General features: G+C 69.3%; 49 protein-coding genes and 2 tRNA genes (2 of these 51 only partly in view). 26 read left to right on the top strand and 25 right to left on the bottom strand.

What is annotated here, in order from left to right:
• The 3 genes from leuA to BLQ61_RS02455 form a co-directional block, all read left to right on the top strand.
• Positions 1-716, top strand: partial view of a 2-isopropylmalate synthase gene (leuA, locus tag BLQ61_RS02465; RefSeq protein ID WP_091566284.1) — the end only. The gene continues 1,006 nt to the left of window position 1, outside the view; only the last 716 of its 1,722 coding nucleotides appear in the window; its start codon lies beyond the left edge, outside the window; the stop codon is at positions 714-716.
• Positions 717-783: 67 nt separating this feature from the next.
• Positions 784-2,322 (top strand): 2-isopropylmalate synthase, encoded by a 1,539-nt coding sequence (locus BLQ61_RS02460; protein WP_091566282.1) that lies wholly within the window; start codon positions 784-786, stop codon positions 2,320-2,322.
• Between the two features lie 147 nt (positions 2,323-2,469).
• Positions 2,470-3,537 (top strand): serine hydrolase, encoded by a 1,068-nt coding sequence (locus BLQ61_RS02455; RefSeq protein WP_425415596.1) that lies wholly within the window; start codon positions 2,470-2,472, stop codon positions 3,535-3,537.
• A gap of 136 nt (positions 3,538-3,673) precedes the next feature.
• On the opposite strand, the gene BLQ61_RS02450 is transcribed toward BLQ61_RS02455, so the two are convergent.
• The 4 genes from BLQ61_RS02450 to BLQ61_RS02435 all read right to left on the bottom strand — a co-directional run bounded on the left by BLQ61_RS02450 (position 3,674) and on the right by BLQ61_RS02435 (position 7,859).
• Positions 3,674-4,483: an IclR family transcriptional regulator gene (locus BLQ61_RS02450; RefSeq protein ID WP_091566278.1), complete on the bottom strand. Its 810-nt coding sequence runs from the start codon at positions 4,481-4,483 to the stop codon at positions 3,674-3,676.
• 140 nt (positions 4,484-4,623) lie between these two features.
• Positions 4,624-5,898, bottom strand: coding sequence for an acyl-CoA dehydrogenase family protein (locus BLQ61_RS02445; RefSeq protein ID WP_091566276.1), 1,275 nt, complete (start codon positions 5,896-5,898; stop codon positions 4,624-4,626).
• A 49-nt stretch (positions 5,899-5,947) separates the two neighbouring features.
• The gene (locus tag BLQ61_RS02440; RefSeq protein WP_091566274.1) at positions 5,948-7,036 is read right to left on the bottom strand and encodes a phosphotransferase; all 1,089 of its coding nucleotides are present in this window, start codon (positions 7,034-7,036) and stop codon (positions 5,948-5,950) included.
• Between the two features lie 103 nt (positions 7,037-7,139).
• Positions 7,140-7,859 (bottom strand): Crp/Fnr family transcriptional regulator, encoded by a 720-nt coding sequence (locus BLQ61_RS02435; RefSeq protein WP_091566272.1) that lies wholly within the window; start codon positions 7,857-7,859, stop codon positions 7,140-7,142.
• A gap of 322 nt (positions 7,860-8,181) precedes the next feature.
• Between BLQ61_RS02435 and thrS the strand changes: the two genes are divergently transcribed.
• The 10 genes from thrS to BLQ61_RS02385 all read left to right on the top strand — a co-directional run bounded on the left by thrS (position 8,182) and on the right by BLQ61_RS02385 (position 16,387).
• Positions 8,182-10,101, top strand: coding sequence for a threonine--tRNA ligase (thrS, locus tag BLQ61_RS02430; protein WP_091566270.1), 1,920 nt, complete (start codon positions 8,182-8,184; stop codon positions 10,099-10,101).
• Positions 10,102-10,180: 79 nt separating this feature from the next.
• Positions 10,181-10,789, top strand: a complete 609-nt coding sequence (gene infC, locus BLQ61_RS02425) for a translation initiation factor IF-3 (RefSeq protein ID WP_091566268.1) — start codon at positions 10,181-10,183, stop codon at positions 10,787-10,789.
• A gap of 192 nt (positions 10,790-10,981) precedes the next feature.
• Positions 10,982-11,185, top strand: coding sequence for a 50S ribosomal protein L35 (rpmI, locus tag BLQ61_RS02420; RefSeq protein WP_091566490.1), 204 nt, complete (start codon positions 10,982-10,984; stop codon positions 11,183-11,185).
• Positions 11,186-11,211: 26 nt separating this feature from the next.
• Complete coding sequence (gene rplT / locus BLQ61_RS02415) at positions 11,212-11,571, top strand: 50S ribosomal protein L20 (protein WP_091566266.1); 360 nt, start codon at positions 11,212-11,214, stop codon at positions 11,569-11,571.
• A gap of 107 nt (positions 11,572-11,678) precedes the next feature.
• Positions 11,679-12,731 carry a phenylalanine--tRNA ligase subunit alpha gene (gene pheS / locus BLQ61_RS02410; RefSeq protein WP_091566264.1) on the top strand — a complete coding sequence of 351 codons (1,053 nt, stop codon included), beginning with the start codon at positions 11,679-11,681 and terminating at the stop codon, positions 12,729-12,731.
• Between the two features lie 140 nt (positions 12,732-12,871).
• Positions 12,872-15,307: a phenylalanine--tRNA ligase subunit beta gene (gene pheT / locus BLQ61_RS02405; protein ID WP_091566262.1), complete on the top strand. Its 2,436-nt coding sequence runs from the start codon at positions 12,872-12,874 to the stop codon at positions 15,305-15,307.
• 11 nt (positions 15,308-15,318) lie between these two features.
• The gene (locus tag BLQ61_RS02400) at positions 15,319-15,651 is read left to right on the top strand and encodes an integration host factor subunit alpha (RefSeq protein WP_091566488.1); all 333 of its coding nucleotides are present in this window, start codon (positions 15,319-15,321) and stop codon (positions 15,649-15,651) included.
• A 69-nt stretch (positions 15,652-15,720) separates the two neighbouring features.
• On the top strand, positions 15,721-16,152 hold the full coding sequence (locus tag BLQ61_RS02395) for a MerR family transcriptional regulator (protein ID WP_091566260.1): 432 nt from the start codon (positions 15,721-15,723) through the stop codon (positions 16,150-16,152).
• A 33-nt stretch (positions 16,153-16,185) separates the two neighbouring features.
• Positions 16,186-16,262 (top strand) — tRNA-Pro (locus BLQ61_RS02390).
• Positions 16,263-16,310: 48 nt separating this feature from the next.
• Positions 16,311-16,387, top strand: a tRNA-Val gene (locus BLQ61_RS02385).
• Positions 16,388-16,470: 83 nt separating this feature from the next.
• On the opposite strand, the gene BLQ61_RS02380 is transcribed toward BLQ61_RS02385, so the two are convergent.
• Both BLQ61_RS02380 and BLQ61_RS17170 read right to left on the bottom strand, forming a co-directional pair.
• Positions 16,471-18,315, bottom strand: coding sequence for a M14 family metallopeptidase (locus BLQ61_RS02380; RefSeq protein WP_091566258.1), 1,845 nt, complete (start codon positions 18,313-18,315; stop codon positions 16,471-16,473).
• A complete protein-coding gene (locus tag BLQ61_RS17170; RefSeq protein WP_139182706.1) occupies positions 18,246-18,716 on the bottom strand; it encodes a hypothetical protein in 471 nt (156 codons plus the stop codon). The genes BLQ61_RS02380 and BLQ61_RS17170 overlap by 70 nt, the downstream gene beginning before the upstream one ends.
• On the opposite strand from BLQ61_RS17170, the gene bioB reads away from it, so the two are divergent.
• The gene (gene bioB, locus BLQ61_RS02375; protein WP_091566255.1) at positions 18,715-19,761 is read left to right on the top strand and encodes a biotin synthase BioB; all 1,047 of its coding nucleotides are present in this window, start codon (positions 18,715-18,717) and stop codon (positions 19,759-19,761) included. The genes BLQ61_RS17170 and bioB overlap by 2 nt on opposite strands.
• On the opposite strand, the gene BLQ61_RS02370 is transcribed toward bioB, so the two are convergent.
• Positions 19,724-20,299, bottom strand: a complete 576-nt coding sequence (locus BLQ61_RS02370; protein ID WP_091566253.1) for a DNA polymerase ligase N-terminal domain-containing protein — start codon at positions 20,297-20,299, stop codon at positions 19,724-19,726. The genes bioB and BLQ61_RS02370 overlap by 38 nt on opposite strands.
• A gap of 534 nt (positions 20,300-20,833) precedes the next feature.
• Between BLQ61_RS02370 and gloA the strand changes: the two genes are divergently transcribed.
• The gene (gene gloA, locus BLQ61_RS02365) at positions 20,834-21,265 is read left to right on the top strand and encodes a lactoylglutathione lyase (protein ID WP_217629369.1); all 432 of its coding nucleotides are present in this window, start codon (positions 20,834-20,836) and stop codon (positions 21,263-21,265) included.
• A 57-nt stretch (positions 21,266-21,322) separates the two neighbouring features.
• Here gloA and BLQ61_RS02360 read toward each other — a convergent pair whose 3' ends face one another.
• Both BLQ61_RS02360 and BLQ61_RS17520 read right to left on the bottom strand, forming a co-directional pair.
• Positions 21,323-22,339: a DNA-binding protein gene (locus tag BLQ61_RS02360; protein WP_091566248.1), complete on the bottom strand. Its 1,017-nt coding sequence runs from the start codon at positions 22,337-22,339 to the stop codon at positions 21,323-21,325.
• Positions 22,333-22,617 (bottom strand): hypothetical protein, encoded by a 285-nt coding sequence (locus BLQ61_RS17520; RefSeq protein WP_245703785.1) that lies wholly within the window; start codon positions 22,615-22,617, stop codon positions 22,333-22,335. Before BLQ61_RS17520 ends, BLQ61_RS02360 begins: the two co-directional genes overlap by 7 nt.
• Between BLQ61_RS17520 and BLQ61_RS02355 the strand changes: the two genes are divergently transcribed.
• Positions 22,616-23,683, top strand: coding sequence for a tyrosine-type recombinase/integrase (locus tag BLQ61_RS02355; protein ID WP_245703784.1), 1,068 nt, complete (start codon positions 22,616-22,618; stop codon positions 23,681-23,683). The two genes, BLQ61_RS17520 and BLQ61_RS02355, sit on opposite strands and share 2 nt — an antisense overlap.
• 288 nt (positions 23,684-23,971) lie before the next feature.
• On the opposite strand, the gene eda is transcribed toward BLQ61_RS02355, so the two are convergent.
• The 6 genes from eda to BLQ61_RS02325 form a co-directional block, all read right to left on the bottom strand.
• On the bottom strand, positions 23,972-24,637 hold the full coding sequence (eda, locus tag BLQ61_RS02350) for a bifunctional 4-hydroxy-2-oxoglutarate aldolase/2-dehydro-3-deoxy-phosphogluconate aldolase (RefSeq protein ID WP_091566241.1): 666 nt from the start codon (positions 24,635-24,637) through the stop codon (positions 23,972-23,974).
• The gene (edd, locus tag BLQ61_RS02345; RefSeq protein ID WP_091566237.1) at positions 24,628-26,448 is read right to left on the bottom strand and encodes a phosphogluconate dehydratase; all 1,821 of its coding nucleotides are present in this window, start codon (positions 26,446-26,448) and stop codon (positions 24,628-24,630) included. The genes eda and edd overlap by 10 nt, the downstream gene beginning before the upstream one ends.
• Before the next feature lie 196 nt (positions 26,449-26,644).
• On the bottom strand, positions 26,645-27,655 hold the full coding sequence (locus BLQ61_RS02340; RefSeq protein WP_091566234.1) for a TRAP transporter substrate-binding protein: 1,011 nt from the start codon (positions 27,653-27,655) through the stop codon (positions 26,645-26,647).
• 119 nt (positions 27,656-27,774) lie between these two features.
• Entirely contained in the window at positions 27,775-29,055 is a 1,281-nt protein-coding gene (locus BLQ61_RS02335) for a TRAP transporter large permease (protein ID WP_091566232.1), read from the bottom strand.
• Positions 29,056-29,073: 18 nt separating this feature from the next.
• On the bottom strand, positions 29,074-29,595 hold the full coding sequence (locus tag BLQ61_RS02330; RefSeq protein ID WP_091566229.1) for a TRAP transporter small permease: 522 nt from the start codon (positions 29,593-29,595) through the stop codon (positions 29,074-29,076).
• Complete coding sequence (locus BLQ61_RS02325) at positions 29,592-30,143, bottom strand: gluconokinase (protein ID WP_245703782.1); 552 nt, start codon at positions 30,141-30,143, stop codon at positions 29,592-29,594. Before BLQ61_RS02325 ends, BLQ61_RS02330 begins: the two co-directional genes overlap by 4 nt.
• A 156-nt stretch (positions 30,144-30,299) precedes the next feature.
• Between BLQ61_RS02325 and gntR the strand changes: the two genes are divergently transcribed.
• The gene (gene gntR / locus BLQ61_RS02320) at positions 30,300-31,355 is read left to right on the top strand and encodes an HTH-type transcriptional regulator GntR (protein WP_175488188.1); all 1,056 of its coding nucleotides are present in this window, start codon (positions 30,300-30,302) and stop codon (positions 31,353-31,355) included.
• A 57-nt stretch (positions 31,356-31,412) separates the two neighbouring features.
• On the opposite strand, the gene BLQ61_RS02315 is transcribed toward gntR, so the two are convergent.
• Positions 31,413-31,958: an OmpA family protein gene (locus tag BLQ61_RS02315; protein ID WP_091566220.1), complete on the bottom strand. Its 546-nt coding sequence runs from the start codon at positions 31,956-31,958 to the stop codon at positions 31,413-31,415.
• 120 nt (positions 31,959-32,078) lie between these two features.
• Here BLQ61_RS02315 and BLQ61_RS02310 point away from each other — a divergent pair, with 120 nt between their 5' ends.
• The 3 genes from BLQ61_RS02310 (at position 32,079) to pdxH (ending at position 34,017) form a co-directional block, all read left to right on the top strand.
• Positions 32,079-32,633, top strand: a complete 555-nt coding sequence (locus BLQ61_RS02310; protein WP_091566217.1) for a gamma-glutamylcyclotransferase — start codon at positions 32,079-32,081, stop codon at positions 32,631-32,633.
• Between the two features lie 133 nt (positions 32,634-32,766).
• A complete protein-coding gene (locus BLQ61_RS02305; RefSeq protein WP_091566215.1) occupies positions 32,767-33,315 on the top strand; it encodes a superoxide dismutase family protein in 549 nt (182 codons plus the stop codon).
• A 36-nt stretch (positions 33,316-33,351) separates the two neighbouring features.
• A complete protein-coding gene (pdxH, locus tag BLQ61_RS02300; RefSeq protein ID WP_091566212.1) occupies positions 33,352-34,017 on the top strand; it encodes a pyridoxamine 5'-phosphate oxidase in 666 nt (221 codons plus the stop codon).
• 7 nt (positions 34,018-34,024) lie between these two features.
• On the opposite strand, the gene BLQ61_RS02295 is transcribed toward pdxH, so the two are convergent.
• Entirely contained in the window at positions 34,025-34,978 is a 954-nt protein-coding gene (locus BLQ61_RS02295) for an AEC family transporter (protein WP_091566209.1), read from the bottom strand.
• A 299-nt stretch (positions 34,979-35,277) separates the two neighbouring features.
• On the opposite strand from BLQ61_RS02295, the gene BLQ61_RS02290 reads away from it, so the two are divergent.
• Complete coding sequence (locus BLQ61_RS02290; protein WP_091566207.1) at positions 35,278-35,568, top strand: hypothetical protein; 291 nt, start codon at positions 35,278-35,280, stop codon at positions 35,566-35,568.
• Positions 35,569-35,666: 98 nt separating this feature from the next.
• Here BLQ61_RS02290 and BLQ61_RS17690 read toward each other — a convergent pair whose 3' ends face one another.
• Both BLQ61_RS17690 and BLQ61_RS02285 read right to left on the bottom strand, forming a co-directional pair.
• The gene (locus BLQ61_RS17690; protein WP_281218488.1) at positions 35,667-35,801 is read right to left on the bottom strand and encodes a hypothetical protein; all 135 of its coding nucleotides are present in this window, start codon (positions 35,799-35,801) and stop codon (positions 35,667-35,669) included.
• Positions 35,802-35,887: 86 nt separating this feature from the next.
• The gene (locus BLQ61_RS02285; protein ID WP_091566204.1) at positions 35,888-38,278 is read right to left on the bottom strand and encodes a catalase; all 2,391 of its coding nucleotides are present in this window, start codon (positions 38,276-38,278) and stop codon (positions 35,888-35,890) included.
• Between the two features lie 279 nt (positions 38,279-38,557).
• Between BLQ61_RS02285 and BLQ61_RS02280 the strand changes: the two genes are divergently transcribed.
• A complete protein-coding gene (locus BLQ61_RS02280) occupies positions 38,558-38,716 on the top strand; it encodes a DUF3309 family protein (protein WP_091566201.1) in 159 nt (52 codons plus the stop codon).
• A gap of 21 nt (positions 38,717-38,737) precedes the next feature.
• Here BLQ61_RS02280 and BLQ61_RS02275 read toward each other — a convergent pair whose 3' ends face one another.
• The 3 genes from BLQ61_RS02275 to BLQ61_RS02265 form a co-directional block, all read right to left on the bottom strand.
• Entirely contained in the window at positions 38,738-41,443 is a 2,706-nt protein-coding gene (locus tag BLQ61_RS02275; RefSeq protein ID WP_091566199.1) for a bifunctional acetate--CoA ligase family protein/GNAT family N-acetyltransferase, read from the bottom strand.
• A gap of 217 nt (positions 41,444-41,660) precedes the next feature.
• Positions 41,661-43,034: a 3-deoxy-D-manno-octulosonic acid transferase gene (locus BLQ61_RS02270; RefSeq protein ID WP_175488187.1), complete on the bottom strand. Its 1,374-nt coding sequence runs from the start codon at positions 43,032-43,034 to the stop codon at positions 41,661-41,663.
• A 1-nt stretch (position 43,035) separates the two neighbouring features.
• Complete coding sequence (locus tag BLQ61_RS02265; protein WP_245703781.1) at positions 43,036-44,430, bottom strand: phosphomannomutase/phosphoglucomutase; 1,395 nt, start codon at positions 44,428-44,430, stop codon at positions 43,036-43,038.
• Positions 44,431-44,604: 174 nt separating this feature from the next.
• Between BLQ61_RS02265 and BLQ61_RS02260 the strand changes: the two genes are divergently transcribed.
• The 4 genes from BLQ61_RS02260 (at position 44,605) to BLQ61_RS02245 (ending at position 51,726) form a co-directional block, all read left to right on the top strand.
• Positions 44,605-46,143, top strand: a complete 1,539-nt coding sequence (locus BLQ61_RS02260; protein ID WP_091566193.1) for an Ada metal-binding domain-containing protein — start codon at positions 44,605-44,607, stop codon at positions 46,141-46,143.
• Between the two features lie 79 nt (positions 46,144-46,222).
• Positions 46,223-46,759 (top strand): methylated-DNA--[protein]-cysteine S-methyltransferase, encoded by a 537-nt coding sequence (locus tag BLQ61_RS02255; RefSeq protein ID WP_091566190.1) that lies wholly within the window; start codon positions 46,223-46,225, stop codon positions 46,757-46,759.
• 16 nt (positions 46,760-46,775) lie between these two features.
• Positions 46,776-47,696: a DMT family transporter gene (locus BLQ61_RS02250; RefSeq protein ID WP_091566186.1), complete on the top strand. Its 921-nt coding sequence runs from the start codon at positions 46,776-46,778 to the stop codon at positions 47,694-47,696.
• 139 nt (positions 47,697-47,835) lie between these two features.
• Positions 47,836-51,726 carry a sensor domain-containing protein gene (locus tag BLQ61_RS02245; RefSeq protein WP_091566183.1) on the top strand — a complete coding sequence of 1,297 codons (3,891 nt, stop codon included), beginning with the start codon at positions 47,836-47,838 and terminating at the stop codon, positions 51,724-51,726.
• 78 nt (positions 51,727-51,804) lie between these two features.
• Here BLQ61_RS02245 and BLQ61_RS02240 read toward each other — a convergent pair whose 3' ends face one another.
• The 3 genes from BLQ61_RS02240 to BLQ61_RS02230 all read right to left on the bottom strand — a co-directional run.
• Positions 51,805-53,709 (bottom strand): propionate--CoA ligase, encoded by a 1,905-nt coding sequence (locus tag BLQ61_RS02240; RefSeq protein ID WP_091566180.1) that lies wholly within the window; start codon positions 53,707-53,709, stop codon positions 51,805-51,807.
• Between the two features lie 299 nt (positions 53,710-54,008).
• Positions 54,009-54,626: an isochorismatase family protein gene (locus BLQ61_RS02235; RefSeq protein ID WP_091566178.1), complete on the bottom strand. Its 618-nt coding sequence runs from the start codon at positions 54,624-54,626 to the stop codon at positions 54,009-54,011.
• Between the two features lie 51 nt (positions 54,627-54,677).
• On the bottom strand, positions 54,678-55,689 hold the 3' portion of the coding sequence (locus tag BLQ61_RS02230) for a PQQ-dependent sugar dehydrogenase (protein ID WP_245703779.1). The gene runs 173 nt beyond the window's last position; only the last 1,012 of its 1,185 coding nucleotides appear in the window; its start codon lies off the right edge, out of view — the gene reads right to left on this strand; its stop codon occupies positions 54,678-54,680.

The raw sequence follows: 55,689 nt of genomic DNA, 5'->3' as shown, positions 1-55,689 counted from the left end.
ACCAGGACGCCATCAAGAAGGCCTTCGCCGCGGGCCGCGAGGGCGACGTTTGGGCCATCCCCTACCTGCCCATTGACCCGAAGGACCTGGGCCGCAGCTATGAGGCGGTGATCCGCGTCAACAGCCAGTCGGGCAAGGGTGGCATCGCCTATCTGCTGGAGGCCGAATACGGCGTGCAGCTGCCGCGCCGCTTGCAGATCGAATTCAGCCAGGTGGTGCAGCGTGCCATGGACGTGCAGGGCAAGGAGTTGTCTGCTGCCGATCTGTGGACGCTGTTCAGTAGCGAATATGCGCTGGACGGCACGCCGGTGCTGCAGCAGCGCCAAATCACCGCCGGCACCAGCGCGCAGGGTGGCGCACAGACCGAGTTGCGCGCCAGCCTTCAGTGGCAGGGCCGCGAGCTCGCGCTGCAGGGCAGCGGCAATGGCCCGATCGACGCCTTCGTGAACGCGCTGGGCGCCGCCACCGGCCACGCCATCCGCGTGCTGGACTATCAGGAACACGCCATCGGCGGGACCGGTTCGGTCGGCGGCGATGCACGCGCCGCGGCCTATGTCGAGCTGCGCGTGGACGATGGCCGGCCGGTCTTCGGCGTGGGCCTGGAGCACGACATCGTCGGTGCCGCGCTGCGCGCTGTGGTGTCAGCCCTGCAGCGCGCTGTGCGCGGGCAGCAGCCGAGGCCGCACGCCGCGCCGCAGGCTTTGCAGGTCGCGTAAATTACCGGCCCCGAACCCTTGGCAAATCTGAAAACAACCCCCGAACGCATTGGCACGGAGAACCACCATGGCAGATCAGCTCATCATTTTCGACACCACCTTGCGCGACGGCGAACAGTCGCCCGGCGCCAGCATGACGCGCGACGAGAAGCTGCGCATCGCGCGCCAGCTCGAGCGCCTGAAGGTGGATGTGATCGAGGCGGGCTTCGCCGCCAGCTCCAACGGCGACTTCGAGTGCGTGCAGGCCATTGCCCGTGTCGTGAAGGATTCGACCATCTGCTCGCTGTCGCGCGCCAACGACCGCGACATTGCCCGCGCCGCTGAGGCGCTCAAGGACGCCAGCCGCGCGCGCATCCACACCTTCATCGCCACCAGCGCGCTGCACATGGAAAAGAAGCTGCGCATGACGCCCGAGCAGGTGCTGGAGCAGGCGAAGCAGTCGGTGCGCTTCGCTCGCAACCTGCTGGAAGACATCGAGTTCAGCCCCGAGGACGGCTACCGCAGCGACCCCGACTTTCTGTGCCGCGTGATCGAGGCGGTGATCGCCGAGGGTGCGACGACCATCAACGTGCCCGACACCGTGGGCTACGCCATTCCCGAGCTGTACGGCAACTTCATCAAGAACCTGCGCGAGCGCATCCCGAACAGCGACAAGGCGATCTGGAGCGTGCATTGCCACAACGACCTGGGAATGGCCGTGGCCAACTCGCTGGCCGGGGTGAAGATCGGCGGCGCGCGCCAGGTGGAGTGCACCATCAACGGCCTGGGCGAGCGCGCCGGCAACTGCTCGCTCGAAGAAGTCGTGATGGCCGTGAAGACACGCCGCGACTACTTCGGGCTGGACGTCAACATCGACACCCAGCACATCGTCGCTGCCAGCCGCATGGTCAGCCAGACCACCGGCTTCGTGGTGCAGCCGAACAAGGCGGTGGTGGGCGCCAATGCCTTCGCGCATGCCTCGGGCATCCACCAGGACGGCGTGCTCAAGGCGCGCGACACCTACGAGATCATGCGCGCCGAGGACGTGGGCTGGAGCGCCAACAAGATCGTGCTGGGCAAGCTGTCCGGGCGCAACGCCTTCAAGCAGCGCCTGCAGGAACTGGGCGTGGAGCTGGAGAGCGAAAGCGAGATCAACGCCGCGTTCACCCGCTTCAAGGAGCTGGCCGACAGGAAGAGCGAGATCTTCGACGAGGACATCCTGGCGCTGGTCAGCGACGAGAGCCTGAGCGGCGAGAAGGAGCAGTTCGGCTTCGTGTCCCTGTCGCAGCGCAGCGAGACGGGCGAGCGCCCGCACGCCGAGATCGTCTTCACGGTGGACGGCCGCGAGGTGAAAAGCGGCGCCGAGGGCAACGGCCCGGTGGACGCATCGCTCAAAGCCATCGAGGCGCACGTGCACAGCGGTGCCGACATGGTGCTGTATTCGGTCAACGCCATCAGCGGCTCGACCGAGAGCCAGGGCGAAGTGACGGTGCGCCTGCAGAGCGCGGGCCGCGTGGTCAACGGCGTAGGGGCCGATCCGGACATCATCGTGGCCTCGGCCAAGGCATACTTGAGCGCCCTGAACAAATTGCAAAGCAAATCCGAAAGGGTTGCGGCGCAGGGCTGAAGTACACTCCAGCCACCTCAAGTGTAACGTGAGCGAAGCCGTGCAAGACATTGATCTTGCGCGGCTTTTTCGCTTTCTGTACACTGCCGCACAGTTCTTTCGGTTTGGAGCAAATTGATGCCTGCGCGCCTGCCACTCGCCCCTCGCATGTTGCATTTCGCGGCTCTGGCCGCCCTCACGGTGGCCCTGACGGCGCCCGACGCCCAGGCGGTACAGCGCAAGCAGGCTCCGGCCAAGAAACCCGTGGCCTCGGCCGTGGCCAAGCGTGCTGCGGCACCGTCGGCGGCCCGCGCCCCGCGCAAGGGCACGACCAAGGTGGTGGCGCGGGCTTCGGCACGCAGCGTGCGCGCCCCGGTGCGGGCCGTGGCAGCGGTGGCGCCGGCGCGCCTGTCCTTCGGGCAGATCGCCGGCCTGCACAAGGTCAGCGATCCGCTCGACCTCGCCTCCAGCGTGGCCTTGGTCATGGATCAGGACACCAAGGAGGTGCTGCTGAGCAAGAACGATCGCGCCGTGCTGCCCATCGCCTCGCTGACCAAGCTGATGACCGGTCTGCTGATCTCCGAGGCGCACCTGCCGATGGACGAGCTGATCACCATCACTCAGGACGACGTGGACACGGAAAAGCACAGCAGTTCGCGCCTGCGCGTGGGCACGACGCTGTCGCGCGGCGAGCTGCTGCACCTGGCGCTGATGTCCAGCGAGAACCGCGCCGCGCACGCCCTGGGCCGCACCTTTCCCGGCGGGCTGTCGGCCTTCGTGCAGCGCATGAACGACAAGGCCAAGCTGCTGGGCATGATGGACACGCGCTATGTCGAGCCGACCGGCCTGTCCAGCCAGAACCAGTCCAGCGCCCACGACCTGGCTACGTTGGTGAACGTGGCGCACGGCAACGCGCTGGTGCGCGAGCTGTCCACCTCGCCCGGACACGAGGTTGCCGTGGGCAGCCGCACGCTGCAGTACAACAACACCAACCGTCTGGTGAAGAGCCCGGCGTGGGACATCGGCCTGCAAAAGACCGGCTACATCTCCGAGGCTGGGCGCTGCCTGGTCATGCAGGCCCAGGTCTCCGGGCGCAAGCTGATCATGGTATTCCTGGATTCGGCCGGCAAATTCAGCCGCCTGGGCGACGCCGAGCGCGTGCGCTCGTGGGTGGAAGGCATGCAGCCGGCCGGCAATGCACTGATCGCCGCGGGCCAGACCTCGCTGCGCCCCTGACGGGCAGGGCACGCCGGGTCATGCCGGCGGCCGTCATCTTTTCCGCTTTGATTCAACTCTGCCGCCGGGCGCATGCCCCGCGGCATTTTTCATGTGCCCGTGGGTGGAGCGGGGCGGCCGCAGGCCGTCCGTCCGGTCAGGCCGCAGCAGCCGACAGAGCGGTGCGCAGGCCGGGAGTGAAGCCCAGGGCGCGTGAGATGTCCCGCGCCGCCTCTTGCAGCTTGGGGATCCAGCCCTCGTCCAGACGATCGGCCGGGGCGGAGATCGACAGCCCCGCCACCAGCTGGCCCTGGTCGTCGAACACGCCCGCGGCCATGCAGCGCACGCCCAGCTCCAGTTCCTCGTTGTCGTAGGCCACGCCGTGCTGGCGCGCGCGCCCCAGCTCACGCTCGAGCAGCGGCAGCTGGGTGATGCTGTTGCGCGTGTGTCCAGGCAGGCCGGTGCGCGTGGCGTAGGCGCGCACGCGCTGCGGGTCGTCCGCGGCCAGGAACAGCTTTCCGGTGGAGGTCAGGTGCAGCGGCGCGTGGCCGCCGATGGCGCGCACCACCTGCATGCCCGAGCGTTCGCTGTAGGTGCGTTCCACGTAGACGATCTCGTCGCCCTGGCGCACGCTCAGGTTCACGGGTTGCTGGATCAGCCGGTGCAGCTGGCGCATGGGCGCCAGCGCGGCATCGCGCACCGACAGGCGTGCCTTGACCAGGTTGCCCAGCTCCAGCAGGCGCATGCCCAGGCGGTAGCTGCCGGCCTCGGGGCGGTCAACGAAGCGGCCGATGGTCAGGTCGTTCAGGATGCGGTGCGCGGTGGAAGGGTGCAGGCCCGTCTTTTCGCTGATCTCCTTGAGCGAGACCGCTTCCTCGCGCGCCGCCAGCACGTCGATCAACTGGAACATGCGCTCCATCACCTGCACACTGGGCTTGACGGGCAACTCCACCGGGCTTTTCTTCATGTCGTAACGGGCAGTCGAAAAGCCGTTGATTTTACCTAATGAAAAGTCATTTTGTGCCCCTGCGTCTGTCAAGGGCGCGTATACGCGGCGCAGGATTCACGGGCGGTGCGCCCCAAACCTAGGCTGCACTCGCGCTCCGCTCAGGCATTGCGCACGGCCGGAGCGGCGGACGCGCGGCCCGTGTCGCCCCACCTGCCCAGTTCCCACTTGGCGATGGCATTGCGGTGCACCTCGTCCGGCCCGTCGGCAAAGCGCAGCGTGCGGGCGTTGGCATAGGCGTATGCCAGGGGAAAGTCGTCGCACACCCCGCCGCCGCCGTGCACCTGGATCGCCCAGTCGATGACCTGGCAGGCCATGCTGGGCGCCACCACCTTGATCATGGCGATCTCGCTGCGCGCGGCCTTGTTGCCCACGGTGTCCATCATCCAGGCGGCCTTGAGCGTCAGCAGGCGCGCCATGTCGATGCGGCAGCGCGCCTCGGCGATGCGCTCCTGCGTCACCGTCTGCGCGGCGATGGGTTTGCCGAAGGCCACACGGCTGCTGGCGCGCTTGCACATCAGCTCCAATGCGCGCTCGGCCTGGCCGATCAGGCGCATGCAGTGGTGGATGCGCCCGGGCCCCAGGCGACCCTGGGCGATCTCGAAGCCGCGGCCTTCGCCCAGCAGGATGTGGTCGACCGGCACGCGCACGTTGTCGAAGACCACCTCGGCATGGCCGTGCGGCGCATCGTCGTAGCCGAAGACGTTCAGCGCGCGCACGATGGTGATGCCCGGCGTGTCGGCCGGCACCACCACCATGCTCTGCTGAGCGTGCTTGGGCGCCTGCGGGTCGCTCTTGCCCATGGTGATGAAGACCTTGCAGCGCGGGTCGTTGGCGCCGCTGGTCCACCACTTGCGGCCGTTGATGACCCAGTGGTCGCCGTCGCGCTCGATGCGCGTGGCGATGTTGGTGGCGTCGCTGGAGGCTACGTCCGGTTCGGTCATGGCGAAGGCCGAGCGGATGCGCCCCTCCAGCAGGGGCTTCAGCCAGGCCGCCTTGATGGCATCCGAACCATACCGGGCGATGGTCTCCATGTTGCCGGTGTCGGGAGCCGAGCAGTTGAACACCTCGCTGGCCCACAGCACACGGCCCATCATCTCGGCCAGCGGCGCGTACTCGGCATTGGTCAGCCCGGCGCCGTGGTAGCCCGAGGCCTCGGCTGTGTCCACCGGCAGGAACAGGTTCCACAGGCCCGCGGCTTGCGCCTTGGACTTGAGCGCCTCGATGGTGGCCAGCGGCGTCCAGCGGCGGCCCGCCTGGGTGTTGGCGGCCAGCTCCTCGGCCACCTGGCGCTCGGCCGGGTAGATATGCGCGTCCATGAACTGGCCCAGCCGCGCCTGCAGCTCCCGGGTCTTGGGCGAATAGTCGAAGTCCATGTGGTGTGTCCTTGGCTCGTGCGGAGGAAAAATCGGAATGGCGGCCGCTTCAGCCGTGGCGCTGTGCAAACGCCCAGGCCATCTCGGCCATCGGCCGGGCCTGCGCGCCGGCCGCGCGCGCCTGGGCGCTGGCGGCCGTGCCGGCCTCCACGCGCTTGGCGATGCCCTGCAGGATGGCGGCGATGCGAAACAGGTTGTAGGCCAGGTAGAAGTTCCAGTCGTCCAGCAGCGCGTCAGGGCCGGGCAGGCCGGTGCGCTCGCAGTAGCGCGCGATGTAGTCGCGCTCGGACGGGATGCCGAGCGCGGCCAGGTCCAGCCCGCCGATGCCCCGGCTGAGCCGGTGCGGGATGTGCCAGGCCATGCAGTGGTAGGCGAAGTCGGCCAGCGGGTGGCCCAGGGTGGACAGCTCCCAGTCCAGCACGGCCACGACGCGCGGCTCGCTCGGGTGGAACATCAGGTTGTCCAGCCTGTAGTCGCCGTGCACGATGGACACGCGGCTCTCGTCGCGCGCGCTGGCCGGCAGGTGCGTGGGCAGCCACTCGATCAGCCGGTCCATCTCGGCGATCGGCTGCGTGGCCGAGGCCTGGTACTGGCGGCTCCAGCGGCCGATCTGGCGCTCGAAGTAGTTGCCCGGCCGCCCGTAGTCGCCCAGCCCCAGGGCGGCGAAATCCACCCGGTGCAGCGCGGCGATCACGCGGTTCATCTCGTCGTAGTGGGCGGCGCGCTGCTCGGGCGGCATGCCGGGCAGCGCCTGGTCCCACAGTACCCGGCCAGCCATGAACTCCATGACGAAGAACGCACGGCCGATGACGGATTCGTCCTCGCACAGCGCCAGCATGCGCGGCACCGGCACGTCGGTGTCCGCCAGCGCGCGCATCACCGCGTATTCGCGCTCGATGGCGTGCGCCGAGGGTAGCAGCTTGGCGACCGGGCCGGGCTTGGAGCGCAGCACATAGCTGCGCGCCGGCGTGACCAGCTTGTACGTCGGGTTGGACTGCCCGCCCTTGAACATCTCGACCTGCAGCGGACCGGCAAAGCCATCCACATGCCGGTCCATCCACGCCGCCAGAGCCTGGACGTCAAAGGCATGTCGGGGCGCCACGGGGCGGGTGCCGATGAAGTCGTCGTACTGGCTCATGGCAGTGCGGAATGGCGTGCCGGGGCCCAGCGGCCCCGGCAACTGGAATCAGCATGAAAAACGGCTCCGGCCGTTTTTTCTTCACGGCACGTAGCTATGCTTTTCATAGCCCGGCATCGGCCGTGCGCAGCAGCGCTTGGCGGTCGCAGACCACCAGCCCGGCCGGCTCGATGCGGATCGTGCCCTCGCGCTCCATGCCTTTGAGCTCCTGGTTCACGCGCTGGCGCGATGCGCCCAGCAGCTGCGCGAGTTCTTCCTGCGCTAGCTGCAGGCTGATGCGTGTCTCGTCGCCGTTGGCCAGGTGCGGCACGCCGTAGCTGCGCACCAGGTGTAGCAGCTGCTTGGCCAGGCGCGCGCGCAGGGGCAGGGTGTTCAGGTCCTCGACCAGCCCGAACAGCTGGCGGATGCGCCGCGCGTGCAGGCGCAAGAGCGCTTCGTACAGCTCGGCGTGCTGCGCCAGGATCTTCTTGAAGTCGCCGCGCGCCACGCACAGGGTGGTGGTCTCGCCATGTGCATAGGCATCGTGCGTGCGCCGCTCGCCGTCGAAGAACGCCACGTCGCCGAACCAGATGCCCGGCTCGACATAGGTCAGCGTGATCTGCTTGCCCGAGATCGAGGTCGAGCTGACCCGCACCGCGCCGCGTGCGCAGGCGATCCATTCCTCGGGTGGGTCGCCGCGCGCCGCGATCAGCGCGCCATCTTTGAAACGCTTGACGTAGGAACATCGCAATATGTCGTGCCGCAACGAGGGCGACAGAGAGGAAAACCAGCGACCGGAATTGATCGCCTCGCGTTCTTCGATCGTAAGAATGGGTTCGTGCATGGCCTGTCTTATGCGTGACTGGGTCGGCGGCGATTGTCGCGCGGGGGACCGGAAGCACCCTGCGCCGCGCGCAGCCGGTACAATCGCGCGTTTTGGCAATACCCTGCAAGAGCGAGAAAGGCACTTTCGGTTATGACACCGCGAACTACCCCGGAGACCCCCACCAGCCGCTGACCGGCTGGCCGTTCGCGCCCGTACGAAAGACCTGGCTTCTTTCCCTCTTCTGAAAAGCGCGGACCTTGTTCCGCGCTTTTTGCTTTTTCGGTGCCCCTGTGCACGACCCGACCCACCGCCGCACCGCTTCCGACAAGGACCTGACCCCATGATCCAGATCACGCTGCCCGACGGCTCGCAACGCGACTACCCCGGCCCCGTCACCGTCGCCGACGTGGCCGCCTCCATCGGCTCCGGCCTGGCCAAGGCCGCGCTGGCCGGCAAGGTGGGAGGCAGGGTGGTCGACACCAGCCACCTGATCACGGACAGCGTCCCCTTGAGCATCGTCACCGCCAAGGACGCGGAAGGCCTGGACGTGATCCGCCACTCCACCGCTCACCTGCTGGCCTACGCCGTCAAGGAGCTGTTCCCCGACGCGCAGGTGACCATCGGCCCAGTGATCGAGAACGGCTTCTACTACGACTTCTCGTACAAGCGCCCGTTCACGCCCGAGGACCTGGCGGCCATCGAAAAGCGCATGGCCGAGCTGGCCGCCAAGGACGAGCCGGTCACGCGCCGCGTGCTGCCGCGCGACGAGGCGGTGGCGCACTTCAAGGGCATCGGCGAGCACTACAAAGCCGAGATCATCGCCAGCATCCCGGCCAACGAGGACGTGAGCCTGTACCGCGAGGGCGGCTTCGAGGACCTGTGCCGCGGCCCCCACGTGCCCAGTACCGGCAAGCTCCGGCACTTCAAGCTGATGAAGGTGGCCGGCGCCTACTGGCGCGGCGACCACCGCAACGAGATGCTGCAGCGCATCTACGGCACTGCCTGGGCGAGCAAGGACGACCTGCAGAAGTACCTGACGCTGCTGGAGGAAGCCGAAAAGCGCGACCACCGCAAGCTGGGCCGCGAGCTGGACCTGTTCCACATCGACGAGCACTCGCCCGGTACTGTGTTCTGGCACCCCAAGGGCTGGGCGCTGTGGCAGCAGGTCGAGCAGTACATGCGTCGCGTCTACAGCGACAACGGCTACCAGGAGGTCAAGGGCCCGCAGATCCTGGACAAGGGCCTGTGGGAGAAGACCGGCCACTGGGACAAGTACCGCGAGAACATGTTCACGACGGAGAGCGAAAAGCGCGACTACGCCTTGAAGCCGATGAACTGCCCGGGCCACATCCTGATCTTCAAGCAGGGCATCAAGAGCTACCGCGACCTGCCGCTGCGCTATGGCGAGTTCGGCAACTGCCACCGCAACGAGCCCACCGGCGGCCTGCACGGCATCATGCGCGTGCGCGGCTTCACGCAGGACGACGGCCACATCTTCTGCACCGAGGACCAGATCCAGCCCGAGGTGCTGGCGTTCACGCGCCTGTTGCAGAAGGTCTATGCCGACTTCGGCTTCACCGAGATCATCTACAAGGTCGCCACGCGGCCCGAGGCGCGCATCGGCTCCGACGAGAGCTGGGACAAGGCCGAGGCGGCGCTGATTCACAGCCTGGAGGCCTCGGGGTGCGCGTACGAGCTGTCGCCGGGCGAGGGCGCCTTCTACGGCCCGAAGATCGAGTACACACTGAAGGACGCGCTGGGCCGGCAATGGCAGTGCGGCACCATCCAGGTGGACTTTTCCATGCCCGAGCGGCTGGATGCCGAATATGTCGGCGAGGACGGCGCGCGCCACCGCCCAGTGATGCTGCACCGGGCCATCGTCGGCAGCCTGGAGCGCTTCATCGGTATCCTGATCGAGCAGCACGCCGGCGCCATGCCGCTGTGGCTGGCGCCGGTGCAGGTGGCGGTGCTGAACATCACCGACGCGCAAGCCGACTACTGTCGCGAAATTGCTGCAAAGCTGCAAAAAGCACTGCCGCATCAAGACCTTAGGGTGACCACAGACCTGCGCAACGAAAAGATCACGTATAAAATACGCGAGCATTCGCTGCAGAAGCTGCCCTATATCCTGGTCGCAGGCGACAAGGAACGGGCAGCCAACACCGTGGCGGTGCGCGCCCGGGGTGGCAAGGACCTCGGTGTCATGTCCCTCGACGCCTTTGTCGAACTGGTTGCCCGGGACATCGCCTCCAAAGCCTGATTCTTTTGGGTCAAACGCCTGGGAACGCGCACGGGTCGTGCGCAAGCAGCTATGCTTTTCGTAGCTTTTTACACAGAGGGTGAGAACCATCGCTACCGAATTTCGTGATCGTCGGCACCGTGAGGAACGCAAGCACCGGCTGAACCGGGAAATCATGGCGCCTGAAGTGCGCCTGTCCGGTCCGGACAACGAACCTCTGGGCATCGTGAGCCTGCAGGAAGCCCTACGCATGGCGGGTGAGCTGGATGTGGACCTGGTAGAAATTGCCGCCACGGCCAATCCGCCCGTCTGCCGCCTGATGGACTACGGCAAGTTCAAGTACCAGGAGCAGAAGAAGGCGGCCGAGGCCAAGGCCAAGCAGACGGTCATCGAGATCAAGGAAGTCAAGTTCCGCCCCGGCACGGACGACGGCGACTACAACATCAAGATGCGCAACATCCGCCGCTTCCTGGCGGAGGGCGACAAGGTCAAGGTCACACTGCGCTTTCGTGGCCGCGAGATCACGCACCAGGAAATCGGCATGGCGCTGCTCAACCGCCTGCGCGACGAACTGGCCGACAGCATCCTGGTCGAGCAGTTCCCCAAGCTGGAAGGCCGCCAGATGATCATGATGATCGCCCCGGCGCGCAAGAAGCCGGCCGCGGCGGCCCCCAAGGCCGCTGCCGAGGGCGCACAGCCGCAGGCCTGACGACCTGCATGAACACCATCGGGCCGGCAGCCGACTGCTTCGTGCAGAAAGCTGGCGGCCAGCCCAGGTGGCGCCTGCAAGGGCGCTGCCGCACGGCGGGGTGATGCCCGCCGATCAAGAAGTGGCTCGGGGCCTGCAAGGTTGCACAGTGGTGTGCAAACGCCTCACGAGCACGAATCAAGGAGCATGTACATGCCCAAAATGAAGACCAAGAGCAGCGCGAAGAAACGTTTTCGCGTTCGTCCGGGTGGCACCGTCAAGCGCGGTCAAGCCTTCAAACGTCACATCCTGACCAAGAAGACCACGAAGAACAAGCGCCACCTGCGTGGTGCTGTGAACGTGCACGAAGGCGACATGGGCTCCATCGCCAAGATGCTGCCCAGCGCAGGCCTGTAATTCACTGACGAACAAGGAGAAGACACATGCCTCGCGTCAAACGTGGTGTAACGGCACGCGCCCGTCACAAGAAGGTTCTCGCCCTGGCCAAGGGCTTCCGCGGTCGCCGCGGCAACGTCTACCGCGTTGCCAAGCAGGCGGTCATGAAGGCTGGCCAGTACGCCTACCGTGACCGCCGCACCAAGAAGCGCGTGTTCCGCCGTCTGTGGATCACGCGTATCAACGCCGCCGCCCGCGAACTGGGCCTGACCTACAGCCAGTTCACCAACGGCCTGAAGAAGGCCGCCATTGAGATCGACCGCAAGATGCTGGCCGACCTCGCGGTGCACGACAAGGCTGCCTTCGGCAGCATCGTGGAGCAGGTCAAGGCCAAGCTGGCCGCTTGAGTTGCGTCTACGGGCCGGCCGCTATCGTTGGCATAGCGGCTGGTGCGCCAACAGCAAGGGCTAGGGCTTGAAAGGGCGCTAGCCCTTGTTTTTTTCCGAAAGTCGATATGAACGAGTTGGATTTGCTGGTGACGGGTGCGCGCGAGTCGTTTGCGCGTTGCGCCACCCCGGCCGAGCTGGAAAACGCCAAGGCGCAGTTCCTGGGCAAGTCGGGCCGCCTGACCGAGCTGATGAAAGGCATGGCGCAGCTCTCGCCCGAGGACAAGAAAACCCGCGGCGCAGCCATCAACGCCGCCAAGCAGTCGGTGGAAGCGGCCCTGACCGAGCGCCGCCAGCAGCTGGCAGATGCGGAGCTGGCGCGCCAGCTGCAGGCCGAGGCGCTGGACGTGACGCTGCCCGGGCGCCAGCGCGGCATGGGCGGCCTGCACCCGGTCTCGCTGACCCTGGAGCGCATCGAGCGCATCTTCGGCTCCATGGGTTTCGATGTGGCCGACGGCCCGGAGATCGAGACCGACTGGTTCAACTTCACCGCGCTGAACACGCCCGAGGACCACCCGGCGCGTTCTATGCACGACACTTTCTACGTCGAGGGCGGCACACCCGAGGCGCCGCACCTGCTGCGCACGCACACCAGCCCGATGCAGGTGCGCTACGCCGTGCAACACGTCAAGAAATACCGCTACCTGATCGACGCCGGCCAGGCCATGCCAGAGATCCGCGTGATCGCGCCGGGCCGCACCTACCGCGTGGATTCGGACGCTACGCACTCGCCCATGTTCCACCAGTGCGAGGGGTTGTGGATCGGCGAGAACGTCAGCTTCAAGGACCTGAAGGTCGTCTTCACCGACTTCTGCCGTACTTTCTTCGAAAGCGACGACCTGGTGCTGCGCTTTCGGCCCAGCTTCTTCCCGTTCACCGAGCCCAGCGCCGAGATCGACATCCAGTTCCAGCACGGCCCGCTGGCCGGGCGCTGGCTGGAGGTCTCGGGCTCCGGCCAGGTGCACCCCAACGTGGTGCGCAACATGGGCCTGGACCCCGAGCGCTACATCGGCTTCGCCTTCGGCATGGGCCCGGACCGCCTGACCATGCTGCGCTACGGTGTGAACGACCTGCGGCTGTTTTTCGACGGCGACATCCGCTTTCTGTCGCAGTTCCGCTGACCGTGCCGCCCATTTATCGAAAAAGTGAGCGCGTTGTCGTGACGTTCAAAGGGATTGCGATGGTTTTTGCAGTCAAGCCCTTTGAATATCACGGCATGCAGCTCACTTTTTGAGAGCAATCGCCGAGAAGTACCCTCACCATGCAATTCCCCGAATCCTGGTTGCGCGAGTTCTGCAACCCGCCCCTGTCCACGCAAGCGCTGGCCGACACCCTGACCATGGCCGGGCTGGAGGTGGAGGAGCTGCGCCCCGTGGCGCCCCCGTTTTCCAAGATCGTCGTCGGCGAGATCCGCAGTGCCGAGCAGCACCCCAATGCTGACCGCCTGCGCGTGTGCCAGGTGGATGTGGGCGGGCCGGAGCTCCTGAGCATCGTCTGCGGCGCGCCGAACGCGCGCCCGGGCATCCGCGTGCCGTGCGCGCTGGTCGGCGCCGAGCTGCCGCCGGGCGAGGATGGCAAGCCCTTCGTCATCAAGGTCGGCAAGCTGCGCGGCGTGGAAAGCCGCGGCATGCTGTGCTCGGGCCGCGAGCTGAGCCTGTCCGAGGACCATGGCGGCCTGCTGGAGCTGGAGGCCGATGCGCCGCTGGGCCAGGACATCCGCCAGCATTTGCGGTTGGACGACACCCTGTTCACCCTGAAGCTCACGCCCAACCTGGCGCATTGCTTGAGCCTCTACGGCGTAGCGCGCGAGCTGGCGGCGCTGACCGGCGCGCCGCTGATGCAGCCCGAGTTCCCGCAGCTGCCCACGCAGACCGACGAACGCCTGCCGGTGCGCATCGACGCGCCCGACCTGTGCGGGCGCTTTTCCGGCCGGGTCGTGCGCGGCGTGAACCCGCGCGCGGCCACGCCGCAGTGGATGGTCGAGCGTTTGGAGCGCTGCGGCCAGCGCAGCGTGGCGCCGCTGGTGGACATCTCCAACTACGTCATGTTCGAGCTGGGCCGGCCGTCGCACATCTTCGACCTGGACAAGATCGACGCTGGCGGCCTGCAGGTGCGCTGGGGCCGCGCCGGCGAGCAGCTGAAGCTGCTGAACGGCACCACCGTGCAGGTGGACGAGAGGGTGGGCGTGATTGCCGATGCCCAGGCCGTGGAATCGCTGGCCGGCATCATGGGCGGCGACGCCACGGCCGTGGGCGACGAGACGCGCAACATCTACGTCGAGGCCGCCTTCTGGTGGCCGTCGGCGATCGCCGGGCGCTCGCGCCGCTACAACTTCGCCACCGACGCCGGCCACCGCTTCGAGCGCGGCGTGGATCCGGAGGGCACGGTGCAGCACCTCGAGCGCATCACGCAGCTGATCTTGCAGATCTGCGGCACGCCCGAGACCGTGTGCGGCCCCATCGACGACCAGTGCGCGAACGTGCCGGCCCCCGCGCCCGTGCAGCTGCGCGTGGCGCGCGCGGCCAAGGTCATCGGCATGCCGCTGACCGAGGCGCAGTGCGTGCAGGCGCTGCAGCGCCTGGGCCTGCCGGTTCAGGCGGCCGGTGGCGTGCTGACGGTGCAGCCGCCGTCGTACCGGTTCGACCTGCGCCTGGAGGAAGACCTGATCGAGGAAGTAGCGCGCATGGTCGGCTACGACCATCTGCCGACCACGCCGCCGCTGGCCCCCATCACGCCGCGCCTGCTGCCCGAGTCGCGCCGCAGCAGCTTCGCCGTGCGCCGCGCGCTGGCCGGGCTGGGCTACCAGGAAACCATCAATTTCAGCTTTGTCGAGGAAGCCTGGGAGCGCGAGCTGGCCGGCAACGACACGCCGATCCGCCTGCTCAACCCGATCGCCAGCCAGCTGAGCGTGATGCGCTCGTCGCTGCTGGGCTCGCTGCTGCAGGTATTGAAGTTCAACCTGGACCGCAAGGCCGAGCGCGTGCGCGTGTTCGAGCTGGGCCGGGTGTTCGCGCGCGACGCCAGCGTGCCGGGCAGCGACGCCAGCGTCGAAGGCATCGCCCAGCCCATGCGCGTGGCCGGCCTGGCCTACGGCGCGGTGGACGCGCTGCAGTGGGGCGCCAAGGCGCGCGCGGTGGATTTCTTCGACGCCAAGGGCGACGTGCAGGCGCTGCTCGCGCCGCTGCTGCCGACCTTGGAGGCGGCCGAGCACCCGGCGCTGCACCCGGGCCGCTGCGCCCGCGTGCTGCTGGGCGGCGAGGCCATCGGCTTCATCGGCGAGCTGCACCCGCGCTGGCGCCAGTCCTGGGACCTGCCGGCCGCGCCGGTGCTGTTTGAGCTGGCGCTGGACGCCGTGCTGCGCCGCCCCGTGCCGCAGTTCGAGGCGGTGGCGCGGCGCCAGCCGGTCGAGCGCGACATCGCCGTGGTGGTGGCCGAACATGTCACGCACGACCAGGTCATGCAGGCCATCCGCGGCGCGCAGCCGCAGCTGCTGCGCTCGGCGGTGCTGTTCGACGTGTTCCGCCCGCAGCCCGAGCGCGCCGGGCAGCCCGGCCAGCTGGCCGCCGGCGAAAAGAGCCTGGCAATCCGCCTGACCTTGGCCAGCGATACGGCCGCGCTGCAGGACGCGGAGATTGACGCCACCGTGCAGGCCGTGCTGCATGCCCTGGCCGGGCAGACCGGAGCGCGCCTGCGATGAGCGCCGAGCCGATGGAACTGCCCGTGCAGAGCCTGGAGGCGCCGGCGCTGACCAAGGCGCAGCTGGCCGACCTGCTGTTCGAGCAGATCGGCCTGAACAAGCGCGAGTCCAAGGACATGGTGGATGCGTTCTTCGACCTGATGGCCGAGCGGCTCGTGGAGGGCGAGGACGTAAAGTTGTCGGGTTTCGGCAACTTCCAAGTGCGCATGAAGGCACCGCGCCCGGGGCGCAATCCGCGCACCGGGGAGCTGATTCCCATCGAGGCACGGCGCGTGGTGACTTTTCACGCCAGCAGCAAGCTGAAAGAGCAGCTGCAGCAGGAACTGCTGGGTGACAAGGCGTGACTTGCCCCAGGTGCGTTTTGCCCGGCTTGCGCTAGCCTTGCGGGCTTTGCCATCGTTTGCGCCTGAACCATGAGCACCGTCCTGCCCCCCCTGCCGGCCAAGCGCTACTTCACCATCGGTGAGGTGGCCCAGCTGTGCGGTGTGAAACCGCACGTGCTGCGCTACTGGGAGCAGGAGTTCACCCAGCTGCGCCCGATGAAGCGGCGCGGCAACCGGCGCTACTACCAGCACCACGAGGTGCTGATGATCCGGCGCATCCGCGAGCTGCTGTACGAGCAGGGCTTCACTATCAGCGGCGCACGCAACCAGCTTCTGGACGGCAGCCCTGCCGGGCGCACTGCGGCACTGCAGGAAGAGGGCGCAGCAGCTGCGCAGGCGCTTGCGACTGCACTGTCACAAGAGGCAGCGTTGCAGCTGGCCGACGGCGCTCTGCAGCTGGATGCGGCCGAGGCGGCGCTGCTGCGCAGGGAGTTGGAAGAAATCCGCGCGATTCTTTTCTGAGGCCGATTTTTGTGCCTATAATCTCGGTCTTGTCGGCGTGTAGCGCAGCCTGGTAGCGCACTTGCATGGGGTGCAAGGGGTCGCGAGTTCGAATCCCGCCACGCCGACCATTTATCAGAAAGATACGACCTTCGGGCCGCATTTTTCAAACCGACCTCAGGCGCGTAGCTCAGCTGGTTAGAGCACCACCTTGACATGGTGGGGGTCGTTGGTTCGAGTCCAATCGCGCCTACCAGGATACACATCCGCAGATTAACCAGGCTGCGGAGCAAATGTGAAAATCCTATGGAAAGCCGTCCGGATGCCCGGGCGGCTTTTTCATTTTCCGGCTGCTGCATCCAGCGCGGGATTGTCCTCCGCCATGATGGCGATGGCCTGCCAGGCACGGACCGCCGCCAACGTCGCATGCATCTGCACAGTATGGGCAAAGACAAAGGCGGCGCCACGCACCGTCTCGTCCGGGAACTCGGTGATCAGCGTGACCGGCGCATCGTGCGCGCTCTCCACCTGCATGCAGGGCGTGCCCGACAGCACCTCGTGCGGCAGGGGGCCGGCATGGCACTCGTACAGCGCGCGTTGGTATTGGTTGAAATCCATCAGGCCAGGCACCTGCGCCAGCTCGGCGCACACCGCACGCAACAGCGCGCGGCCGCGGCGTTGCCAGCCGGCATGGTGGCGCAGGATCAGGAAGAACCCTTTGGGCAGCATCCATTGCTCGAAGCCGCGCGGCGCGTAGCCCGACAGCGGGCGCGTCCACTCGTGCGCAGGATAGCCGTGCAGATTCACATGTAGCTGCGCACCAGAAAGCGCCAGGGCCTGCTGGCGCGCCTCGCGTTCGAGCAGCGGCGGCCGCTCGCGGTACTCCACGTCATCGCCCAGCGCGGTATATCGCGCGGCGTGGTGCATATGCCCAGGGTGCTGACGGCACAGCTCCTGATGCAGCGCGTAGCCGTCCGGGTTTTCCAGCGCTAGGAGTGCGAAATGCGCTCCCGGCTGGGCTCGCAGCATGTTGGCGGCACGCAGCACGCCGACGATGCCGGAGGTTTCATTGGCATGCTGGCCGGCGCTGAGGAATACCGGATGTTGCCAGCCCGACTGGTACACACCGTGCACGGTGCGCCCCTGCCGCGTTGCGGCTCTGAAACGTCGGCCGGGCAGGGCGCGGAGGGCCTGGACGATGCATGGTTCGGCAGGTGCCTGCGTCAGCCCATCCAGCGTCCTGCCATTTGCTGTGCCTGAAGGCCTGTGCTGCGGCGCAGGCCTGGCAAAGGGACGCAGGTGAATGCGCAGGCGTGGCACCGGCGCGTCGCCGCGCACATCTGGAACGATCTGTCCCGGCTGCAGCCGCCGGTCGCCTGGGGGCCGGCCGCTGCGTTGCTGGAACACCTCCATGAGCGAAAAGTACAGGTCCTCGTGCAGCCCCTCCAGTGTGCTGATGGTCTCATCCGTTCGGGCGACCGGCTGCTCGAAGCCGGGCACATCCGCACGCAGTTCCAGCCGTTCGAACCAGGGCTCCTCGTCTGGCCAGGGTCGGATGCGCACGCAGTCCAGCGCCGCAGCGAAGAGCTGCTCGTAATCGGTCAGCACCGGGCCATCTTGCACGTCCCCCAAGCCCGCCGCAGAGCCCACCCGCAGCCAACCTCCAGGTGAGAGTGTGGCAGCGCCAGTCGCATCGGCGTGCTGGCGGTTGGGCGCGAAAACCCGGCTGGCTGTGTGTCGTCCATCGACATGCAGCATCTGGACTTCATACCAAGGCGCGTGATCCTGCCGCTGCTCGAACTGCACGGCCCCAGGCGGCAGCAGGGCGCCGAGCGGATACGCCTCCAGCGCGAAGCGCCGCTCGGGGCCGCTGGGTGGTAGCGGATAGCGCACCCGCACCGATTGCAGCCGCTCAAGATCCACTTTCTCCAGAAAATGGTGCACCAAGGGCTTGTAGGCGCTGTGCAGCCGGGCATGGACGCCCGCGCGCGCCAGCTGTTGCTCGGCCGCGCGACGAGCAGCTACCCCCTCAAAGAGCCAACCTTGAACGTGGCTGCCGCGCCATTCGGGTTGTGAGAAGTGTCCCACCCATGCATCCAGCGTGCGCTCGAAAGTCACATCCAGCAGGCAGCGATCGCGTGCTCGACCTTCGGAAGAGACATCAGGTTCAGGGGCAGGGCGCATATGCACGGCCAGTTAGGAATGATAAAGCGCAGAAGGATATAGGCCACCGGCGTCCAGGCAAGGGGCAGCGTCAGCATGGCCACGACAGGACGCGACAGACTGGGTTCCTTGACCAACGGCGACTGCCCTGCAGAAAACCCAGGAACAGCTGCTTTTGCCACCTTTTGGCAAAAGTTGTCCGCACCAAGTACCGTCGCATCGCAAAATTCTTCAAAACTCTCAAAATGCACTATAAAAGCGCGCTTCTGCGCGCTTATTTTGGCGTAGATGGCTGCTTTTGCAGGCATCTCGCAGACCATAAATTTATTTGCATGCTGCAGGTACAACCTCGCGGTGAGCTCGCCACAATGAAATGCACCGGTTGCTGCCGGACCCTTTTCGTTGAGCTTTCTCTGTTTCATGACTCTTACCGTGACCCCTGCCGATCCAGCCAAAACGGCCGCACCCCTGTCGTTTTTTCCTCCGCCATCGCAGAGAGTTCCCACCTGTGGTGAACGCTGGAGCACCGACGCCGTGCAGACACTGCTCGACATGCCCTTCATGGAGCTGCTGTGGCGCGCCCAGACGGTGCACCGCGAGCTCTGGCCGGCGGGGGAGGTGGAACTGGCGACGCTGCTGTCGGTGAAGACCGGCGGCTGTCCGGAAAACTGTGGCTACTGCCCGCAGTCGGCCGCCTTCGATACCGGTGTGAAGGCGCAAAAACTGATGGAGGTGCACGAGGTCACTGCCGCCGCGCAAGCCGCCAAGGACGCCGGCGCCACGCGCTTTTGCATGGGCGCCGCCTGGCGTGCGCCCAAGGACCGCGACATCGAGAAAATGTCCGCGCTGATCGGGGCCGTGAAGGGCCTGGGGCTGCAGACCTGCGCCACGCTGGGCATGCTGGCGCCGCAGCAGGCGCAGGCGTTGAAGGACGCGGGCCTGGACTACTACAACCACAACCTTGACACCGCGCCCGAGTACTACCAGGACGTGGTCAGCACGCGCCAGTACCAGGAGCGGCTGGACACGTTGCGCAATGTGCGCGCCGCTGGCGTCAAGGTCTGCGCCGGCGGCATCATCGGCATGGGTGAGACACCCGTGCACCGGGCCGGGCTGATTGCGCAGCTGGCGAATCTTGATCCCTACCCGGAATCCGTCCCGATCAACAGCCTGGTACGTGTGCCGGGCACGCCGCTGGCGGACAGCGATCCGGTCGATCCGCTGGATTTTGTGCGCGTGATCGCGGTGGCGCGCATCACCATGCCGCGTGCCCGGGTGCGCCTGTCGGCCGGGCGCCAGCAACTGGGCGACGCGGTCCAGGCACTGTGCTTCCTGGCCGGCGCCAATTCGATCTTCTATGGCGACAAGCTGCTGGTCACCGGCAACCCGGAGGCCAGCGACGACGCGCGACTGCTGGCGCGGCTCGGGCTCAGGGCGGCGCAAAGCCAGCCGGCGCCCGCCTGCTGAGCAACGGCGCCGGTGCCGGGCAATCGGGCAGTTGCGCGACACTGTCCGGCAGGGCGTCCACCAGGTTGAATTCGCCTGCCGGGCGTTCGTGGCCGTCGCGCTCCTTGACCAGCAGCCAGCCGGCAGGGCGCCCGTGCCTCGGCTGCATGCGGATCAACGCCCAGGCGCCGACCAGCTTGTGGCCGTGCAGGGCGAATGCCAGCCGGCCGGCGCCCAGGCCTTGGTACGGGTCATGCAATGGCTGCCAGCAGCCCTTGTCCCAGACGATGACGCGCCCCGCGCCATAGTGGCCCTCGGCGATCTTGCCCTCAAAGTCGTTATAGGAGAGGGGATGGTCCTCTACCGACACGGCCAAGCGCCGCTCGCGCAGGTCGTAGCTCGGGCCCTTGGGCACGGCCCAGCTTTTCATGACGCCGCCCAGTTCCAGCCGAAAGTCATAGTGCAGTCGGCTGGCCCAGTGCTTTTGCACCACGAAGCGCGGCGCGCCCGGCGGGCAGGCGGATGTATGTTCGGCCAATGAAGAGGCGATGGTGGGCATGGCGGCTCCTGAATCGGCGGCAATAAGCGATGCTCGCGCGCTTCGGCCCGTCGACCTGTAGGAAAGCTACCAAAACAGTAGCTGCAGGCCCATGCTCTACTTGGGCTACGGTCGGTTTTCATCCATATTGCTGGCGGTGCCTGCAGGCATGGCACCACAGGGCGTCAGCACTGTTTGAGCGCGCAGGTGCTCCTGCCCGGCAGGACATATGCCGGACAAAAGTGGAACAGCCTGGTAATAGTCGCGTTTGGCAGACGCAGTAGCCAGCGGCTGATTCCGTCTCGCGCCGGCGCACGCTGAGGGGAAGTCGTCGTGCGCATACGACCGGATCGCAAGGCGTGCCAGCCTGGAAAGTATGCGGTGGATGCAAGCCTTGAGCCGCGACGGCGGGGCGGACTGCTCAACTAAAAGTACGAAAAATCATCTTTTATTTAACATAATATACATCGTATATTAAATATGTGATGCCGACGAAGCAGTCTTCCTTGGATCCACACCATGCACCAAAAGCAGCGTGACCCGGATAATCGAGCCATGCAATTCCTTCACACCATGCTGCGCGTCGGCAGTCTCCAGCGGTCCATCGACTTCTATACCCAGGTGCTGGGCATGCAACTGCTGCGCACATCGGAAAACACCGAGTACCGCTATTCGCTGGCTTTCCTGGGCTTCGACGGCGGCAACCCTGGCCAAGCCGAGCTGGAGCTGACCTACAACTGGGGCGTGGACCAGTATGAGATGGGCACGGCCTACGGTCACATTGCCCTGGGTGTGTCCGACGCCCGGGCTGCCTGCGATCGCATCAAGGCAGCCGGCGGTAACGTCACGCGCGAAGCGGGTCCGGTCAAAGGTGGCTCCACCATCATCGCCTTTGTGACCGACCCCGATGGCTACAAGATCGAGTTGATTCAGCGTCCAGCTCTGGCGATTGGCCAGCAGGTTGCCGACCCTTTGCGCAGCGCCTGACGTTGCTTTCTTGACGGCACGCCGACTCGTGGGCCTCACGGCTGGCGTGTCCACCCATCAATTGCCTTCGCCGCCGCGCTCGGGCAGCCGCCGATTGCGGCGCAATGGCCGTGGTGCCACGGGCCGCATCTGTGGTGCAACGGCACGCAGCGCTGCTGCTTCTGCCTGATGGCGCGCCGCCAACTGGACTGCTTCATGCCACTGGGCATGCTGCTGGTTCAGCGCGTTTACGGCATCGGTGGCGGCCTGGCGCGCTGCCTCCAGTTCTGCAGTCAGCCGCGCCTCATGTGCGCTGTACTGCAGCTCCTGCGCCTGGAAGGACTGCTGCGCCTGTGCCAAATGCGCTCGTGCGGCCTCCAGCTGCCTGGCCAGCGCGGCGCGTGCGGTGCGCTCCTGGTCCATGTCGAGCAAAGCCCGGCGCTCGGCATGCTCGGCACGGCGCGTCGCCTGCTGCGCGGCCTCGCGCTCCTTTTCCATTTCGTCGCTGAAGTGCTGCCGTGTTTGCTGCAGCTCCTGGCGCAGCTCCGCCAGTTGCTGTGCCTGTGTTTGCTGGCGCGCCAAGGTCGACGCATGCTCGCGACGCTCTTGCGTCAGGGCCAGATTCAGTTGCCTGGCTTCTTCCAACGCCTGCTGGTGCTCGGACAGCGCCGTTTGCAACTGTATTTGTAACAACGACTTTTCCCGTTCGGCTTCCTGCATTCGGGCCTGAGCCGCGACAGCATCCGCCTGCGCCTCCAGCCGAAGGCTGGCCAACTCTTCACGCGCAGCTTCGGTCGCCTGCTCCCACAGGGCAGACATCGCCTGCCCAGCCGCCTGGCGCAACGATTGCGGCAAACCGGGATGGTCAATTTCCACCCGCGCGCGTTCGCGCAACTCCTTCCAGAAGCCAGCAAGGGCTTCTGCCGGCACGCTCATCGAGCCCTTGCGCACGTACTGGTAAAGCCGGCTGGCCGTCGGTGTGATGCCGTGGCGGAAGAAAAGCGACATGCACACCTCTCTGTAGAGCACACGCGTATCACTGATGCGCGCTTTCAACCCGTCGATCTCGCTTTGGATAGCCTGTTCGTTCAGCATTTATTAATAATATTACGTAATACGTAGTCTTTGTTGAAATATTTGAATAAGTTTGGACATAACTTTTCTAATGTCCAAAGATTGGCGAGAATGTGTAGGATTGCTGCGATGCCCACGCTGCTAAACCATTCGTCTGCTGACTGTTCGCCAGCTGCTGCGTCAGTGCCGGTCACCTTGGAGGTTCTGGCCTTGCCCGCCGCTTTCTCTGGCGCGGCAGGAAGAAACCGTGCCACTGGTGTCGCCCAGATCAGCGCCCAGGACGACCGAACAGCCGTCATGGCCTGGCTGGCGCGGTATCACCAGTCCCCCGCCACGCTGGCCAGCTACCGCAAGGAGGCGGAAAGACTGCTGCTGTGGTGTGTGCTGCAGCACGGCAAGGCCCTGTCCGATCTCACGCACGAAGACTTCCTGGTGTACGAGCGCTTTCTGGCGGACCCCCAGCCTGCCGAGCGGTGGGTGATGCAGGTAGCGCGCAAGGCGGCGCGCGCCTCGCCACATTGGCGTCCTTTCGCCGGGCCTCTTGACCGATCCAGCCAGCGGCAGGCGATGTCGATCCTGAACAGCCTGTTCAACTGGCTGGTCCAGGCGGGCTACCTGGCGGGCAACCCGCTGGCGCTGCGCCGGCGCAAGGCTGTCGTGCCGGCACGACAGGTCAGCCGCTTCTTGCCGCACGAGCATTGGGCGCAGGTGCGCAGCACCATCGAGAACCTACCCGTCGATACGCCGCGCCAGAAATTGACTGCAGCGCGGCTGCGCTGGCTGTTCTCGCTGCTGTATCTGGCGGGCCTGCGGATTTCGGAGCTTGCCGGCAGCCGTATGGGCGACTTCCACGCGCGCCGCTCCTCCGATGGGCGCCAGCGCTGGTGGCTGGCGGTGCACGGCAAGGGCGACAAGCCGCGCGTTATCCCCGCAACCGATGAACTGATGGCCGAGCTGGCGCGCTACCGCCAGGCGCACGGCCTGTCCGGCCAGCCGCAGGAGGGCGAGGAGCGGCCGCTGCTACTTCCCCTGATTGCCTGCCCTGCCCCGGCCGGCCTGCCGCGTGCGATGAGCCGCAGCGCCATCCATGGCATGGTCAAGCAGGTGGTGCAGCTGACCGCGCAACGGTTGCGCTCGGCCGGCGATCAGCATGAGGGCGCGGCGCGGCACATCGAACAGGCGTCGGCGCACTGGCTGCGCCATACCGCGGGCACGCACCAGAGTGACGGAATGGACTTGAAGATGGTGCGCGACAACCTGGGGCACGCCAACATCGCCACCACCAGCATTTATCTGCATACCGAGGACGATGCGCGCCACGACGCGACGTCCGATGCGCATCGCCTTGGCTGGGCACGGTCGTGAAGCAATCCGGGACGTGCGCGCCGTGTCACCACCACACGCACGGATACCGTCAATAGGCACGGATGACGCGCCCAGGATGGGCGGCCGTAAAGCCGGCGGAGTCGCCGGTTGGGGGACGACGCCAGGCCATTTCTCCACCGAGACCCACATGGTGTTGACGGTCTCCGCGCATTCAGCAGATGGCAGCCCACTGGACGTCGCCGCTTTGCCGGTCATGAGCAAAGAGCAGCAACGCGCTACCAATTGAATAGCTGCAGACCCTTCATTTACAAGGGCTGGCGGCCATTTTCACTTTAGATCATCCGGCCGCAGCCCGCTCGCCTGCCGCGCCAGCGCGGTGATGGCATTCCAGTCGCCCTGCTCCAGCGCCGGCGCCGGCGCCAGCCACGAGCCGCCGACGCACGCCACGTTGGGCAGCGCCAGCAACTCGCGCGCGTTGCCCGGCTGCACGCCGCCCGTGGGGCAAAACAGCACGTCGGCGAACGGCCCCTGCCAGGCTTTCAGCAACGCCACGCCGCCGGCTTGCATGGCCGGGAAGAATTTCAGCGCCGACAGGCCCTCGTCCTGCGCCGCCAGGATCTCGCTGGATGTGGCCACGCCCGGCAGCAGCGGCAGTCCCGCCGACCGGCACGCCCGCGCCAGCGCCGGCGTGAAGCCCGGGCTGACCGCGAAGCGCGCGCCGGCGCGCAGCACCGCCTCGGCATCCTGCGCGCTGCGCAGCGTGCCGGCACCGACGACCGCCTCGGGCACTTCGGCGGCGATGGCGCGCATGCACTCCAGCGCCTGCGGCGTGCGCAGCGTGATCTCCAGCATGCGGATGCCGCCAGCGACCAACGCACGCGCCAGCGGCACGGCATGGCGCACGTCGTACAGCACGATCACCGGGATGACCGGCGCGTCGCGCACCACGTCCAGTGCGGTCAGGGGGGAAGCGGATGGGGTCGTCACAGCCATGTGCAGGCGCCCTCCTCGGCGCCGAGCGCGTTGCGCCGGAAGCCGGCGAAGAGCTCGCGGCCCAGGCCATGGGCGCTGTCCTCGGCTTGGGCATCCGTGCGCTGCGCCACCGGCCGTGCGTCCCATTCGGCCGCGTCCACCAGCACGTCCAGCGTGCCGGCAATGGCGTCCAGTCGGATCACGTCGCCATCGCGCACCCGGGCGATGGGGCCGCCGGCCAGGCCTTCGGGCACCAGGTGGATGGCCGCCGGCACCTTGCCCGAGGCGCCGCTCATGCGCCCGTCGGTCACCAGCGCCACGCGGTAGCCCTTGCCCTGCAGCACCGCTAAGGGCGGCGTGAGCTTGTGCAGTTCGGGCATGCCGTTGGCCTGCGGGCCCTGCCAGCGCACCACGCAGACCACGTCGCCGTCCAGCGCACCCGAGTGGAACGCCTCCAGCAGCGCCGCCTGCGAGTCGAACACGCGCGCCGGCGCCTCGATGATGTGTCGGTCGTCGGGCACCGACGACACCTTGATCACGCTGCGCCCCAAGTTGCCGGTCAGCACCTTCAGCCCCCCGGTGGCACTGAACGGCGCAGCGGCTGGGCGCACCACGTCCTCATCCGCGCTGGCGCCGATGTCGACCCAGTGCAGGCGCTGCTGCGCGTCGCCCTCCGGCCGGCGGGTGTACTCGCGGATGCCGCCCGGGCGCACGGTGCGCACGCCCTCGTGCATCAGCCCGGCGTCCAGCAGCTCGCGGATGACGTAGCCCGGCCCGCCCGCGGCCTGGAACTGGTTCACGTCGGCGCTGCCGTTCGGATAGACGCGCGCCAGCAACGGCACGACCTGCGACAGTTCAGAAAAATCACCCCAGTCGATCACGATGCCTGCCGAGCGCGCCACCGCCACCCAGTGGATCAGGTGATTCGTCGAGCCGCCGGTGGCCAGCAGCGCGACCATGGCGTTGACGATGCAGCGCTCGTCCACCACCTGCCCGATCGGCGGGCATGGCGTGCCGCCCTGCCCCAGCACGGTGCGCAGTGCCTCGCGCGTGAGCTGCTCGCGCAGCGGCTGGCCGGGGTTGACGAAGGCCGTGCCGGGCACGTGCAGGCCCATGGCTTCGAGCAGCATCTGGTTGCTGTTGGCCGTGCCGTAGAAGGTGCAGGTGCCGGGCGCGTGGTAGGCGGCCATCTCAGCGGCCAGCAGCTCGTCGCGCCCGACGAGGCCTTGTGCGGCCTGCTCGCGCACCTTGGCCTTGGCGTTGTTCGGCAGGCCCGAGGGCATGGGCCCGGCCGGCACGAAGACCACCGGCAGGTGACCGAAATGCAGCGCACCGATCAGCAGGCCGGGCACGATCTTGTCGCACACACCCAGCAGCAGCGCGGCCTGAAAGGTGTCGTGGCTCAGCGCGATGGCCGTGCCCTGGGCGATGGCGTCGCGGCTGAACAGCGACAGGTCCATGCCCGGCTCGCCCTGGGTCACGCCGTCGCACATGGCGGGCACGCCGCCCGCGACCTGGGCGTTGGCGCCCAGGCGGCGCGCCTCGTCCTTCAGGATGTCCGGGAAGTGCCCCAGCGGCGCGTGCGCCGACAGCACGTCGTTGTAGGCGTTGACCAGGGCGACGTTAGGCCGGTGCTCCTGGACAATGCGCAGCTTGTCGGGAATGGGCAGGCCGGCGACGGCGTGCGCCACGTTGGCGCAGCCCAGCGCCTGGGTGCGCGGCGGGCGCGCAGCCATGGCGGCGACGCGCTCCAGATAGGCGGCGCGCGTGTTGGCGCTGCGGTCCCGGATGCGCTGCGTCACGGCAGCGACGGTGTTGTGCAGGGTGGTCATGCGTGGGGGTCCTCTCGTCCTCTCGGCTGCGCCGGGCGCAGGCGACAAGCGTGCATGCTAGTCGGCAAAAGCGGCGGCCCGGCGTCGGAGAACCGAGCGCCGGGCCGTCGGACGGTGCGGCCGCGGCCAGGCTGCGGCCGGCGGCAGGGTCGAAGCGGGCACCAGGCCAGGCCGGATGCCAGCCGGCCCGATGCGCTTACTTGGCGGCGCGCGCCTTGGCCAGCTCGGCCTGGGCCTGCTGCCACAGGTCCTGGCCCACGGCGGTGGCCACGCTGGCGTGCACGCTGCTGAGCTTGTCGCGCATGCGGGCGGCCTCGGCGGGCGCCAACTCGTTCACGACCATGCCTTTGTTTTTGAGGTCGGCCAGCGCCTTGGCCGCTTCCTGGCGCGTGTCCTGGCGCTCGAAGTCGCGGCTCTTGACGGCGGCGTCGCGCAGCACCTTCTGCTCGGCCGGGCTGAGCTGGTCCCACCACTTCTTGCTGACGGTGACGATCCACGGGCTGTAGACATGGTTGGTCACCGTCAGGTACTTCTGCACCTCGTAGAACTTGCTGGACAGCACCGTGTTGTACGGATTCTCCTGGCCGTCCACGGCGCGGGTCTCCAGGGCGGTGAAAAGCTCCGAGAACGGCAGTGGCACGGCATTGGCGCCCAGCGCCTTGAAGCTGTCGAGGAAGACGTTGTTCTGCATCACGCGCAGCTTGATGCCGTTCATGTCCTCCAGCTTGGTCACCGGGTGCTTGTTGTTGGTCAGGTTGCGAAAGCCGTTTTCCCAATAGACCAGGCCGACCATGCCCTTGGGCTCCAGCGTGGCCTTCACTTTCTCGCCCACCGGGCCGTCCAGCAGCGCGTCGGCTTCCTGGGTGCTGGTGACCAGGAACGGCGTGTCCCACAGCGCCATTTGCGGCGCGATGCCCGCCAGCGTGGCGGTGGAGCCCACCATCATCTCCTGCGCGCCGCCGATCAGCGCCTGCTGCATCTGCGTGTCGGAGCCGAGCGAGGCGTTGCCGATGGCCCGGATCTTCATCTTGCCGCCGGTGGCTTTCTCGACCTCCTTGGCGAAAAAGCGCACGGCGCGGCCCTGGTTGGACTCCTCGACCAGGCCGTAGCCGAAGCGCACGATGCGCGGCTTGAAATCCTGCGCCTGCACGGCGCCGGCCGCCAGCAGTGCGGCCAGCGCGCCGGCCAGAGCGAACTTGAATCGCATGGGGTTCTCCTTGGGGTGTCGTGAAGGGCGATGGTCGCCCGGGGTGGAATTTTTGATGTTTTTGGCCTTCAGCCCATATGTATCAAGGGCCTGTAGCTATCGAATCAGGAGTTGGTGCGTCAGGTCATCCAGCGCAGCGGCACGGTGACGATCTGCGGGAAGACGATTAGCAGCGCCGCCAGCAGCACATAGGCCAGTAAAAACGGCGTGGTGCCGCGGATCACCGTTTCCATGCGCATGCGGCCCACGCCGGCGACCACGTTCTGCACCGTGCCCACGGGCGGGGTGATCAGGCCGATGCAGCCGACATAGATGAACATGAAGCCGAAGTACACCGGGTCGATGCCGGCCTTGGCCGCCAGCGGCGCGCACACCGGGCCGAAGATCAGGATGGTCGGCGTCAGGTCCATGGCGGTGCCCACCACCAGCAGGAACAGCATCATCAGCGCCATGAACAGCATGGGCGCGCCCAGCACGCCGGCGAAGGTGTCGGCCAGCAGGTTCGGCAAGTCGGCCAGGGTGATCATGTAGGCCGTCACGGTGGCCGCGCCGCACAGGAACATGACCACGGCGGTGGTCTTGGCGGCCGCCAGGAACACGGAATACAGCCCGGTCCAGGTCAGCTCGCGGTACACCACCATGGCCACGAACAGCGCATACACCGCTGCCACCACCGCCGCCTCGGTCGGGGTGAACAGCCCGCCGCGCAGGCCGCCCAGGATGATCACCGGCATCATCAGCGCCCAGAAGCTCGAGCCCAGCGCGCGCAGCCGCACGCCCCACGGTGTGCGCTCGCCACGCGCCAGCTGCTGGCGGTGCGCAATGCTGCGCCAGGCGACAATGAGGAAGATGCCCATGATCAGGCCCGGCACCACGCCCGACAGGAACAGCTTGCTGATCGAGGTGTTGGTGGTAACGCCGTAGATCACGAACGGCATGGACGGCGGGATGATGGGCGCAATGATGCCGCCCGAGGCCAGCAGCCCGGCGCCGTAGCTGTCCGGGTAGTGCTTTTCGCGCATCATCGGCAGCAGGATGGTCGCCAGCGCCGCGGTATCGGCGATGGCCGAGCCGCTCATCGAGGCCAGCAGCACCGCCGCGCCGATGGTCACGTAGCCCAACCCGCCGCGTATGTGCCCGACGAAGGCGCCCGCCAGGTCGATGATGCGCCGCGACAGGCCGCCGGCGTTCATCAGCTCGCCCGCCAGGATGAAGAACGGCACGGCCAGCAGCGGGAAGTTGTCGAAGCCCGCCTGCAGGTTCTGCGCCAGCAGCTGGGCGTCGAAGAAGTCCAGGTGCCACATCAGCGCCACGCCGGTCAGCACCAGCGCCTGGGCGATCGGCATGCCGATCACCATGCCGCCAATCAGCACGGCCAGAAAGATCAGGGTCACGACCATGGTGCGCTCGCCCCCGGTTTATTCGATGTCCAGCGCCGGCTCGGCGCCCGGCTGCGCGGGCGGCAGCGGGCCGCGGCGCACGTCGCGCAGCCACACCGCCAGCAGACCCACGGCCAGCACCAGCGTGGCCGCCGCGCCCAGCGCCAGCGGATAGCCCAGCACGGTGCTGAAGCTCTGCAGCCCGGCCTGCACCTGGCCCCACGAGCCCCACAGCAGCAATGCCATGCAGACCGCGACCAGCGCCTGCGCCAGCCAGAACATGGCCCGGCGCGGGCCCGGGCCAACGCGCGACGTCACCAGGTCGAAGCCCAGATGGCTGCCCTCGTAGGCCGCGACCACCGCGCCGATGGCCACCAGCCAGACGAACAGCAGGCGCGAGATCTCCTCGTACGAGGCGATGCCGGTGTTGAACACGTAGCGCAGCACCACGTTGACGAACACGGCGATCACCATGCCGGCCAGCGCCAGCACCATGCAGTGCTCGGCCAGGCGCTGCAGCAGCGGGCGGCGCGGAGGATGGGATGATGGGGAAACGGTCATGCAACACCCTGCGTGAAAGAGGCGGGCATGCCAGCGCGCGCCCAGGCAGCGATTTCGGCGGCCAACGCATCGACCGGACGCGTGGCGTCCAGCATCAGCACACGCGGCTCGTGCAGCGGCGGCTCCAGCGTGGCGAACTGGTCGGCCACCAGCGCCGGCGAGAAGAAGTGGCCGGGCCGCGCCTGCACGCGCTGCAGCGCTTGCTCATAGTCCAGCGCCAGGAAAGCGAAACCCAGGCCAGGGCGCGCGGCGCGCAGGCGCTCGCGGTAGGCACGGCGCAGGGCCGAGCAGGTCAGCACCATCCCTTGGCGCTGCGGCGCCCCCAGCAGCGCACCCAGGCGGTCCAGCCAGCCGGCGCGGTCGGCGTCTGTCAGCGGCGTGCCGGCGCGCATCTTGGCGATGCTCTCGGGCGCGTGGTGGCTGTCGCCCTCCTCCAGCGTCCAGCCGAGCCGCTGCGCACAGGCCGCGCCGATGCTGGACTTGCCGCAGCCAGAGACACCCATGACCACCAGGGAAGACGCCGGGGCGTCAGGGATAGCGCTATCCATACCGATCCAAAACAAGGCGGCGCCCTGATGGGCCACCGCCGCTGGTTCATGCGCCGATTAAAACGCGCAAATAAAAGGGTTTTACCCAATGCCGGTCGTTGCAGACGGGCCTGATCGCGGTAAACCCCCATGAAGATAGCGCTATCTTACGCAACAATGGGGATCTTCTTCTGCGGGCTAACCCTGACCTTGATCAACCCTCGACGCTCCCGCCGCTCCAGCGGCCGCACCACCCTGGCCGATGTCGCCGCTGCCGCCGGCGTCAGCCCGATCACCGTCTCGCGCGCGCTGCGCGGCGAGCGCAGCGTGGACCCGCAGCTGGCCGAGCGCGTGCACCAGGCCGCGCGCCAGCTGGGTTACGTGCCCGATCCGGCGGCGCGCGCGCTGGCGTCCCAGCGCAGCACGCAGGTGCTGGTGCTGGTGCCGCTCTTGTCCAACGCGCTGTTCGTCGATCTGCTGGAGGCGGTGCACCGCACGCTGTTCCCGCAGGGCTTCCAGCCGCTGATCGGCGTGACCCACTACGACAGCGCCGAGGAGGAGCTGCTGCTGCGCACCTACCTGCCGCACCGCCCCGCCGGCCTGCTGGTCACCGGCTTCGACCGCAGCGAGGATGCGCGCCAGTTGCTGGCCGGCAGTGGCGTGCCTTGCGTGCACCTGATGGAAACCAGCACCGCACCGGGCACGGCCTGCGTGGGCTTTTCGCAGGTCGGCGCGGGCGAGGCCATCACGCGCCACTTGGTCGAGCGGGGGCGCCGGCGCATCGCCTTCTGCGCGGCGCAGCTCGATCCGCGCGTGCTGCAGCGCGCCGAGGGCTATCGCCGCTGCCTGCGCGCCGCCGGCCTGTACGACCCGCGCCTGGAGGTGTTGAGCGCCGAGCGCTCGTCCATGGCGCTGGGCGCGCGGCTGTTCGAGGACATGCTGCAGCGCCTGCCGGACATCGACGCCATCTTCTTCTGCAACGACGACATCGCCCAGGGCGGGCTGCTCGCCGCCGCGCGGCTGGGCGTGGCGGTGCCGGGGCGCATCGCCATCGCCGGCTTCAACGACCTGGCCGGCAGCGACCAGATGGTGCCGCCGTTGACCACCATCCGCACGCCGCGCAGCGAGGTCGGCCGCGCCGGCGCCACCATGCTGCTGGAGCTGATGCGCGGCGAGGCCGCGCCACGCTGTATCGAGCTGGACTACGAGTTGGTGGTGCGCGGCAGCACCTGACGGGCACAAAAAAGCCCGGCAACGCCGGGCTCAGGATGGCTGTGCGCCACTGCGTGCTCAGGGCAGCAGGATGACTTCCACGCGGCGCGCCTCGGCGTTGCTGCCGTCGGCCTGGGTCACTTCGGGCTTCTTCAGGTCGATGCGCGCCTCGGGCACGCCCAGCGCCAGCAGCGCATCGCGCACCGCCAGCGCGCGCTGCTTGGCCAGGGCCTCGTTGGCCGCCGCGTCACCCGTGGCGTCGTGGTAGCCCGAGACCTGGGCGGTGCGGCCGGCTTCATTCACTCCGCGCACCACCTCGGCCAGGGCCTCGTTGGCGCCCGCGGCCAGCTCCGCCTGGCCGGTGGCGAAGTAAAAGCGCACCACGCCATCGACCACCACCACCGACGCGCCGTCGGTCACCACCAGCGCGCCCGGCACCGCGGCGGCCACCATGCCGGCGGGCAGCGCCACCACGGCGCCGTTCGCCATCGACGGCGCGTGGCGGATGCCGCGTTGGTACACCACCACCCCGACCACCAGGGAAACCACGAGGGCGATCAGGGCGAACAGGAAGCCGAGGGCGAAGCGCTGCTGGCTGTCGTCGTCGGAGGAGTTGAAGGACATGCTGGAAGCTCCGGAGATGGAATGGAAGGGAAGGAGAAAATCGGTTGTTCAGGACAAACCCGCAGATTGTAGAAGCCGCCCATGCCCGTTTCCGCACCGCTCCCCCGTGATCCCGCCGCCATGCTGCAGGCCACCCTGGCGCAGTGGGGCGGCCACGAGGATCTGTGGCTTTTCGGCTACGGCTCGCTGATCTGGCGGCCGGACTTCGACTACGCCGAGTGCCGCCCGGCCAGCGTGCACGGCTGGCACCGGGCGCTGAAGATGTGGAGCCGGCGCAACCGCGGTACGCCCGAATGCCCGGGCCTGGTATTCGCCCTGCTGCCCGGCGGCAGCTGCCGCGGCATGGCCTACCGGGTGCCGCGCGCGCAGGTGCCGCAGATGCTGCCGCCGCTGTGGCAGCGCGAGATGGCGCTGGGCGTGTACGACCCGCGCTGGCTGCCCTGCCGCACGCCGCAGGGCACGGTGCGCGCGCTGGCCTTCACCCTGCCGCGCAACAGCCCGAACCACACGGGCGTGCTGCCCGACGACGAGGTGCGGCGCATCTTCGAGCAGGCCAGCGGGATCTACGGCAGCACGCGCGACTATGCCGAGGCCACGCACGCCGAGCTGCAGCGCCTGGGCATCCACGACCGCGCGCTGTCACGGCTGATCGCGCTGACCCGAAGCGGGCCGTGAAGGCCGCCGGTTGCGCGCGCGGCTGACAGGCGCCGGCCCGCCGCCGTGCGACAGTCCGGCTGCTGCCGGCGCACGCCGGCGGCGCTGGTTTTTTTCCTCTCCTTCCCGCCATTCCTCGCCTGGAGCACACACCATGACCAAGACCTTTCTGCGCCCTCTCCTGCTGGCCGGTGCCGCGGCCGCGCTCGTCGGCTGCGGCAGCGGCGGCCTGCTGCACAACCCGTCGCCCGGCACGCCTTCGGCATCGGCCACGGCGCGGCTGGAGCCCACGCGCGGCAACAGCGTCTCGGGCCTGGTGCGATTCATGCAGATGGGCGATGTGGTCAAGGTCGGCGGCGAGGTGCGCGGCCTGAAGCCCAACTCCGAGCACGGCTTCCACGTGCATGAAAAGGGCGACTGCTCCAGCGGCGATGGCAACAGCGCCGGGGGCCACTTCAACCCCACGGGCCAGGCGCATGGAGAGCACGGCCATGGCGCGCATCACACCGGCGACCTGCCCAGCCTGCGCGCCAACGCCGCCGGCGTGGCGACGATCGACTTCACCTCGACCAGCATCCGCGTGGGCGGCATCGACATCGTCGGTCGCGGCCTGATCGTGCATGCCGATCCGGATGACTACCGTACCCAGCCTACCGGCAACTCCGGTGCGCGCCTGGCCTGCGCCGTCATCACCGCCGACTGACCCGACACAGCACCACGCGGGGGCACAATCGCCGGCATGAGCACCAGCGCCCCCACCCCGCCCCTGTCCCGCGCCATCGCCGACCTGCGCAAGAGCTACGAACGCGCCGAGCTTGGCGAGGACGCCTCGCACGCCGACCCGTTGCGCCAGTTCGAGCAATGGCTGCAGGAGGCGATCGCCGCCCAGGTTCCGGAGCCGAATGCGATGACGCTGGCCACCGTCGGCGGCGACCTGCGGCCCAGTACCCGGGTTGTGCTGATCAAGGGCTACGACGCACGCGGCATCACTTGGTTCACCAACTACGACAGCCGCAAGGGCCGTGAGCTGGCCGGCAACCCCTGGGCGGCGCTGCAGTTCCACTGGGTCGAGCTGGAGCGCGTGGTGCGCATCGAGGGACGGGTCGAGCGGATCGACGCCGCCGAGAGCGACGCCTATTTTCACAGCCGGCCGCTGGACTCGCGCATCGGCGCCTGGGCCAGCCCGCAAAGCCAGGTCATCTCCGGGCGCGGCGTGCTGGTGGCCAACGCCGCGAAGTACGGGACCCAGTTCTTGCTGCAGCCGCCGCGCCCGCCACACTGGGGCGGCTTTCGGCTGCAGCCCGACTGCTGGGAATTCTGGCAGGGCCGCAAGAGCCGCCTGCACGACCGGCTGCGCTACCGCGTGGACGGCGGCGAGTGGCTGCGCGAGCGGCTGGCGCCCTGAACCGGCGCTAGCGCGTCAGCCACTGCGCGCCCAGCAGTGCCAGCGGCAGCGTCAGCAGCGCCAGGGCAGTGGAAATCGCGATCGCCGACGACACCTCGTCCTGCATCGTGCCGTAGCGCTGGGTGAACAGCAGCACGTTGGCGCCCACCGGCATGGCCGCCGTGGTGCACATGACGGCCACCGCCTGCCCGGACAGGCCGAGCGCCCAGGCAACCGCGCCCACCAGCAACGGCATGGCCAGGTTCTTCACCAGCGCGATGCGCAGCGCGCCGCGCCAGTGCTCACCGATGCGGGTATAGGCCAGGGTGATGCCGACCAGCAGCAGCGCGGTCGGCCCGACAGCGCTGCCCAGCAGCGCCAGCACCCGCTCCAGCACCCCCGGCACCGGCCAGCCGGTCTGGCCCCAGGCCAGGCCCGCCAGGATGGGCAGCGGCACCGGGTGGATGATGCTGCTTTTGACCGCCCGGCCCAGCGTGCGCCAGCGCGCATGTGGCGCGCCATCCCCGGCTGCGGCGCCCGGCGGCGCCAGCAGCAGCTCGAATACCAGCGTCGCCGCCGTCAGCAGGATCAGCGAGTGCAGCGACACCAGGGTGAACAGCGTGACCAGGCCGGATTCGCCATACACCAGCCCGATGAACGGCACGCCGATCATGACCGTGTTGCTGAAGGTGTGCGCCAGCGCCCGTGCCGCAGCCGCGCTGGTCCAGCCCTGCAGCGCCAGCGTGCCGCCGAACAGCAGCGCCACCGCGGAAAAGTACAGCGCCACCGGCGCGAAATCCAGCTCCTGCACGCGCACCTGGCCCATGGTGCGGAACAACAGCGCCGGCGTCAGCACCAGGAACACGATATTGGCCAGGTCGGGAATGGCGCCGGCGCGCACCCAGCCAATGCGGGCTATGGCGAAACCCACGGCAATGCACAGCACCACGGGCACCAGGGGGGCAAGGACGGAGCTGGACACGGTGCGTGAGGAGGGGCCTGCAGGGCAATGGAAAGCGCGCGAGTGTAGGGCCGCGCAGCATTCCTTGCTGCTACCACAAACATAGCTGACGGCCCTTGTCCGATATGGGCCTGTGGGCCAAAACATATGAAATCAGGAGAACGCCGGTGCGGCCTGGCCGCAACGCCAGGCCGGCATGCCCTGTCCGCTTCGCGCTGCGGCTGTCCGCCATCCGTCTCCTGCAAGCGCCTTCGTCTTACGTCGCGGCCCACGGGTGGGCTCGTAAGGTCACACCATCCCACCCAGCCAGGAGAGCCACCATGTTCAAGCGATTCCTCGACCCCGCCACCATCTACCTGCGCCGTGCCCAGCGCTGCATGGACGAGGCGCGCATGGCCGCGCTGGAACATGAGAGCGCCGCCGAGCACCATGCCGCCCTGGCGCGCATGTACCGCGAGCGCGTGGCCCGGCTGCGCCTGGAAATGTCGCCCGAACCGCAGGACAGCCGCCCCCTGGCCGAAGCACCGGCGCAGGGCCCGCGCGTCATGGCGCTGAAAAAGCGCGAGGACGCCCAGCCCAAGGCATCCCTGGTGCAGGAGATGGCAGGATGAAACGGCGCCGCGCCCGCAGTGGCGCCTGCTCTCCGCAAGCACGACAAAGCCGGCGCTGACGCCGGCTTTGTCGTTATGGACATCGTGCGGCGCAGGCGTTACCAGGGCATCCAGATTGCCACCAGCAGAAAGCCGATGACGACGGCGGCCACGATCAGCGTGCGGTGCGTGGCGAAACGGTTCCGCCCGGACGAGGTGGGCACGGCGCCGGGGGGTTTGGAAGGTTGGTTCATGGTGGGATGGTCAAGCAAGAAAGTTGATGGCGTCAGGGTAGGGATGGCGCATCCGGGTGCCCGTGGGGCGGGCGCCCGAACGCCTGTCAGACCTTGGGCGGATCGCTCTCGCGCGTGAAGTCGCGCGGCGCACCCAGGGCGGCCATGAAGGCCTGCACGGCATCGCCCTGTCCCTTCTCGGCCAGCACCAGCGCCTGGTCGTCCTCGCGCTCACCGGCTTCGGGCAGCAGGCGGCCCAGCAGATCGCGTGCGCTGCCCACGGCAGCGATGGGCTTGCAGTGGCGCCAGGTGTCGCGCAAGGTCTCCCACAGGTGCCCGTCGTGCTGCAGCGCATCGCAGCCGTCCGGCAGCACTACCCCGTCGAACAGGAAGCCGGGCGAATTCTCGAGCGAGGCATCGGCATCGAGGCTGCTGCCATCGGCCGCCTTCACCGGGCCGATGCGCGTGCCCACGAAGCGCCCGACGGCGCCACGCGCCAGCAGCTCCTGCTGCAGCTGACGGGCAAAGTCGCCGTCCACGCCATTGGCCACCAGGATGGCTACCTTGCGCCCGGCGATGGAACCGTCTCCGGGACGCGCCATCAGCGACAGATATTTCGACTGCGTGACCTCGGGCGCGGGCGGCCGGGCAATGGCCAGGGGCAGCGGCTCGGGCAGCGGGTCGATGCCCAGGCCCTGTGCCACCTTGGCCGCGAACTCGTCGGAGACGTTGCGCAGCGACGCCACCATGCGCTCGCGCACCGCCGGCACCGTGACCTTGCTCAGCTCGAAGCGGAACGCCGCCGCCATGTGATCCTGCTCGGCCGGCGTCTGGCTGTCCAGGAAGAGGCGCGCCTGGGCGTAGTGCTCGGCGAATTTCTCGGGCTTGGCGCGCATCTTGGCCACCCCCTCGCGCGACTCGTTGCGCGCGGCCACCGAGACGAAGCCCTGCATGCCGGCCTGGAACGGGCAGCCGCCTGCCAGCGAGTTAGGTTCGTACGCCACGCGCCCGCGGTGGATCGCCTGGCGGTGGAAGCCGTCGCGCTGGTTGTTGTGCACCTGCACGATGGGCGCGTTGATCGGGATCTCGTGGAAGTTCGGCCCGCCCAGGCGCAGCAGCTGGGTGTCGAAATACGAGTGGATGCGCCCGGCCAGCAGCGGGTCGTTGGTGAAGTCGATGCCGGGGATGATGTTGGCCACGCAGAAGGCCGCCTGCTCGGTCTCGGCGAAGAAGTTGTCAGGGTTGCGGTTCAGCGTCATGCGGCCGATGACGCGCAGCGGCACCAGCTCCTCCGGGACGATCTTGGTCGAGTCCAGCACATCGAAGCTGAAACTTTCCGCCTGCTCCTCGGTGAACAGCTGCACCGCAAGGTCCCACTGCGGGTAGGCGCCGCCCTCGATGCGCTCCCAGAGGTCGCGGCGGTTGAAGTCCGGGTCGGCGCCGGAAATTTTCACCGCCTCGTCCCATACCAGCGAATGCGTGCCGGCCACCGGCAGCCAGTGGAACTTGACCAGCATGGCCTGCCCCTGGTCGTTCACGAAGCGGTAGGTGTGCACGCCGAAGCCCTGCATGGTGGCGTAGCTGCGCGGGATGGCACGGTCCGACATCTGCCACATCAGCATGTGCGTGGACTCGGGCATCAGCGAGACGAAATCCCAGAAGGTGTCGTGCGCGCTGGCCGCCTGCGGCATCTGGTGGTGCGGCTCGGGCTTGACGGCGTGCACCAGGTCGGGGAACTTCATCGCATCCTGGATGAAGAACACCGGCATGTTGTTGCCCACCAGGTCCCAATTGCCCTCGTCGGTATAAAACTTCACGGCAAAACCGCGCACGTCGCGCGCCGTGTCCTTGGAGCCACGCTCGCCGGCCACCGTGGAAAAGCGCACGAACACCGGCGTCTGCTTGCCGGCCTTCTGAAAGGGCGCGGCGCGGGTGATGTCGGTGATCGCCTCCGTGCACTCGAAGTACCCATGCGCGCCCGAGCCGCGTGCGTGCACCACCCGTTCGGGGATGCGCTCGTGGTCGAAGTGGGTGATCTTCTCGCGCAGCACGAAATCTTCCAGCAGCGCCGGACCGCGCACCCCCGCCGTCAGCGTGTTCTGGTTGTCCGAGATGGCCACGCCCTGGTTCGTGGTCAACACCTGGCCGGCGGAGTCCACGCGCACGCGCTCCAGGCTATCGATGGTGTTGTTGCGCCCCTCGGGCGCCACGCCACCGGTCTTGGCGTTCTGATTCTCCTCCGACAGGCAGCTGGCCAGCGGCCGGCGCGAGGCCGCCTCCGCACTGGCGCCGGCGCTGGGCGCCAGGCCGTTGGCCTCGCCGTATTCCGCCGATTTGGTCGGGTTGTGCGGCATGGCCGCCGCCAGCTGCTGGGTTTCACCGGCGCGCGCGGCGGCAGGCGTCTTGGCGCCGGGCGGCACATGTGCTGGCCCGCTGTCGGTGTTGCGGGCGGCGGACTCGGCGCTGGCCTGGTCCGGGGCGATGGGGGATGGCTTCATGGACGCTCTCCTGTGGCGCTGCTGTAGGGAGCCGCAACGCTAAGAGACGCCGCCCGGGGCCGGTGTAGGAAAGCTTCCAGCCGCAAGGCAGCCTTCGGCGGATGGGATTGCCACCGGCCGACTGCCGGACTGCCTGCCTGCGGCCCTACCCACCGAAGCGCCACATGCCTACCTGCTGTGCGCCGGCCCCCTCACAACAATCGGACCACCCCTGCCAGTGGCCATGAGAGGTGTGGCCGGGCATTCCGCCCACGGCAGAACAACGAAAGGAAACCCGCCATGTCGCTCTCGCTCATCCTGCTCATCGTCCTGATCCTGATCCTGATCGGCGTGCTGCCGACCTGGGGGTACAGCCGCTCCTGGGGCTATGGGCCCGGCGGCGGCATCGGCCTGGTGCTGGTGATCCTGATCGTGCTGATGCTCATGGGGCGGATCTGACCGCCCGGCGCACGGCTCGGCTCACAGCCGGTGCACCACCAGCCGGAATTCGGGGTCATCCGGGAACGGATGCACCTCGAACCCCAGGCGGCGCATCAGCTTGAGCATGTTGGGGTTGTGCGCCAGCACCAGGCCCTGGATTTCCGCCAGGCCCCGGTCGCGCGCCATCTCCATGATGCTCAGCATCAGTCGCGAGCCCAAACCCTGGCCGGCGAAGTCGTCGGCCACCAGCAGCGCAAACTCGCAGCTGGTCTGGTCCGGATTGGTGACGTAGCGCGAGACGCCGACGATGCGCTGCGTGTAGCTCACATCGCCGTTCTCATCGACCAGGCGTTCGCGGTGCACCGCCGCCAGCGCCATCTCGCGGTCGTAGTCGATCAGCGTGAAGCGCGCCAGCATCGAGGCCGGCAGCTCTGCAATCTGCGAGACGAAACGGAAATAGCGGCTTTCCGGTGACAGATCGCGCACCAGGCGCTGCAGCATTTGTGCATCGTCCGGGCGGATCGGGCGCACCAGGTATTCGCCACCGCCGCGCATCGGCCACATCTGCTCATAGCGCGCCGGATACGGCAGGATGGACAGATGCCCGTACTGGCCGTGTGCACCGCTGTCGCCACGCGTGCTGGCGTGCTCGCTTTGGCCGACGACGATGCGCGCATCCACCGCCACTGCGCCCAGCTCATCCACGATCAGCGGGTTGATGTCCATCTGGCGCAACTGCGGCAGCGCGCAGACCATCTCGGACACGCGCAGCAGCGTCTGCTCCAGCGCCTCGCGGTCGACCGCCGCGGCGCCGCGCCACTCACCCAGTGTCTCGGCCACGCGCGAGCGGTCGATCAGCCGGCGCGCCAGGAACTGGTTCAGCGGCGGCAGCTCCATCGCGCGGTCGCGGATCAGCTCGATCATGGTGCCACCGGCGCCGAAGGTGATGACCGGGCCGAACGGGTCGTCGGTGACCACGCCGATGTTGATCTCGCGCCCGCGCCGGGCGCGCGCCATGTTCTGCACCGTCACGCCGTTCACCCGCGCGCCCGGCTGCAGGCGCGCCACGCGCTGCACCATGTCGGTATAGGCATCGCGCGCTGCGGCGCCGCTGTGCACGTTCAGCACCACCCCGCCCACGTCGGACTTGTGCGCGACATCGGGCGAGTCGATTTTCAGCGCCACCGGAAAGCCCAGCTGGGTGGCGATCATCATCGCCTCGTGCGGGCTGCGCGCCAGCACCGTGCGCGTGACCGGCACATGGAACGCCGCCAGCAGCGTCTTGGATTCCATCTCGGTCAGGATGTGCCGGCGCTCGGCCAGCACGGTCTCAATGACCAGGCGTGCGCCCTCGATGTCGGGCTTGACCAGGGCCGACAGCGGCGGCGGCGTCTGCTGCAGCAGCTGCTGGTTCTGGTAGAAGCTGGCGATGTTGCCGAATGCGCCCACCGCCGCCTCGGGGGTGCGGAAATTGGGAATCTGCGCCTCGCGCAGCAGCTGGCGCGCCGGCACAACGCTGGCGTCGCCCATCCAGCAGGCCAGCAGCGGCTTGGGCGCCAGGCGCTTGACCTCGGCCAGCGCGCGCGCCACGGCCGTGCCGTCGATGCCCTCCTTGGGCGAGAAGATGGCCAGCACGCCATCCACCGCGCGGTCGCGCATGGCCGCGTCCAGCGCCGCGCGGTAGTGTTCGGCGCCGGCTTCTTCCGACAGGTCGATCAGGTCCGACAGCGAGGCTAGCGGCGGCAACTGGGGCTGGAGTTTTTGCACTGTCTCGGCCGACAGCCGGCCCAGCTGCAGCTCGATCTCGCAGGCCCAGTCCGCGGCCAGCACGCCGGGGCCGCCGCCGTTGGTGATCAGGCCCAGGCGCCGGCCCACCGGGCGGTAGCGCGAGGCCAGGCACTTGGCGGCGGAAAACAGCTCGACGAACGAGCGCACGCGCACCGCGCCAGCGCGGCGCAGCGCGGCGTCGAACACGTCGTCGCTGCCGACGATGGCGGCGCTGTGCGTCTGCGCCGCCTCGGTGCCGGCGGGCTTGCGCCCGGCTTTCAGCACCACCACCGGCTTGGCATAGGCGGCCGAGCGCAGCGCGCTGAGGAAGCGCCGGGCGTTCTGGATGCCCTCCATGTAGACCACGATGCTTTGCGTGCGCGCGTCATTGGCCAGGAAGTCCAGCGCCTCGCTCAGTCCCAGGTCGGTGTGCGGCCCCAGCGAGATGACGCTGGAAAAGCCCACGGCGTTGTTGCGTGCCCAGTCCAGGATCGAGGCGGTGAGCGCGCCCGACTGGCAGATCAGCGCCAGCGACCCTTCGGCCGCCAGCGGCCCGGCGGCGCTGGCGTTGAGCTGCAGCGCCGGGCGCTGAATGCCCAGCGAGTTCGGCCCCAGCAGCAGCATGCCCTCGCGCCGGGCGGTCTTGTGCAGCTGTTCGGCCAGCTCCTGGCCGACACCGCTGGAGACGATCAGCGCGCAGCGGCAGTTCACACGCCCGGCCAGTTCCAGGCCAGCCGCCAGCTCGTCGGGCGGCAGGGCCAGCACGGCCAGGTCGGCACGGGTCTGCGCCAGGTCGGCCAGGGTGCCGCTGGTGTGCACGCTGATGAACGTGAGCGTGCCGCTGTAGCGCTGCGCGCGCAGCGCCTCCAGCAGGATGCGGCCCTGGGGCGTCAAGGTGTCGGGCGCCTCGCTGTCGCCGGCCAGCACGATGATCGAGCCGGGGGCGAACAGCGGAGTGAGGTAATGCTTGTCCATCATGGCGGTGGGCAGACGGGTCGGTGCAAGCCCGGGTGCGGGCACGAACAGCTGGGCGAGGAACCTGGCCTCGCGGCCAGCACGGCAGTCCCCGGCGATGGCACTGGGCCTCGGGTCGGGCGGTGGCGCGCATCCCTGAAAAAGGTGCGCAGCGCTGGCGCCGGCGCCGGCGGAACGCGGTCATTGTGGCGCAAGCCGGGCGCGCGCCAGCCCATCGGCGTCAGTCGGGCGACTGGGCCGGTGCCCTGCCAGGGCCACCAGACAGCAGCGTGGCCAGGGCCTGCGCCGTGGCGCGCGCCGCGCCGCGGTGCGCGGCGGTGAACTGCACGGCCCGGCCCGCCATGGCCTGCAGGCGCGGCGTGTCCTGCGCCAGCGCCAGCGCTGCCTGCACGCCGGCGGCCATGTCCGCCACGCGCAGGGCAGCGCCCGCGGCCAGCGCCAGCTCCGCCGCCTCGGTGAAATTGAAGGTGTGCGGCCCCATGACCGCCGGGCAGCCGCAGGCGGCGATCTCGATCAGGTTCTGCCCACCCAGCGGCGCGAAGCTGCCGCCCAGCAGCGCCACGTGCGCCGCGCTGCAGTACGCCTGCATCTCGCCCAGGCTGTCGCCCAGCCAGACGTCAGCCGCGGGCGGCGCCCCCGACGCGCCCCACTGGCTACGCCGCGCCACGCTCAGGCCGGCCGCCGTGCACAGGCGCTCGACCTCGTCGAAACGCTGCGGATGGCGTGGCACCACCAGCCACTGCACCGGCTGGTTTGCTATCTCTTCAATAGCTGAAAGCCCATGTTTCATATGGGCTGAAGGCAGTTTTGACGTTAAAACCTCCAGCCACATCGCCTCCTCGCCCTCGCGCGCGCTGGCCAGCAGCAGCACCGGCCGGCCGGCCGCGGCGCGCCAGGCGCGCCCGCGCTGCTGCTGCGCGGCGTCCGGCTGCACGTCGAACTTCAGGTTGCCCAGCGCCCCGGCCACCGGCGCGCCCAGATCGCGCAGGCGTGCGGCATCGGCCTCGGTCTGCGCCCAGACCGCCGCCAGGCCGGCATAGGCCGGCCGGGCCAGCCACGCCAGCCGCCGGGCACCGGCGTGCGACTTCGCGTTCAGACGGGCGTTGGCCAGCACCAGCGGCACGCCGCGTGCGCGGCAGGCGGCGGCCAGCTCAGGCCAGACTTCCGTCTCCATCAGCACGCCAACATTGGGCCGGAAGTGCGCCAGGAAGCGCCGCGTGGCGCCGGCCGTGTCCCAGGGCAGCCAGGCCTGCCGGTCGCCCGGCTGCAGCAGCGCGGCGCCGGCCGCGCGCCCGGTGGCCGTGCCGTGCGTCAGCAGCAGCTGCATGCCGGGCAGCGCGGCGCGCAGCTCGGGCAGCAGCAGCGCGGCGGCCCGCGTCTCGCCCAGCGAGACGGCATGCAGCCAGACCAGCGGGCCGGATGCAGCGGCTGGTGCCGGCGCGGCATAGCGCCCGAAGCGTTCCTCGACATGTTCGCCATAGCCCGCCTCGGCGCGTGCGCGCCGGCGCAATTTAGCGCGCAGCAGTGGTGTCGCCAGCCGGGTCAGCAGGCCGTACAGGCGCAGCGCCAGCGCCTGCAGCGCCGCGCGCGCCATGTCAGTGGGCCGCCCCGCCGATCCGGGCGTCCGGCTTGACGCGCGCCAGCAGCGCGCGCATCTCGCCTTCGATGCGCGCCAGCGCCTCGGGCGTCTGGCCCTCGAAGCGCAGCACCAGCACCGGCGTGGTGTTGCTGGCCCGGATCAGGCCGAAGCCGTCCGGCCAGTCCACGCGCAGGCCGTCAATGGTGCTGACGCGCGCCGGCGCGGCGAAGGCATCGGCGGCCAGCGCCTGCAGCTCGGCGCTCAGGGCGTGCGGCTCGCCTTCCTTGCAGGCGACGTTCAGCTCGGGCGTGCTGTGGCTGGTGGGCAGCTGCTCCAGCACCGCGCTGGCGTCGGCGTGGCGGCTCAGGATTTCCAGCAGCCGGCAGCCGGCGTAGGTGCCGTCGTCGAAGCCGTACCAGCGTTCCTTGAAGAAGATGTGCCCGCTCATCTCGCCGCCCAGGGGCGAGTTCAGCTGCTTCATGTGCGCCTTGATCAGCGAGTGCCCGGTCTTGAACATCACCGGCTCGCCGCCCGCCTCGGCGATGGCCGGCGCCAGGCGCTGGGTGCACTTCACGTCGAAGACGATGGGCGCGCCCGGCACGCGCGCGAGCACGTCGCGCGCGAACAGCATCATCTGCCGGTCGGGGAAGATGTTCTCGCCGCTGCGCGTGACGATGCCCAGCCGGTCGCCGTCGCCGTCGAAGGCCAGGCCGAGCTCGGCGCCGCTGCCCTGCAGCGCCGCAATCAGGTCGCGCAGGTTCTCCGGCTTGCTCGGGTCGGGGTGGTGGTTCGGAAAGCTGCCGTCCACCTCGGAAAACAGCTCGACCACCTCACAGCCCAGGGCGCGGAAGATGCCCGGCGCCGAGGCACCGGCGATGCCGTTGCCGCTGTCCACGACGATCTTCATCGGGCGCGCCAGCCGCACGTCGCCGGTGATGCGCGCGGTGTAGTCGGGCAGCACGTCGGCTTGGCGTACGTCGCCGCCCGGCGCGGCCTGCCAGTCCTGCGCCTCGATGGCGCGGCGCAGCGCCTGGATCTCCTCGCCGAAGATGGCGCGGCCGGCCAGCACCATTTTGAAGCCGTTGTAGTCCTTGGGGTTGTGGCTGCCGGTGACCTGGATGCCGGACGTGCACAGCGTGCTGGCGGCGAAGTACAGCATGGGTGTGGTCACGGCGCCCACGTCGATGACGCGCAGCCCGACCTCGACCAGGCCCTCGATCAGCGCCGCCGCCAGCGCCGGGCCGGACACGCGGCCGTCGCGGCCCACGGCCACGGCGGCCTCACCCTGGCGTCTGGCCGCCATGCCGAAGGCCCGGCCCAGGGCGCGCGCCACGTCCTCGTTCAGCGTGGCCGGCACGATGCCGCGAATGTCGTAGGCCTTGAAGATGGCGGGCGATGGGGGCTGTTGCACGGGCGGGGGCTCCTGGTCCTGGGGTCTGCGGGCGCGGCGCGCTGGGGTTGCCAGAGCGCCGGCAAAGCCGGGCATTGTAGGAGCCCCCCCACGCCACAGGGCACCGAAACGTGCCGCGTTCGCAGGTCCGAAAACGGCCAGCGCGGCGCCCCTGGCGCTTCCTATCATGGCGCCATGCCCCGCCCGACCGCCCCGCGCCACGCTGCCCCCGCCACCCCCGGCGCCGGGGACGACGCGCTGTGGCGCGCGCTGCAGACGCGCGACGCGCGCTTCGACGGGCGCTTCTTCACCGGCGTGACCTCCACCGGCATCTACTGCCGCCCGGTGTGCGCGGTGCGCACGCCGCGGCGCGAGCACTGCCGCTTCTTCACGCTGGCGGCGCAGGCCGAGGCAGCCGGCTTTCGCCCCTGCCTGCGCTGCCGCCCCGAGCTGGCACCGCAGGCGCTGGCGTGGTCCACGCAGGACGCCACCGACATCCTGCTGCAGCAGGCACTGCGCCTGTTGGACGCGCCCGGCACCTGGCAGCACGACGGCGGTGCGCTGGTGGCGCAACTGGCCGCACGGCTGGGCGTCAGCGACCGGCACCTGCGGCGCATCTTCCAGGCGCGCCTGGGCGTGTCGCCGCAGCGCTGGCTGACCACCCGGCGCCTGCTGGCGGCCAAGCAGCTGCTGGCCGACACCGCCCTGCCGGTCACCGAGGTGGCGCTGGCCAGCGGCTTCGGCAGCGTGCGCCGCTTCAACGCCGCTTTCGCCGCGCACTACCGCATGCCGCCGGGGCAGCTGCGCCGGGCGCTGCCCGCCGGCGCCGCCAGCCACGCCAGCCGCCCGGTGCCGCTGGGCCTGCGCCCGCCCTACGACGCACAGGCGCTGGCGCAGTTCTTCGCCCAGCGGCAGCTGGACGGCATGGAGTGGACCGACGCCGCACCCACCGGCCCGCTGCTGCGCCGCACCCTGCGATTGATGGACGGCGGACGCGGCGGCGCCGGCTGGCTGGAGCTGCGCTTCGATCTGCCGCGCTCGCGCGTGCTGCTGCAGGCCAGCGACGGGCTGCTACCCGTGCTGCCGCAGCTCATCGGGCGCGTGCGCGCCTGGCTGGACCTGGACGCCGATCCGGCGGCCATCGACGCCGTGCTGGCGCCGCACTTTCGCGGCGGCGCCGGACTGCGCGTGCCAGGCACGCTGGACGGCTTCGAGTTGGCAGTGCGCGCGGTGCTGGGCCAGCAGGTCACGCTGGCGGCGGCGCGCACCCTGGCGCGGCGGCTGCTGGCGCGCTTCGGCACGCCGCTGGCCACGCCCTGGCCGCAGCTGAGCCGGCTGTTTCCCGCACCTGAGGCGCTGGCCGGCGCCACGGCGGCGGACTGGGCGGATCTGGGCATCGTGCGCCAGCGCCAGGCGGCGATCACCGCGCTGGCACAGGCGGTGGCCGAGGGCCGGCTGGTGCTGGACGCCTGCGCCGACCTGGCCGCAACGCTGCAGGCGTTGCGCGCTCTGCCGGGCATCGGCGACTGGACTGCGCAGTACATCGCGCTGCGCGCGCTGCGCTGGCCGGATGCCCTGCCCGCCGGCGATGTGGCGCTGCAGGCTGCTTTGGGCCTGCGCGGCGCGGCGCAGCCAGTCCGCGCCACGGCCGCCGCTTGCGAGGCCTGGCGCCCGTGGCGCGGCTATGGCATGTTGCGCGCCTGGGCAGGATGGGCATATCCGCTATCTGATTGATAGCTGAAGGCCCTTTTTCCTCATGGGCCAAAGGCACTTTTTATTCACAACCGCGGGCTGGAACCGCACGGGAGCAGAGATGAACGCCAACGACCTTTTGCCGCGCGTGCAAAACCGCGTCGCCACGCCGCTGGGGCCCGTGCATCTGGCTGCCAGCGCCCACGGCTTGGCCGGACTGTGGTTCGAAGGCCAGCGCCACCTGCCCGCGCGGCTGTCCGGCCCCGACGCCTGGCCGGTGGACGCGCACCACCCGGTGCTGCGCGCCGCCGCGGCGCAGCTGAATGATTACCTGGACGGGCGCCGTGGGCACTTCGACCTGCCGCTGGACCTGGGCACGGGCACAGCCTTCCAGCAGTCGGTCTGGCACGCCCTGCTGGGCATCGCGCGCGGCGACACCAGCAGCTACGGCGCACTGGCGCGCCAGCTCGGCCGGCCGACCGCCGTGCGCGCGGTGGCCAGCGCCATCGGGCGCAACCCGCTGAGCGTCGTCGTGCCCTGCCACCGGGTGCTGGGTGCGCGCGGCGCGCTGACCGGCTACGCTGGCGGGCTGCAGCGCAAGCGCGCGCTGCTGCGGCTGGAAGGAGCGCTCGCGCCTGCACCGCCCGCCATCTCCTGACCACCCGCCCTGCCGCATGCCGCCTGCTGCCCGTCTTGAAGCCCCCACGTCCACTCGCCTGCCCGCCTGGGTGGCGGAATTCGTTTTGCTGTCCGGGCTGTGGGGCGCGTCGTTCCTGTTCATGCGCCTGGGCGCGGTGGAGTTCGGCCCCCTGCCCACCGCCGGGCTGCGCGTGGCACTGGCCGCGTTGTTGCTGCTGCCGCTGCTGGTGATCCGGGGCGAGGGGCCGGCGCTGCGCCGCCACTGGCGCCCGGCGCTGCTGGCCGGGGTGGTCAACTCGGCGCTGCCGTTCTCGCTGTTCGCCTGGGCGGTGCTGCACATTCCCACCGGACTGGGCTCGATCCTGAACGCAGCGGTACCGCTGTTCGGCGCGCTGGTGGCGCTGCTGTGGCTGGGCGAGCGCATCACGCGCTCGCGCTGGCTGGGCCTGGGGCTGGGCTTCGTCGGCGTGGCGCTGCTGGCCTGGCGCGCGCCGGCCGGCGGCGTGGCGGCACAGGGGCCCGCCACCCTGGCGGTGGTGGCCTGCCTGCTGGCCTCCACCTGCTATGCGGTGGGCGCCAGCTTCGTGCAGCGCTACTTGCAGGGCGTGCCACCGCTGGCGTGCGCCACCGGCAGCCTGGTGGGCGCGGCGCTGGCCCTGGCGCTGCCCACCGCCTGGGCCTGGCCGGCCCGGACGCCCAGCCTGGGCGCGTGGGCGGCGGTGGCAGCCATCGCCCTGCTGTGCACCGGCCTGGCGTACCTGCTGTACTTCCGCCTGATCGTGCGCGCCGGGCCCAGCCGGGCGCTGGCCGTCACCTTCCTGGCGCCGGTGTTCGCGCTGGCCTACGGCCGGATCTTTCTGGGCGAGCCCATCACGCCGTGGATGGTGGGCTGCGGCCTGGTGATCGTCTGCGGCACTATGCTGTCCACCGGGCTGGTACTGCGGCGCCGGCCCTGAACCACCGACCCCTGGGCTGGCCGGCACCCGGGCGCCCTCGCTACAATCTGATACATGCCGCTGTCTTCCGGGACCGGGCCTCGCTCCGCCTGCGCGCGGCGGCGCGGGCGCGGCTTTCTGCAACCCACCTTTTTCCTCCATGAGCGGTCTTTTCGCCTTCTCGGGCGTGGTCCATTTGCTGCTGATCGCGCTGCTGGCGATCGTGCCGCGGGGCTTGCTGCTGCACCCCGGCCTGCGCGCGCGGCTGGCGCTGGGCATGCTGTGCGGCCTGGCGTCGCTGGTCATTGCCAGTCTCGTGGACACGGGAATGGAGGGAGCCATCTCGCCGCTGCACCCGTCGTTGGTGGCCAGCGCCGCCTACATGACCGGCGCCCTGCCGGGTCTGCTGGCAGCGGTGCTGGCGCTGGCCGGCCAGTGGTGGCTGCCCACGGCCGACTGGACCGGCGCCGCGCTGCTCGCGCTGGGCAGCTGGGCGTCGGGCCTGGCATGGCGGCTGGCACGCGGACGCGGCTGGGCCGTGTCCTGGGGTGGCGTGCTGGGCCTGGCCCTGACCCTGCCGCTGATGTTGGCGGCGTGGCTGGCGGTCAGCACCCCTGCGTCCGGCACGCTGCTCGATGCGCTGGCGCGCGACGAACCCTGGCGCTACGCCCTGGGCGTGATAGTCCTGTGCGGCGGCGCGCGTCTGCTGCGCGGCCAGGCGCTGTCGCTGTCCGCGCTGGGCCGGCGCGAGGAAGAACTGGTCAGCGCCCTGCGCGCTCCAGGCGGCGGACGCTGGGAGTGGGACGTGCCCGCCCAGCGCCTGTCCTACGGCGGGCGGTTGTACCGCCGCTTCGGTCTGCCCGACAGCCCGGAGGACGCCGGCACCCTGGCGCAGCTGGCCCTGCGCAGCCGCGCCTGCCGGCGCTGGAGCCACGAGCGCCACCACCCCGAGGACCTGCGCCGGCTGGCGCCGTACCTGCGCCGGGTGCTGGACGGGCAGGAGCCGCAGGTCAGCGCCGAATACCGCATGCGCGACGACCAGGGCCGCTGGCGCTGGCTGGTCTCGCGCGGCCACGCCGTCGAGCGTGCCCCCGACGGGCGCGTGCTGCGCCTGTCGGGCATGGACCTGGATGTGACCGAGCAGCGCGAGCTGCATGATTCGCTGCGCAGCGCCGAGGCGCAGTACGGCACCATCTACCAAACCCTGCCCGATGCCGCCGGCATGGTGCGGCTGCCGGACGCCTGCATCCTGGACGTGAACCCCGCCTTCGAGCGCCTGCTGGGCCTGCCGCGCACGCAGATCGTCGGGCACACTGCCAGCGAACTGGGGCTGTGGGCGCAAGAGGAAGAACGCCTGCGCCTGCGCCAGGCGCTGGCCGAGCAGGGCGAAGTGCGCAGCATGCCGGTGACGCTGGGCCGCAGCGGCGGCACCGTGCCGGGCCTGCTGTCGGTGCGCCGCGTGCGCCTGGACGACGGCGAATGCATGGTGTTCGTGTTCCACGACCGCACGCAGGAGCAGCTGGTGCGCGAGCAGCTGCTGGCCAGCAACAGCCTGCTGCGCCAGGCCGGGCGCATGACGCGCATGGGCGTGTGGGAGGACTCGCCCGGCGGCGCCGGCGCGCACTGGTCCGATGTCTGCTATGACCTGCATGGCGTGCCGCCGGGCCAGCCGGTGCCGCGCGACTACGTGGAGCGCTTCGTCGCGCCCGAATGGCGCGAGCGCGTGCGCGCGCTGCTGCTGCAGTGCGTGCACCAGCGCCTGCCGTGGCGGCTGGAGCTGCAGATCGTGCGCGCCGACGGGCGCCGGCTGTGGGTGCGCGCGCATGGCGAGCCGGTGCTGGAGGCCGGGCGCGTGGTGCGCCTGCGCGGCGTGATCCAAGACATCGACGCCATGCGCCGCGCCACCGAGGGCATGCGCGCGTCCGAAGAGCGGCTGGCGCGGCTGTTCCAGATGCTGCCCACGCCGATGGGGTTCAGCCGGCGGAGCGACGGCGTCTACCTGGACGTGAACCCAGCGTGGGAGCAGCTCACCGGCTTTTCGCCCGAGCGCTCGGTCGGCCAGTCGTCCATCACCCTGGGCATTTGCACGCCCCAGGAGCGCGAGCGCATGCTGCAGGCAGCCGAGCGCGGCGAGTGCAGCGCCTACGAGATGGAGATCAGCATCGCCAGCGGCGAGCGGCGCACGGTGCTGCAGTCGCTCACGCCGGTGGACCTGCTGGGCGAGCAGTGCTGGCTGTTCACGCTGATGGACATCACCGGGCGCCAGCAGCAGGAGCAGCGCGTGCGCGAGCGCGAGGACTTGCTGTCGCTGACCATCGCCGCGGCGTCGCTCGGCCTGTGGGACTGGGACCTGGAGGCCGGCACCATCACCGGCGACGAGCGCTGGCGCGCCATGCTTGGCCTGGACGCCCAAGTGGCACGCGCCGAGCCCTGGACCGTGGTGCTGTCCAGCGAGGACACCGGTGCCGTTGCCGCCGAGCTGGCGCGGCACCTGGACGAGCCGGCGCAGCCCTTCGACGTGACCTGCCAGCCGGCCACGCCGGGCGCGGCGCCGCGCTGGATACGTTACCTGGGCACGGTGGTGGCCTGGACCGACGCCGGCGCGCCGCAGCGCATGGTCGGCACCGCCATCGACGTGACCAGCCAGCGCACGCAGGAGCAGCAGCTCGAGCGCATGGCGCTGTACGACGCGCTGACCGGCCTGCCCAACCGCGTGCTGCTGGAGCGGCGCCTGCGCGCCGGCATGCTGGCGGCGCGCACGCGCGGGCAGCGCCTGGGCGTGGGCTACCTGGACCTGGACGGCTTCAAGCCGATCAACGACCGCCTGGGCCATGCCGTGGGCGACCGCCTGCTGGTGCAGGTGGCCGAGCGGCTGCAGGCCGCGTTGCGCCCGGGTGACAGCGTGGCGCGGCTGGGCGGCGACGAGTTCGTCATCCTGCTGCCCGGACTGCAGGGCGCCCACGAGTGCGAGCGCCAGTTGCAGGCGCTGATGCAGCGCATCGCCGCGCCCTACCCGCTGGCGGGTGAAAGCGCCCAGGTCACCGCCAGCATCGGCTACACCCTGTTCCCCGACGAGGGCACCGAGGCTGATGCCGACGCCGATGCCGACATCCTGCTGCGCCATGCCGACCAGGCGATGTACGCGGCCAAGCAGGCCGGGCGCAACCGCCTGCACGCTTTCGACGCCGCCCAGGCGCGCGCCCGGCTGGAACGGCAGGCGCAGGGCGCCCGGCTGCTGCAGGCGCTGCAGGACGGCGAACTGGCGCTGTACCTGCAGCCCAAGGTGGACATGCGCCTGGGCCGAGTGGTGGGGGCCGAGGCCCTGGCGCGCTGGCAGCATCCGCAGAATGGCGTGCTGGCGCCGGCGCACTTCCTGCATTTGCTGGACGGGCATTCCGAACTGCAGGCGCTGTTTGGCGAATGGGTGGTGGACACGGCGCTGGCGCTCATCGCCGCGTTGATAAGCGACGGGCTGCCGTTGCCGGTGAGCATCAACATCACGCCCGAGCACCTGCAGCGCCCCGGGTTTGCCCAATGGCTGCTGTCGCGCATGGCGCTGCACCCCGAGGTGCCGGCGGCGCTGCTGCACCTGGAGCTGACCGAGAGCGCGGCGCTGTACGACATCGCGCACGCCGCTCGGGAGCTGGCCGAAGTGCGCGCGCACGGCGTGGGCGTGTCGTTCGACGACTTCGGCACCGGCTATTCGTCGCTGTCCTACCTGCGCCGCCTGCCCATGGACCACCTGAAGCTGGACCGCAGCTTCGTCGCCGGCATGCTGCACGACGCCGGCGACCGCGCCATCGTGCGCGGTGTGATCGGCCTGGGGCGCTCGTTCGGCTGCGAAACCGTGGCCGAAGGCGTGGAGACCGTCGAGCAGGGCAGCATGCTGCTGCGCATGGGCTGCCGGCTGGCGCAGGGCTACTGCATCGCCCGGCCCATGCCGGCCGGGCAGTTCGGCGCCTGGGCGCGCGGCTGGCAGGCGCCGGCGCAATGGCTGCAGGCGGTCCCGGCGGACGATGACCTGCCCGGCCAGCGCCTTGCAGGGCCCTGACGCCGTTTTGACATGAAAAAAGCTGCCAGCCCTTGTGAATCAATGGCTTGCAGCTATCAAATCAGGAGCGAAAGGCGGCTACCCCACCAGTTCCTTGATCTGCTGCAGCGCCGCCGGGTCTTCCATGGTGGTCAGGTCGCCCGGGTCGCGCCGTTCGGCCACGGCCTGCAGCGCGCGGCGCAGCACCTTGCCGCTGCGCGTCTTCGGCAGCACCGAGACGAACAGCACCCGCGCCGGCCGCGCCACGGCGCCCAGCTGGGCGTCGACCTGCTTCATCACCTCGCCCTCCAGGCGCAGGCGCGCGGCGTCCTCGACGACGGCGCCGGCGTCGCGCGGCACGGCGAAGGCCAGCGCCACTTGGCCCTTCAGGGTATCGGCGATGCCCACCACCGCCACCTCGGCGATGGCCACATGGCCGGCGATGCACTCCTCGATCTCGCGCGTGCCCAGGCGGTGGCCGGCGACGTTGATCACGTCGTCGGTGCGCCCGAGGATGAAGTAGTAGCCGTCGGCGTCGCGGATGCCCCAGTCGAAGGTGCTGTAGATCAGCCGGCCGGGGATGCTCTTCCAGTAGGTATTGACGAAGCGCTCGTCGTCGCCCCACACGGTCTGTAGGCAGCCGGGCGGCAGCGGGCCCTCGATGGCCAGCACGCCTTTCTGGTTCGGCCCGGTCAGCTCGGCGCCGCTGGCCTCGTCGATCAGCTTCACGTCGTAGCCGTAGACGGCCTTGCCCGGGCTGCCGAAGCGCGAGAGCTGCGGCTGCACGCCGTTGCACAGCGTGAGAATCGGCCAGCCGGTCTCGGTCTGCCAGTAGTTGTCGATGATCGGGATGCGCAGCGCGTCGCTGATCCAGGTGGCCGTGGGCTCGTCCAGCGGCTCGCCGGCCAGCCACAGCGCGCGCAGGCTGGAGATGTCGTACTTGCGCAGGTACTCGGGGTCATGCTTTTTCAGCACCCGCACCGCCGTGGGTGCGGAGAACATGTGCGTCACCCGGTATTTCTCGACGATGCTCCACCAGATGCCCGCGTCCGGCCGGATCGGCAGGCCTTCGTACATCACCGTGGCCATGCCGGCCAGCAGCGGGCCGTAGATGATGTAGCTGTGTCCCACCACCCAGCCGATGTCGCTGGTGCAGAAGTAGGTGTCGCCGGCGCTGGCCTGGAAGATGTGGCGCATGCTGGCCGCCAGCGCCACGGCGTAGCCGCCGGTGTCGCGCTGCACGCCTTTGGGTTTGCCAGTGGTGCCGCTGGTGTACAGGATGTAGCTGGGGTGCGTGGCATCGACCCAGGTGCAGGGCACCCGGGCATCCAGGTGCTGCGCGCGCAGCGCCGCCCAGTCGTGGTCGCGCCCGGCGGTCATCGGCGCCTCGGCCAGACCACGGTCGACCAGCAGCACCGCGCCGGGCTGGTGCGGCGACAGCGCGATCGCCTCGTCCAGCAGCGGCTTGTACGCCACCACCTTGCCGCCGCGCGAGCCGGCATCGGCGCTGACGATGACCTTGGGCGCGGCATCCTGGATGCGGCTGGCCAGCGACGACGAGGCGAAGCCGCCGAACACCACCGAGTGGATGGCGCCGATGCGGGCGCAGGCCAGCATGGCGAATGCTGCCTCGGCGATCATCGGCATGTAGATCAGCACCCGGTCGCCCTGCCCGACGCCGAGCGACTGCAGCACCGCCGCCATGCGCTGCACCTCGCGCTGCAGTTCGGCGTAGCTGTAGGTCTTTTCGCTGCCGGTCTCGGTGGAGATGGCGATCAGCGCCGCCTGCTCGCCGCGCTGCGCCACGTGCCGGTCCACCGCGTTGTGGCACAGGTTGGTGGTGCCGCCCGCGAACCAGCGCGCGAACGGCGGCTGGTCGTAGTCGCAGATGCGCGCCGGCGGCGTGTGCCAGTCGATCAGCCGCGCCTGCTCGCCCCAGAAGGCGTCACGGTCGTCGATGGAACGGCGGTAGAACTCGGCGTAGTCGATCTGTGCGCTGGCCATGGGGCGTCTCCTGTGGGGCTGGGCACGCCGCACGATGTGCGCGGCGGCAGGTCACTCAAAATTCATAATTATTCATGGGCCGCTTGCGGCAAGCTGACGCCAGCCGACAGGCGCATGGCGGACCCTTCACTATCAAAAAGAGAGCTGCAGCCCCTTGCATACCAAGGGCCAGAGGCATAAAACCTTGCAAACCTGGCAAAGGGCAGCGCCTTCTCCCATCTCTCCTGCCCATCCACCTGGGTAACGGCGACAGCCGGCGGCGGGCCGCTCGCCGTGCTTGGTGGCGGTGGCAGTGGGCATTACTTGATGAGCGCCAGCATGTCCTTGAACGCCGGGTGCTCGCAGCTGCCGAGCCACTCGAACGCCACCATCTCGGTGGTCACCAGCTCGGCGCCGGCGCCGGCCAAGCGGTCGAAGGCGGCATCGCGGTTGCGCTCGGTGCGCGAGGCGCAGGCGTCGGTTACCACCCAGACCTCGAATTCGTCGTCCAGCAGGTCCAGCGCCGTTTGCAACAGGCACACGTGCGTCTCGCAGCCGGCGATGACGATGGACGGGCGCTCGTCTTCGGGTGGCTGCGGCTCGCTCTTGCGCAGGTGCTTGGGCAGGCTGCGCGCGTTGCCGCCCTGCGGCGGCTGCGGCTTCGCCGGCGGGCGCAGCCAGTCGGCCAGACCGTCGGGCACGGCGCTGAAGTGCATCTTGGCCAGCGTGCGCCGGCACAGCGCGCGCAGCTCGGCATCGTTGGCGCCCAGGCGCCCGGGGTTCTGCTCGGTGCCCCACACCGGCACGTCCAGCAGCTGCGCGACGCGTGCCAGCCGGCGCGCGTTGGCCAGCGCCGCGGCGCCGTCGGACAGTGCCGGCATCAGGCGCTCCTGGTAGTCCACCAGCACGAGTTGGGATTGCGAGGCGTCGAGCAGCATGGGCGGTCCTTGAAAGCGGAAAAACGAAAAAAGATCCGGCCGATTGTCGTCTCAGGGCGGGTCCAGCCGCAGCAGCCGCCCCTGCGCGCTGTCGGTCAGCAGGTACAGCCAGCCGTCCGGGCCCTGGCGCACGTCGCGGATGCGCTCGCCCAGGTCTTCCAGCAGGTATTCGTCGCGCAGCACCTGGCCGTCCGCATCCAACTGCAGCCGGTGCAGGCGCCGCGCCGCCAGCGCGCCGACGAACAGGCTGCCGCGCCAGGCGTCGCCATACCGGTCGCTCGTCAGAAAGGCCATGCCCGAGGGCGCGATGGACGGCACCCAGGCGTGCAGCGGCTGCTCCATGCCGGCGCGCTGCGTGCCCTCGCCGATGGGGCCGCCGCCGTAGTTCTCGCCGTAGGTGATGACAGGCCAGCCGTAGTTGCGGCCGGCCTGCGGGCGGTTGATCTCGTCGCCGCCCTGCGGGCCGTGTTCGTGGATCCACAGCCGCCCGTCCGGCCCCCAGGCGGCGCCCTGCGGGTTGCGGTGGCCCCAGCTCCAGATCTCGGGCAGCGCGCCGGGGCGGCCCGCGAGCGGGTTGCCCGGCGCCGCGCCGCCGCCGGGCGACAGGCGCACCACCTTGCCCAGGTGATTGTCCAGCTTCTGCGCGTCGTCCTTGCGGCTGTAGCGCTCGCCCAGGGTCAGGAACAGGTTGCCGTCCGGCGCCTGGACGATGCGGCAGCCGAAATGGTTGCGGCTGGCCACCTTGGGCTGCTGCGAGAACAGCACGCGCACACCCTGCAGCGCGCCTTCCCCCAGCGCCAAGCGCGCGCTGGCCAGCGCCGTGCCGTTGCCGCTGCCGCTGCCGCTGCCGTCCTGCGCCGGCTCGCTGTAGCAAAAGAAGATGCGCTGGTTGCGCGCGAAATCCCGGTCGGTCACCACGTCCAGCAATCCGCCCTGCCCGCCCGCCGCCACCGGCGGCAGGCCCTGCAGCGGCGCGCCGACGCGGCCATCGGCCTCAACCACGCGCATGCGGCCCGGGCGCTCGGTGACCAGGAACCGGCCCTGCGGCAGAAAAGCGAGCGCC

Origin of the sequence: Oryzisolibacter propanilivorax, assembly GCF_900103645.1 — a bacterium.
Lineage (GTDB): Bacteria > Pseudomonadota > Gammaproteobacteria > Burkholderiales > Burkholderiaceae_C > Melaminivora > Melaminivora propanilivorax.
The sequence above is the reverse complement of the archived record's forward strand: the minus strand, read 5'-3'. Positions and strand labels throughout refer to the sequence as shown.

What these genes read in the sequence shown, in the direction of transcription:
- BLQ61_RS02460 (WP_091566282.1), top strand. Translation starts at nt 784, where the DNA reads ATGGCAGATCAGCTCATCATTTTCGACACCACCTTGCGCGACGGCGAA.
- BLQ61_RS02455 (WP_425415596.1), top strand. Translation starts at nt 2,470, where the DNA reads ATGTTGCATTTCGCGGCTCTGGCCGCCCTCACGGTGGCCCTGACGGCG.
- BLQ61_RS02450 (WP_091566278.1), bottom strand. Translation starts at nt 4,483, where the DNA reads ATGAAGAAAAGCCCGGTGGAGTTGCCCGTCAAGCCCAGTGTGCAGGTG.
- BLQ61_RS02445 (WP_091566276.1), bottom strand. Translation starts at nt 5,898, where the DNA reads ATGGACTTCGACTATTCGCCCAAGACCCGGGAGCTGCAGGCGCGGCTG.
- BLQ61_RS02440 (WP_091566274.1), bottom strand. Translation starts at nt 7,036, where the DNA reads ATGAGCCAGTACGACGACTTCATCGGCACCCGCCCCGTGGCGCCCCGA.
- BLQ61_RS02435 (WP_091566272.1), bottom strand. Translation starts at nt 7,859, where the DNA reads ATGCACGAACCCATTCTTACGATCGAAGAACGCGAGGCGATCAATTCC.
- thrS (WP_091566270.1), top strand. Translation starts at nt 8,182, where the DNA reads ATGATCCAGATCACGCTGCCCGACGGCTCGCAACGCGACTACCCCGGC.
- rpmI (WP_091566490.1), top strand. Translation starts at nt 10,982, where the DNA reads ATGCCCAAAATGAAGACCAAGAGCAGCGCGAAGAAACGTTTTCGCGTT.
- rplT (WP_091566266.1), top strand. Translation starts at nt 11,212, where the DNA reads ATGCCTCGCGTCAAACGTGGTGTAACGGCACGCGCCCGTCACAAGAAG.
- pheS (WP_091566264.1), top strand. Translation starts at nt 11,679, where the DNA reads ATGAACGAGTTGGATTTGCTGGTGACGGGTGCGCGCGAGTCGTTTGCG.
- pheT (WP_091566262.1), top strand. Translation starts at nt 12,872, where the DNA reads ATGCAATTCCCCGAATCCTGGTTGCGCGAGTTCTGCAACCCGCCCCTG.
- BLQ61_RS02400 (WP_091566488.1), top strand. Translation starts at nt 15,319, where the DNA reads ATGGAACTGCCCGTGCAGAGCCTGGAGGCGCCGGCGCTGACCAAGGCG.
- BLQ61_RS02395 (WP_091566260.1), top strand. Translation starts at nt 15,721, where the DNA reads ATGAGCACCGTCCTGCCCCCCCTGCCGGCCAAGCGCTACTTCACCATC.
- BLQ61_RS02380 (WP_091566258.1), bottom strand. Translation starts at nt 18,315, where the DNA reads ATGCGCCCTGCCCCTGAACCTGATGTCTCTTCCGAAGGTCGAGCACGC.
- bioB (WP_091566255.1), top strand. Translation starts at nt 18,715, where the DNA reads ATGACTCTTACCGTGACCCCTGCCGATCCAGCCAAAACGGCCGCACCC.
- BLQ61_RS17170 (WP_139182706.1), bottom strand. Translation starts at nt 18,716, where the DNA reads ATGAAACAGAGAAAGCTCAACGAAAAGGGTCCGGCAGCAACCGGTGCA.
- BLQ61_RS02370 (WP_091566253.1), bottom strand. Translation starts at nt 20,299, where the DNA reads ATGCCCACCATCGCCTCTTCATTGGCCGAACATACATCCGCCTGCCCG.
- gloA (WP_217629369.1), top strand. Translation starts at nt 20,834, where the DNA reads ATGCAATTCCTTCACACCATGCTGCGCGTCGGCAGTCTCCAGCGGTCC.
- BLQ61_RS02360 (WP_091566248.1), bottom strand. Translation starts at nt 22,339, where the DNA reads ATGCTGAACGAACAGGCTATCCAAAGCGAGATCGACGGGTTGAAAGCG.
- BLQ61_RS02355 (WP_245703784.1), top strand. Translation starts at nt 22,616, where the DNA reads ATGGCCTGGCTGGCGCGGTATCACCAGTCCCCCGCCACGCTGGCCAGC.
- BLQ61_RS17520 (WP_245703785.1), bottom strand. Translation starts at nt 22,617, where the DNA reads ATGACGGCTGTTCGGTCGTCCTGGGCGCTGATCTGGGCGACACCAGTG.
- eda (WP_091566241.1), bottom strand. Translation starts at nt 24,637, where the DNA reads ATGGCTGTGACGACCCCATCCGCTTCCCCCCTGACCGCACTGGACGTG.
- edd (WP_091566237.1), bottom strand. Translation starts at nt 26,448, where the DNA reads ATGACCACCCTGCACAACACCGTCGCTGCCGTGACGCAGCGCATCCGG.
- BLQ61_RS02340 (WP_091566234.1), bottom strand. Translation starts at nt 27,655, where the DNA reads ATGCGATTCAAGTTCGCTCTGGCCGGCGCGCTGGCCGCACTGCTGGCG.
- BLQ61_RS02335 (WP_091566232.1), bottom strand. Translation starts at nt 29,055, where the DNA reads ATGGTCGTGACCCTGATCTTTCTGGCCGTGCTGATTGGCGGCATGGTG.
- BLQ61_RS02330 (WP_091566229.1), bottom strand. Translation starts at nt 29,595, where the DNA reads ATGACCGTTTCCCCATCATCCCATCCTCCGCGCCGCCCGCTGCTGCAG.
- BLQ61_RS02325 (WP_245703782.1), bottom strand. Translation starts at nt 30,143, where the DNA reads ATGGATAGCGCTATCCCTGACGCCCCGGCGTCTTCCCTGGTGGTCATG.
- gntR (WP_175488188.1), top strand. Translation starts at nt 30,300, where the DNA reads ATGGGGATCTTCTTCTGCGGGCTAACCCTGACCTTGATCAACCCTCGA.
- BLQ61_RS02315 (WP_091566220.1), bottom strand. Translation starts at nt 31,958, where the DNA reads ATGTCCTTCAACTCCTCCGACGACGACAGCCAGCAGCGCTTCGCCCTC.
- BLQ61_RS02310 (WP_091566217.1), top strand. Translation starts at nt 32,079, where the DNA reads ATGCTGCAGGCCACCCTGGCGCAGTGGGGCGGCCACGAGGATCTGTGG.
- BLQ61_RS02305 (WP_091566215.1), top strand. Translation starts at nt 32,767, where the DNA reads ATGACCAAGACCTTTCTGCGCCCTCTCCTGCTGGCCGGTGCCGCGGCC.
- pdxH (WP_091566212.1), top strand. Translation starts at nt 33,352, where the DNA reads ATGAGCACCAGCGCCCCCACCCCGCCCCTGTCCCGCGCCATCGCCGAC.
- BLQ61_RS02290 (WP_091566207.1), top strand. Translation starts at nt 35,278, where the DNA reads ATGTTCAAGCGATTCCTCGACCCCGCCACCATCTACCTGCGCCGTGCC.
- BLQ61_RS17690 (WP_281218488.1), bottom strand. Translation starts at nt 35,801, where the DNA reads ATGAACCAACCTTCCAAACCCCCCGGCGCCGTGCCCACCTCGTCCGGG.
- BLQ61_RS02285 (WP_091566204.1), bottom strand. Translation starts at nt 38,278, where the DNA reads ATGAAGCCATCCCCCATCGCCCCGGACCAGGCCAGCGCCGAGTCCGCC.
- BLQ61_RS02280 (WP_091566201.1), top strand. Translation starts at nt 38,558, where the DNA reads ATGTCGCTCTCGCTCATCCTGCTCATCGTCCTGATCCTGATCCTGATC.
- BLQ61_RS02275 (WP_091566199.1), bottom strand. Translation starts at nt 41,443, where the DNA reads ATGATGGACAAGCATTACCTCACTCCGCTGTTCGCCCCCGGCTCGATC.
- BLQ61_RS02270 (WP_175488187.1), bottom strand. Translation starts at nt 43,034, where the DNA reads ATGGCGCGCGCGGCGCTGCAGGCGCTGGCGCTGCGCCTGTACGGCCTG.
- BLQ61_RS02260 (WP_091566193.1), top strand. Translation starts at nt 44,605, where the DNA reads ATGCCCCGCCCGACCGCCCCGCGCCACGCTGCCCCCGCCACCCCCGGC.
- BLQ61_RS02255 (WP_091566190.1), top strand. Translation starts at nt 46,223, where the DNA reads ATGAACGCCAACGACCTTTTGCCGCGCGTGCAAAACCGCGTCGCCACG.
- BLQ61_RS02250 (WP_091566186.1), top strand. Translation starts at nt 46,776, where the DNA reads ATGCCGCCTGCTGCCCGTCTTGAAGCCCCCACGTCCACTCGCCTGCCC.
- BLQ61_RS02245 (WP_091566183.1), top strand. Translation starts at nt 47,836, where the DNA reads ATGAGCGGTCTTTTCGCCTTCTCGGGCGTGGTCCATTTGCTGCTGATC.
- BLQ61_RS02240 (WP_091566180.1), bottom strand. Translation starts at nt 53,709, where the DNA reads ATGGCCAGCGCACAGATCGACTACGCCGAGTTCTACCGCCGTTCCATC.
- BLQ61_RS02235 (WP_091566178.1), bottom strand. Translation starts at nt 54,626, where the DNA reads ATGCTGCTCGACGCCTCGCAATCCCAACTCGTGCTGGTGGACTACCAG.